Annotated in this window: 48 protein-coding genes, 1 tRNA gene and 1 pseudogene (1 of these 50 cut by a window edge); 24 read left to right on the top strand and 26 right to left on the bottom strand. The window is 72.2% G+C overall.

Features of this window, described 5'->3' with window-relative positions:
• Together AB0898_RS29685 and AB0898_RS29680 are read right to left on the bottom strand one after the other, a co-directional pair.
• Positions 1–1,024, bottom strand: partial view of an MFS transporter gene (locus AB0898_RS29685; protein ID WP_366806120.1) — the 5' portion only. 179 nt of this gene lie to the left of the window's left edge; only the first 1,024 of its 1,203 coding nucleotides appear in the window; its start codon is at positions 1,022–1,024; its stop codon lies beyond the left edge, outside the window.
• A gap of 60 nt (positions 1,025–1,084) precedes the next feature.
• Positions 1,085–1,990 carry an AraC family transcriptional regulator gene (locus AB0898_RS29680; protein WP_366806119.1) on the bottom strand — a complete coding sequence of 302 codons (906 nt, stop codon included), beginning with the start codon at positions 1,988–1,990 and terminating at the stop codon, positions 1,085–1,087.
• Positions 1,991–2,136: 146 nt separating this feature from the next.
• Between AB0898_RS29680 and tkt the strand changes: the two genes are divergently transcribed.
• Genes tkt through AB0898_RS29645 form a run of 7 tightly spaced genes read left to right on the top strand, consistent with a single transcriptional unit; the run spans position 2,137 to position 11,144 of the window.
• Complete coding sequence (tkt, locus tag AB0898_RS29675) at positions 2,137–4,212, top strand: transketolase (RefSeq protein ID WP_366806118.1); 2,076 nt, start codon at positions 2,137–2,139, stop codon at positions 4,210–4,212.
• 19 nt (positions 4,213–4,231) lie between these two features.
• Positions 4,232–5,374, top strand: a complete 1,143-nt coding sequence (gene tal / locus AB0898_RS29670; protein WP_366806117.1) for a transaldolase — start codon at positions 4,232–4,234, stop codon at positions 5,372–5,374.
• Positions 5,374–7,086: a glucose-6-phosphate dehydrogenase gene (gene zwf, locus AB0898_RS29665; RefSeq protein WP_366806116.1), complete on the top strand. Its 1,713-nt coding sequence runs from the start codon at positions 5,374–5,376 to the stop codon at positions 7,084–7,086. The genes tal and zwf overlap by 1 nt, the downstream gene beginning before the upstream one ends.
• Positions 7,083–8,009, top strand: a complete 927-nt coding sequence (gene opcA, locus AB0898_RS29660) for a glucose-6-phosphate dehydrogenase assembly protein OpcA (protein WP_366806115.1) — start codon at positions 7,083–7,085, stop codon at positions 8,007–8,009. The genes zwf and opcA overlap by 4 nt, the downstream gene beginning before the upstream one ends.
• A 1-nt stretch (position 8,010) precedes the next feature.
• Complete coding sequence (pgi, locus tag AB0898_RS29655; RefSeq protein ID WP_366806114.1) at positions 8,011–9,666, top strand: glucose-6-phosphate isomerase; 1,656 nt, start codon at positions 8,011–8,013, stop codon at positions 9,664–9,666.
• Position 9,667: 1 nt separating this feature from the next.
• Entirely contained in the window at positions 9,668–10,546 is an 879-nt protein-coding gene (gene gnd, locus AB0898_RS29650) for a phosphogluconate dehydrogenase (NAD(+)-dependent, decarboxylating) (protein ID WP_366806113.1), read from the top strand.
• A 4-nt stretch (positions 10,547–10,550) separates the two neighbouring features.
• Entirely contained in the window at positions 10,551–11,144 is a 594-nt protein-coding gene (locus AB0898_RS29645; protein WP_366806112.1) for a histidine phosphatase family protein, read from the top strand.
• Positions 11,145–11,226: 82 nt separating this feature from the next.
• On the opposite strand, the gene AB0898_RS29640 is transcribed toward AB0898_RS29645, so the two are convergent.
• Entirely contained in the window at positions 11,227–11,667 is a 441-nt protein-coding gene (locus tag AB0898_RS29640; protein ID WP_366806111.1) for a PPOX class F420-dependent oxidoreductase, read from the bottom strand.
• Positions 11,668–11,762: 95 nt separating this feature from the next.
• Here AB0898_RS29640 and AB0898_RS29635 point away from each other — a divergent pair, with 95 nt between their 5' ends.
• From AB0898_RS29635 to AB0898_RS29625, 3 genes are all read left to right on the top strand, one after another.
• On the top strand, positions 11,763–12,359 hold the full coding sequence (locus tag AB0898_RS29635) for a TetR/AcrR family transcriptional regulator (RefSeq protein ID WP_366806110.1): 597 nt from the start codon (positions 11,763–11,765) through the stop codon (positions 12,357–12,359).
• A complete protein-coding gene (locus tag AB0898_RS29630) occupies positions 12,356–13,714 on the top strand; it encodes an MFS transporter (RefSeq protein WP_366806109.1) in 1,359 nt (452 codons plus the stop codon). The genes AB0898_RS29635 and AB0898_RS29630 overlap by 4 nt, the downstream gene beginning before the upstream one ends.
• A 70-nt stretch (positions 13,715–13,784) precedes the next feature.
• Positions 13,785–15,008 carry a serine hydrolase domain-containing protein gene (locus AB0898_RS29625; RefSeq protein ID WP_366806108.1) on the top strand — a complete coding sequence of 408 codons (1,224 nt, stop codon included), beginning with the start codon at positions 13,785–13,787 and terminating at the stop codon, positions 15,006–15,008.
• 70 nt (positions 15,009–15,078) lie between these two features.
• Here AB0898_RS29625 and ribA read toward each other — a convergent pair whose 3' ends face one another.
• On the bottom strand, positions 15,079–15,738 hold the full coding sequence (ribA, locus tag AB0898_RS29620) for a GTP cyclohydrolase II (protein WP_199584337.1): 660 nt from the start codon (positions 15,736–15,738) through the stop codon (positions 15,079–15,081).
• Between the two features lie 39 nt (positions 15,739–15,777).
• Here ribA and AB0898_RS29615 point away from each other — a divergent pair, with 39 nt between their 5' ends.
• Positions 15,778–16,644: a creatininase family protein gene (locus AB0898_RS29615; protein WP_366806130.1), complete on the top strand. Its 867-nt coding sequence runs from the start codon at positions 15,778–15,780 to the stop codon at positions 16,642–16,644.
• A 101-nt stretch (positions 16,645–16,745) separates the two neighbouring features.
• Here the strand turns inward: AB0898_RS29615 and AB0898_RS29610 are convergent.
• From AB0898_RS29610 to AB0898_RS29590, 5 genes and pseudogenes are all read right to left on the bottom strand, one after another.
• Positions 16,746–17,465 (bottom strand): annotated as a pseudogene (locus AB0898_RS29610) (YbhN family protein); the annotation flags it as partial.
• A 197-nt stretch (positions 17,466–17,662) separates the two neighbouring features.
• On the bottom strand, positions 17,663–18,652 hold the full coding sequence (locus tag AB0898_RS29605) for a class I SAM-dependent methyltransferase (protein ID WP_366806107.1): 990 nt from the start codon (positions 18,650–18,652) through the stop codon (positions 17,663–17,665).
• Positions 18,649–19,962 carry a glycosyltransferase family 4 protein gene (locus AB0898_RS29600; protein ID WP_366806106.1) on the bottom strand — a complete coding sequence of 438 codons (1,314 nt, stop codon included), beginning with the start codon at positions 19,960–19,962 and terminating at the stop codon, positions 18,649–18,651. The genes AB0898_RS29605 and AB0898_RS29600 overlap by 4 nt, the downstream gene beginning before the upstream one ends.
• A complete protein-coding gene (locus AB0898_RS29595; protein WP_366806105.1) occupies positions 19,959–20,357 on the bottom strand; it encodes a 6-carboxytetrahydropterin synthase in 399 nt (132 codons plus the stop codon). Before AB0898_RS29595 ends, AB0898_RS29600 begins: the two co-directional genes overlap by 4 nt.
• A 180-nt stretch (positions 20,358–20,537) precedes the next feature.
• Positions 20,538–21,521, bottom strand: a complete 984-nt coding sequence (locus tag AB0898_RS29590) for a dehydrogenase (RefSeq protein WP_366806104.1) — start codon at positions 21,519–21,521, stop codon at positions 20,538–20,540.
• A 107-nt stretch (positions 21,522–21,628) separates the two neighbouring features.
• Here AB0898_RS29590 and AB0898_RS29585 point away from each other — a divergent pair, with 107 nt between their 5' ends.
• Complete coding sequence (locus AB0898_RS29585) at positions 21,629–22,405, top strand: CDP-alcohol phosphatidyltransferase family protein (RefSeq protein ID WP_366806103.1); 777 nt, start codon at positions 21,629–21,631, stop codon at positions 22,403–22,405.
• A gap of 62 nt (positions 22,406–22,467) precedes the next feature.
• Here AB0898_RS29585 and AB0898_RS29580 read toward each other — a convergent pair whose 3' ends face one another.
• Entirely contained in the window at positions 22,468–23,253 is a 786-nt protein-coding gene (locus AB0898_RS29580) for an SAM-dependent methyltransferase (RefSeq protein WP_366806102.1), read from the bottom strand.
• Positions 23,254–23,535: 282 nt separating this feature from the next.
• On the opposite strand from AB0898_RS29580, the gene AB0898_RS29575 reads away from it, so the two are divergent.
• The 5 genes from AB0898_RS29575 to AB0898_RS29555 all read left to right on the top strand — a co-directional run bounded on the left by AB0898_RS29575 (position 23,536) and on the right by AB0898_RS29555 (position 30,932).
• Positions 23,536–24,033: a hypothetical protein gene (locus tag AB0898_RS29575; protein WP_366806101.1), complete on the top strand. Its 498-nt coding sequence runs from the start codon at positions 23,536–23,538 to the stop codon at positions 24,031–24,033.
• Positions 24,033–25,418 carry a hypothetical protein gene (locus AB0898_RS29570; RefSeq protein WP_366806100.1) on the top strand — a complete coding sequence of 462 codons (1,386 nt, stop codon included), beginning with the start codon at positions 24,033–24,035 and terminating at the stop codon, positions 25,416–25,418. Before AB0898_RS29575 ends, AB0898_RS29570 begins: the two co-directional genes overlap by 1 nt.
• The gene (locus tag AB0898_RS29565; RefSeq protein ID WP_366806099.1) at positions 25,415–26,854 is read left to right on the top strand and encodes a VWA domain-containing protein; all 1,440 of its coding nucleotides are present in this window, start codon (positions 25,415–25,417) and stop codon (positions 26,852–26,854) included. Before AB0898_RS29570 ends, AB0898_RS29565 begins: the two co-directional genes overlap by 4 nt.
• Before the next feature lie 68 nt (positions 26,855–26,922).
• Entirely contained in the window at positions 26,923–28,035 is a 1,113-nt protein-coding gene (locus tag AB0898_RS29560) for an AAA family ATPase (protein WP_366806098.1), read from the top strand.
• Positions 28,032–30,932, top strand: a complete 2,901-nt coding sequence (locus AB0898_RS29555; protein WP_366806097.1) for a hypothetical protein — start codon at positions 28,032–28,034, stop codon at positions 30,930–30,932. Before AB0898_RS29560 ends, AB0898_RS29555 begins: the two co-directional genes overlap by 4 nt.
• An 83-nt stretch (positions 30,933–31,015) precedes the next feature.
• Here the strand turns inward: AB0898_RS29555 and AB0898_RS29550 are convergent, their stop codons facing one another.
• The 4 genes from AB0898_RS29550 to AB0898_RS29535 form a co-directional block, all read right to left on the bottom strand.
• Positions 31,016–32,374 carry a GH1 family beta-glucosidase gene (locus tag AB0898_RS29550; protein ID WP_366806096.1) on the bottom strand — a complete coding sequence of 453 codons (1,359 nt, stop codon included), beginning with the start codon at positions 32,372–32,374 and terminating at the stop codon, positions 31,016–31,018.
• A 29-nt stretch (positions 32,375–32,403) separates the two neighbouring features.
• Positions 32,404–33,243, bottom strand: coding sequence for a carbohydrate ABC transporter permease (locus AB0898_RS29545; protein ID WP_366806129.1), 840 nt, complete (start codon positions 33,241–33,243; stop codon positions 32,404–32,406).
• Between the two features lie 79 nt (positions 33,244–33,322).
• A complete protein-coding gene (locus AB0898_RS29540; protein ID WP_366806095.1) occupies positions 33,323–34,306 on the bottom strand; it encodes a sugar ABC transporter permease in 984 nt (327 codons plus the stop codon).
• Between the two features lie 5 nt (positions 34,307–34,311).
• Positions 34,312–35,628, bottom strand: coding sequence for an extracellular solute-binding protein (locus AB0898_RS29535; protein WP_366806094.1), 1,317 nt, complete (start codon positions 35,626–35,628; stop codon positions 34,312–34,314).
• Between the two features lie 295 nt (positions 35,629–35,923).
• On the opposite strand from AB0898_RS29535, the gene AB0898_RS29530 reads away from it, so the two are divergent.
• On the top strand, positions 35,924–36,433 hold the full coding sequence (locus AB0898_RS29530; protein WP_366806093.1) for a hypothetical protein: 510 nt from the start codon (positions 35,924–35,926) through the stop codon (positions 36,431–36,433).
• Here AB0898_RS29530 and AB0898_RS29525 read toward each other — a convergent pair.
• Positions 36,393–36,971: a DUF3293 domain-containing protein gene (locus tag AB0898_RS29525; protein WP_366806092.1), complete on the bottom strand. Its 579-nt coding sequence runs from the start codon at positions 36,969–36,971 to the stop codon at positions 36,393–36,395. The two genes, AB0898_RS29530 and AB0898_RS29525, sit on opposite strands and share 41 nt — an antisense overlap.
• Before the next feature lie 264 nt (positions 36,972–37,235).
• Here AB0898_RS29525 and AB0898_RS29520 point away from each other — a divergent pair, with 264 nt between their 5' ends.
• Positions 37,236–38,687: a carboxylesterase family protein gene (locus AB0898_RS29520; RefSeq protein ID WP_366806091.1), complete on the top strand. Its 1,452-nt coding sequence runs from the start codon at positions 37,236–37,238 to the stop codon at positions 38,685–38,687.
• A 340-nt stretch (positions 38,688–39,027) separates the two neighbouring features.
• On the opposite strand, the gene AB0898_RS29515 is transcribed toward AB0898_RS29520, so the two are convergent.
• From AB0898_RS29515 to pnuC, 3 genes are all read right to left on the bottom strand, one after another.
• On the bottom strand, positions 39,028–39,879 hold the full coding sequence (locus tag AB0898_RS29515) for a hypothetical protein (protein WP_366806090.1): 852 nt from the start codon (positions 39,877–39,879) through the stop codon (positions 39,028–39,030).
• Between the two features lie 178 nt (positions 39,880–40,057).
• Positions 40,058–41,173 (bottom strand): AAA family ATPase, encoded by a 1,116-nt coding sequence (locus AB0898_RS29510; RefSeq protein WP_366806089.1) that lies wholly within the window; start codon positions 41,171–41,173, stop codon positions 40,058–40,060.
• On the bottom strand, positions 41,170–41,883 hold the full coding sequence (gene pnuC, locus AB0898_RS29505) for a nicotinamide riboside transporter PnuC (RefSeq protein WP_366806088.1): 714 nt from the start codon (positions 41,881–41,883) through the stop codon (positions 41,170–41,172). Before pnuC ends, AB0898_RS29510 begins: the two co-directional genes overlap by 4 nt.
• Before the next feature lie 173 nt (positions 41,884–42,056).
• Between pnuC and AB0898_RS29500 the strand changes: the two genes are divergently transcribed.
• Positions 42,057–43,259: a cytochrome P450 gene (locus tag AB0898_RS29500; protein WP_366806087.1), complete on the top strand. Its 1,203-nt coding sequence runs from the start codon at positions 42,057–42,059 to the stop codon at positions 43,257–43,259.
• A gap of 108 nt (positions 43,260–43,367) precedes the next feature.
• Here AB0898_RS29500 and AB0898_RS29495 read toward each other — a convergent pair.
• From AB0898_RS29495 to AB0898_RS29465, 7 genes are all read right to left on the bottom strand, one after another.
• Positions 43,368–43,455 (bottom strand) — tRNA-Leu (locus tag AB0898_RS29495).
• Positions 43,456–43,613: 158 nt separating this feature from the next.
• A complete protein-coding gene (locus AB0898_RS29490; RefSeq protein WP_366806128.1) occupies positions 43,614–44,561 on the bottom strand; it encodes a beta-ketoacyl-ACP synthase III in 948 nt (315 codons plus the stop codon).
• Positions 44,562–44,752: 191 nt separating this feature from the next.
• Positions 44,753–44,923 (bottom strand): hypothetical protein, encoded by a 171-nt coding sequence (locus AB0898_RS29485; RefSeq protein ID WP_366806086.1) that lies wholly within the window; start codon positions 44,921–44,923, stop codon positions 44,753–44,755.
• Positions 44,898–46,235 carry an OFA family MFS transporter gene (locus tag AB0898_RS29480; RefSeq protein ID WP_366806085.1) on the bottom strand — a complete coding sequence of 446 codons (1,338 nt, stop codon included), beginning with the start codon at positions 46,233–46,235 and terminating at the stop codon, positions 44,898–44,900. Before AB0898_RS29480 ends, AB0898_RS29485 begins: the two co-directional genes overlap by 26 nt.
• 279 nt (positions 46,236–46,514) lie before the next feature.
• On the bottom strand, positions 46,515–47,045 hold the full coding sequence (locus AB0898_RS29475) for an isochorismatase family protein (protein ID WP_366806084.1): 531 nt from the start codon (positions 47,043–47,045) through the stop codon (positions 46,515–46,517).
• A gap of 45 nt (positions 47,046–47,090) precedes the next feature.
• Positions 47,091–48,158 carry a bile acid:sodium symporter family protein gene (locus AB0898_RS29470; RefSeq protein ID WP_407078428.1) on the bottom strand — a complete coding sequence of 356 codons (1,068 nt, stop codon included), beginning with the start codon at positions 48,156–48,158 and terminating at the stop codon, positions 47,091–47,093.
• A gap of 795 nt (positions 48,159–48,953) precedes the next feature.
• The gene (locus AB0898_RS29465; protein ID WP_366806082.1) at positions 48,954–49,937 is read right to left on the bottom strand and encodes an Lrp/AsnC family transcriptional regulator; all 984 of its coding nucleotides are present in this window, start codon (positions 49,935–49,937) and stop codon (positions 48,954–48,956) included.
• A gap of 131 nt (positions 49,938–50,068) precedes the next feature.
• Between AB0898_RS29465 and AB0898_RS29460 the strand changes: the two genes are divergently transcribed.
• The 4 genes from AB0898_RS29460 to AB0898_RS29445 all read left to right on the top strand — a co-directional run bounded on the left by AB0898_RS29460 (position 50,069) and on the right by AB0898_RS29445 (position 55,920).
• On the top strand, positions 50,069–51,574 hold the full coding sequence (locus AB0898_RS29460) for an MFS transporter (RefSeq protein WP_366806081.1): 1,506 nt from the start codon (positions 50,069–50,071) through the stop codon (positions 51,572–51,574).
• Positions 51,575–52,285: 711 nt separating this feature from the next.
• The gene (locus tag AB0898_RS29455; protein WP_366806080.1) at positions 52,286–54,121 is read left to right on the top strand and encodes a long-chain fatty acid--CoA ligase; all 1,836 of its coding nucleotides are present in this window, start codon (positions 52,286–52,288) and stop codon (positions 54,119–54,121) included.
• Positions 54,122–54,237: 116 nt separating this feature from the next.
• Positions 54,238–55,074: an aldo/keto reductase gene (locus AB0898_RS29450; protein WP_366806079.1), complete on the top strand. Its 837-nt coding sequence runs from the start codon at positions 54,238–54,240 to the stop codon at positions 55,072–55,074.
• Positions 55,075–55,224: 150 nt separating this feature from the next.
• Positions 55,225–55,920, top strand: a complete 696-nt coding sequence (locus AB0898_RS29445; protein WP_366806127.1) for a glycoside hydrolase family 75 protein — start codon at positions 55,225–55,227, stop codon at positions 55,918–55,920.
• 18 nt (positions 55,921–55,938) lie between these two features.
• On the opposite strand, the gene AB0898_RS29440 is transcribed toward AB0898_RS29445, so the two are convergent.
• Entirely contained in the window at positions 55,939–57,327 is a 1,389-nt protein-coding gene (locus AB0898_RS29440) for an alpha/beta hydrolase (protein WP_366806078.1), read from the bottom strand.
• Positions 57,328–57,472: the final 145 nt, after the last annotated feature.

Below are 57,472 nucleotides of genomic sequence, written 5' to 3'. Positions count from 1 at the left end.
GGTTGAACGCCGAGCTCTGCACGGTCAGCGCGAGGGTGCGGGCCCGTCCGGCGGCGACGTCGAGGAGCCGGGTGTTCACGGCCGGGATGACGGCGTAGTAGGCGGCGCCGAAGAGGAACAGGGCGGCCACCGCGGGGACCTTCGCCCCTGTGGTCACGGCCAGGAGCAGCAGGGCGACGGCGAGCGCGCCCACGGTCCAGCCGATCGCGCCGGTGACCGAGCGGTCGGTGAGCCGTCCGCCGGCCGTGCTGCCCACCGTGCCGCCGATGCCGAACAGCAGCAGGAGCACGGTCGCGGCGGCGGGGCTGAAGCCGGCCGGGCCGGTGAGCAGCGGGGTGATGTAGGTGTACGCGGTGAAGGCGGCCGCCGCGCTGAGCGCGGTGACGGCCGTGACGGCGCGCACCCGCCGGTCGCCGAGCACCCGCAGTTCCGTCAGGCGCCGTCCCGGGGCGGCCGGTTCCGGGGTGCGCGGCACCAGCGGCGCCACGCACACGGTGACCGCGGCGGTGAGCGCGGCGACGGCCCAGAAGGTGGCCCGCCAGCCGAGCCACTGCCCGACGGCGGTGCCGAGCGGCAGCCCGGCGATCATGGCCAGGCTGAAGCCGGCCGAGACCCGGGCGACCGCCCGGCCGCGCCGCTCCGGCGGGACGAGGTCGGCGGCGGTGCGGAAGAACAGCGGCATCAGCGCGGAGTGCGCGAGGGCGGCGAGCACCCGGCCCCCGGCGAGCAGGCCGAACCCCGGTGCCAGCGCGGAGACCACGTTGCCGAGGACGTAACAGCCCATCAGGGCGGTGAGCAGTGCCCGGCGCGGCGCCCGGCCGGTGCTGAGCGCGAGGACCGGGCCGCCGACGACGACGGTCAGGGCGAACGCGCTGACCAGCAGCCCCGCCGTGGACAGCGGGACCGAGACGTCGGCGGCGATGGCGGGCAGCAGCCCGGCGATCATGATCTCGCCGGTGCCGAGGGTGAACGAGCAGAGGGTGAGCACGGCAAGTGCCCGGGACGGGTGTGGCGTTCGGTTCATGTCCGGCAGCCTCGGCCTTCACGCCGGGGTGAAGGTCAAGCCGGACCGTGGCCCCCCGGTTCAGCGCAGCTCCGCCCGAAAAGCCACCGGCGTCTGTCCCGTGTGCAGATGGAAGAACTTGGAGAAGTTGGCGCCGTCCGGGAAGCCGACCGCCGCGCCCACGCGCCCGATCGGCATGTCGGTGTGGGCGAGGAGGCGTTTGGCCTCCAGGATGACGCGGCGGTCGATGAACCCCTTGGGGGTCTGGCCGGTGGCGGCGCGGACGGCGCGGACCAGGGTGCGGCGGGAGTAACCGAGCGCGTCCGCGTAGGCGTTGACGCTGTGGTTGGTGGGGAACCCCTTCTCGACCGCGTCCCGGAAGAGCGTGAAGGTGGTGTCGGCCTGCCGCCGGGAGGCCTCGGCGGAGCTGGCCGCGAGGTGGGCCAGGCGCAGCAGGAAGGCCGTCAGGCTGTGCCGCAGGACGGCGGTGTGCAGGCTGAGCGGAAGGGTGGTGGTGTCCTCGTACTCGCGGCGCAGCTGGTCCAGGGAGGCCTGGAGCGCGGCGAGCTGGGCGGGTTCGGGGTGCAGCAGGGGCGGCAGATCGTAGCGGTAGAGGTTGGTGGCCTCGACGGTGGCGCGGGGCAGGAAGCCCGGCTGCATGGTGAGGACCGTGCCGCGGTACTCGCTCGTGCGGGAGAACCGGTGGAGCTGGCCGGGGCGGATCCACAGGAGGTCGCCGGGCCCCGCCTCGTACTCGGCGAAGTCGATCATGTGCCGTACGGGGCCCTCGGTGAAGAGCATGACCACGTGGAAGTCGATGCGGTGGACGCGGTCGAGCGGCGCGTCGGCGTGCCAGGTGTGGCCGGTGCCCATCGCCCCGACCTGCATCCCGACGCCGCCCACCGCCAGCTCGGTCGGGAAGGGGAAGGTCGCGATGCCCTCGCCGTGCCGGCCGTCCGGAGCGGCTTGAGTGGTTCTGTCCGCCATGTTCTTTTCGCGCCGTCCCTCTCACGCGTTCGTTGTCCCAGATTCACCACAGGCTGACACACCCCGACCTTTCCGAGAAAAAGTCAGACTTTTAAGTTTGAACGCGTTTGATCAGAAACCATGCTTCGAACGAGGACTTCTTGAAGATGAGCACGCAGACACCCGAGAGCTTCGAGTGGACCGATCTCGACCGTCGCGCCGTCGACACGGCCCGGCTTCTCGCGGCCGACGCCGTGCAGAAGGTCGGCAACGGCCACCCCGGCACCGCGATGAGCCTCGCGCCTGCCGCGTACACGATCTTTCAGAAGGTGATGAAGCACGACCCGGCGGACCCCGAGTGGACCGGCCGTGACCGCTTCGTGCTGTCCCCCGGCCACACCTCGCTGACGCTCTACACCCAGCTCTTCCTCGCGGGCTACGAGCTGGAGCTGGACGACCTCAAGGCGTTCCGCACCCAGGGCTCGAAGACGCCTGGACACCCGGAGTACGGGCACACGGCCGGTGTGGAGACGACGACCGGACCGCTCGGCCAGGGCGCCGCCAACGCGGTGGGCATGGCCATGGCCGCCCGCTACGAGCGCGGCCTGTTCGACCCCGAGGCCCCCGAGGGCACCTCGCCCTTCGACCACACCATCTGGGCGATCGTCTCCGACGGCGACCTGGAGGAGGGCGTCTCCGCCGAGGCCTCCTCGCTCGCCGGCCACCAGAAGCTCGGCAACCTGGTCTTCCTCTACGACGACAACCACATCTCGATCGAGGGCGACACCGAGACGGCCTTCTCCGAGGACGTCCTGGGGCGGTACGAGGCCTACGGCTGGCACACCCAGCGCATCGAGCCCACCGCCGAGGGCGACGTGGACGTCCCCGCGCTATACGCGGCCCTGGCCGCCGCCAAGGCCGAGACCGGGCGCCCGTCCATCATCGCGATGCGCACGATCATCGCCTGGCCCGCCCCGACCGCCCAGAACACCGAGGCCTCCCACGGCTCCGCCCTCGGCGCCGAGGAGATCGCGGCCACCAAGCGCGTCCTCGGCTTCGACCCGGAGCAGTCCTTCGAGGTCTCCGACGAGGTCCTGCGCCACGCCCGCCGCGCCCTGGACCGGGGTGCCGAGGCGCACGCCGCCTGGGACAAGAAGATCGCCGAGTGGCGCACCGCCCAACCCGAGCGCGCCGAGCTGTTCGACCGCGTCTCCAAGGGCGAGCTGCCCGAGGGCTGGCAGGACGCCCTGCCGGTCTTCGAGGAGGGCACCTCGGTCGCCACCCGCGCCGCCTCCGGCAAGGTCCTGAAGGCGCTCGGCGGCGTGCTGCCCGAGCTGTGGGGCGGCTCCGCCGACCTCGCGGGCTCGAACAACACCACGATCGACGCGAGCAGCTCCTTCCTCCCGGAGGGCAACCCGCTGCCCGAGGCGAACCCGTACGGCCGTACGGTCCACTTCGGTATCCGCGAGTTCTCCATGGCGGCCGAGATGAACGGCATCGCCCTGCACGGCAACACCCGCATCTACGGCGGCACCTTCCTGGTGTTCTCCGACTACATGCGCAACGCCGTCCGTATGTCGGCCCTGATGCAGCTGCCGGTGACGTACGTCTGGACGCACGACTCCATCGGCCTCGGCGAGGACGGCCCGACCCACCAGCCGGTCGAGCACCTGGCCTCGCTGCGCGCGATCCCGGGCCTCAACATCGTCCGCCCGGCGGACGCCAACGAGACCGCCATCGCCTGGGCCGAGATCCTGAAGAGGCACGCCACCGACCCGGCCCCGCACGGACTCGCGCTCACCCGCCAGGGTGTCCCGACGTACGCTCCGAACGAGGACGCGGCCAAGGGCGGCTACGTCCTGCGTGACTCCTCGACCGAGGTCCCGGAGGTGATCATCATCGCGACCGGCTCCGAGGTCCACCTCGCCGTGGCCGCCCGTGAGGCCCTGGAGGCCGAGGGCACCGGTACGCGCGTGGTGTCCATGCCGTCCGTGGAGTGGTTCGAGCAGCAGGACCGCGCCTACCGCGAGAGCGTCCTGCCGCCCGCCGTCAAGGCCCGGGTGGCCGTCGAGGCCGGCATCGGCCTGACCTGGTACCGCTATGTGGGTGACGCGGGCCGCATCGTCTCCCTGGAGCACTTCGGCGCCTCCGCCGACGCCAAGACCCTGTTCGCCGAGTACGGCTTCACCCCCGAGAACGTCGCCGCCGTGGCCCGCGAATCGCTGGCCGCCGCGCGCGCCTGATCCACGCGACGAAGAAAGAATGAGCACTGTGACCGAAGCAATCAGCACCCCCGGTTCCCTCAAGCGCCTCGCCGACGAGGGCGTCTCGGTCTGGCTGGACGACCTGTCGCGCAAGCGGATCACCTCGGGCAGCCTCGCCTCCCTGGTGACGGACGGCGGCGTCGTCGGCGTCACCACCAACCCCTCCATCTTCCAGGCCGCCATCGGCTCGGGCGAGGGGTACGAGGAGCAGCTCACCGACCTGGCCGTGCGCGGCCTGACCGTCGACGAGGCCGTCCGCATGATGACGACCGCCGACGTGCGCGACGCCTCCGACATCCTGCGCGGCGTGTACGACGCCACCGAGGGCCGCGACGGCCGGGTCTCCATCGAGGTCGACCCCCGTCTGGCCCACCACACCGTCGCCACCGTGGCCGAGGCCAAGCAGCTGAACTGGCTGGTCGACCGCCCCAACGTGATGATCAAGATCCCGGCCACCAAGGCGGGCCTGCCGGCCATCACCGAGGTCATCGGCCTGGGCATCAGCGTCAACGTGACCCTGATCTTCTCCCTGGAGCGCTACCGCGAGGTCATGGCCGCCTACCTGGCCGGCCTGGAGAAGGCCAAGGAGCGCGGCATCGACCTGTCGCGGATCCACTCCGTGGCGTCCTTCTTCGTGTCCCGCGTGGACTCCGAGATCGACAAGCGCCTGACCGCGCTGGGCACCGACGAGGCCCTGGCCCTCAAGGGCCGCGCGGCCCTCGCCAACGCCCGTCTGGCCTACGAGGCGTACGAGGAGGTCTTCTCCTCCGACCGCTGGCAGGCGCTGGCCGCCGCGGGTGCCCACAAGCAGCGTCCGCTGTGGGCCTCCACCGGTGTGAAGGACCCGGCGTACAAGGACACCCTGTACGTGGACGAGCTGGTCGCCCCCGGCACCGTCAACACCATGCCCGAGGGCACGCTCAAGGCCACCGCCGACCACGGCGACATCACCGGTGACACGGTGACCGGCCGCTACGAGCAGGCCCGCGCCGACCTCGCCGCCGTGGAGAAGCTGGGCATCTCCTACGACGAGGTCGTCCAGCAGCTGGAGGACGAGGCCGTCGCCAAGTTCGAGGCGGCCTGGATCGAGCTGCTGGACGCCGTGACCGAGTCCCTGAAGAGCAAGGGAGTGGACGCGTAATGGCAAGCAAGTCAGCCGGGGCCAAGCCGGCCCCCGCCGAAGCCGAAGCCGGGGCCGCGCAGGCCCCGGCCCCGGCCGAGGCCAAGGCGGCCCCCGCCGAGGCCGGGACCAAGACGCGCGCCAAGGCCAAGGAGCGGCCCGCCGCCGCCCGCGCGGCCGAGCAGGTGCGCGTCCCGGTGGCCCCGGCCGCCGACTGGGAGAACCCGCTGCGCGACGCCCGCGACCGCCGGCTGCCCCGCATCGCGGGTCCGTCGGGCCTGGTCATCTTCGGTGTCACCGGTGACCTCTCCCGCAAGAAGCTGATGCCGGCGGTCTACGACCTCGCCAACCGCGGTCTGCTGCCGCCGGGCTTCTCCCTGGTGGGCTTCGCCCGCCGCGACTGGGAGGACCAGGACTTCGCACAGGTCGTCCACGACGCCGTCAAGGAGCACGCGCGCACGCCGTTCCGCGAGGAGGTGTGGCAGCAGCTCGCCGAGGGGATGCGCTTCATCCCCGGCGACTTCGACGACGACACCGCCTTCGACCAGCTCAAGCAGGCCGTCGACGAGCTGGACGCCTCCCGGGGCACCGGCGGCAACTTCGCGTACTACCTCTCGGTTCCGCCGAAGTTCTTCCCCAAGGTCGTCCAGCAGCTCAAGAAGCACGGCCTGGCCGATGCCCCCGAGGGCTCCTGGCGTCGCGCGGTCATCGAGAAGCCGTTCGGCCACGACCTGGCCAGCGCGCACGAGCTGAACGCGATCGTGCACGAGGTGTTCGAGCCGGACCAGGTGTTCCGGATCGACCACTACCTCGGCAAGGAGACCGTCCAGAACATCCTGGCGCTCCGCTTCGCCAACCAGATGTACGAGCCCATCTGGAACCGGTCGTACGTCGACCACGTCCAGATCACCATGGCCGAGGACATCGGCATCGGCGGCCGCGCGGGCTACTACGACGGCATCGGCGCCGCCCGTGACGTCATCCAGAACCACCTGCTCCAGCTCATGGCGCTCACCGCCATGGAGGAGCCGATCGCGTTCGACGCGGACTCGCTGCTCACCGAGAAGCTGAAGGTCCTGAAGTCGGTCCGCCTCCCCGACGAGCTGGGCGAGCACACCGTGCGCGGCCAGTACGCCTCGGGCTGGCAGGGCGGCGAGAAGGTCGTCGGCTACCTCGAAGAGGACGGGATCAACCCCGAGTCGACCACCGACACCTACGCGGCCGTGAAGCTGGAGATCGACAACCGCCGCTGGGCGGGCGTGCCGTTCTACCTGCGCACCGGCAAGCGGCTGGGCCGTCGCGTCACCGAGATCGCGATCGTCTTCAAGCGCGCCCCGCACTCCCCCTTCGACTCCACCGCCACGGAGGAGCTGGGCGAGAACGCGATCGTCATCCGCGTCCAGCCGGACGAGGGCATGACCGTGCGCTTCGGCTCCAAGGTGCCCGGCACCTCCATGGAGATCCGGGACGTCTCGATGGACTTCGCCTACGGCGAGTCCTTCACCGAGTCCAGCCCCGAGGCGTACGAGCGGCTCATCCTGGACGTGCTCCTCGGCGACGCCAACCTGTTCCCGCGCACCCAGGAAGTGGAAGAGTCCTGGAAGATCCTCGACCCGATCGAGGAGTACTGGGACACCCACGGCAAGCCGGCGCAGTACGACTCCGGCAGCTGGGGACCGCGGGAAGCAGACGAGATGCTCGCACGAGACGGACGGAGCTGGCGCAGGCCATGAAGATCGACCTGACCGACACCACGGCAAGCAAGATCAACAAGGCACTGGTGGAGGGCCGCCGAGCGATCGGCACCCCGGCCGTGGGCATGGTCCTGACGATGGTCATCGTCACGGACGAGGAGAACGCCTACGACGCGATCAAGGCCGCCGAGGAAGCCTCGCACGAGCACCCCTCGCGCACCCTGGTCGTCATCAAGCGCCACCCGCGCACCCTGCGCGACCGGACCAACTCCCGGCTCGACGCCGAGGTCCGCGTCGGCTCCGAGGCCGGCGCCGGCGAGACCGTCGTACTGCGCACCTACGGCGAGGTCTCCGACCACGCCGGGTCCGTCGTGCTGCCGCTGCTGCTCCCCGACGCCCCCGTGGTCGTCTGGTGGCCGGTGGAGGCCCCGGAGGCGCCCTCCAAGGACTCCCTGGGCGCGCTCGCCCAGCGCCGGATCACCGACCTGTACGCGGTCGAGCGGCCCCTGGAGGTCCTGGAGACCCGGGCCCGCACCTACGCGCCCGGCGACACCGACCTCGCCTGGACCCGGCTCACCCCGTGGCGCTCGATGCTCGCCGCCGCGCTCGACCAGGCGCGGATCAAGGTGACGTCGGCCGCCGTCGAGGCCGAGGCGGACAACCCCAGCGCCGAGCTGCTCGCGCGCTGGCTGGAGGCCCGCCTGAACGTGAAGGTGGACCGTGTCGTCAGCGGCGGCCCGGTCGTCACCGCCGTACGGCTCGGCACCGACGAGGGCGAGATCGTCATCGACCGGCCCGAGGGCCCGCTGGCCACGCTGACCCTGCCGGGCCAGCCGCCGCGCACCCTGGCGCTGAAGGTCCGCCCGACCTCGGAGCTGATCGCCGAGGAGCTGCGCCGGCTCGACGCAGACGAGATGTACGCCATCGCCCTCAAGGGCGAGGCCACCAAGGAGAACTCCTGACATGTCCGACGCACCGTCAGACACCCCCAAGCTCACCCGCAGGCCCGAGTGGACGGCGCTCGCCGACCACCGTGCCACGCCCCAGCCGCACCTGCGCGAGCTGTTCGCGGCGGACCCGTCCCGCGCCCAGCGGTACGTCGTCCGGGTGGGCGACCTGCACATCGACTACAGCAAGAACCTGGTCACGGACGAGACCCTGGCCCTGCTCCAGGAACTCGCCACCGCCACCGGCGTGTTCGGGCTGCGGGACGCCATGTTCCGCGGCGACCGCATCAACGTGACCGAGGACCGGGCGGTCCTGCACACCGCGCTGCGGGCGCCGCGCGAGGCGGTCGTCGAGGTCGACGGCGAGAACGTCGTCCCGGCCGTGCACGCCGTGCTCGACAAGATGGCCGGCTTCGCCGACCGCGTCCGCTCGGGCGAGTGGACCGGCCACACCGGCAAGCGCATCAAGAACGTCGTGAACATCGGTATCGGCGGCTCCGACCTGGGTCCCGCCATGGCGTACGAGGCGTTGCGGGCGTTCACGGACCGCGAGCTGACCGTGCGGTTCGTGTCCAACGTGGACGGCGCGGACCTGCATGAGGCGATCCGGGATCTGGATCCGGCGGAGACGCTGTTCATCGTGGCGTCGAAGACGTTCACGACGATCGAGACCATCACGAACGCGACGTCCGCGCGGCAGTGGCTTCTTGAGTCGCTGGGTGACGAGAAGGCTGTGGCGCGGCACTTCGTGGCGTTGTCCACGAACGCGGAGAAGGTCTCCGGGTTCGGGATCGACGTGGACAACATGTTCGAGTTCTGGGACTGGGTCGGCGGGCGGTACTCGTTCGACTCCGCCATCGGCCTGTCGCTGATGATCGCGATCGGTCCGGAGCGGTTCCGTGAGCTGCTGGACGGCTTCCGGATCGTGGACGAGCACTTCCGCACGGCTCCGGCGGAGGCCAACGCGCCTTTGCTGCTGGGCCTGTTGGGGATCTGGTACAACAACTTCTTCGACGCGCAGTCGCTGGCGGTCCTGCCGTACAGCCACTATCTGTCCAAGTTCACCGCGTACTTGCAGCAGCTGGACATGGAGTCCAACGGCAAGTCGGTGCAGCGGGACGGCGCGCCGGTGGAGTGGCAGACCGGTCCCGTGGTGTGGGGTACGCCGGGCACCAACGGGCAGCACGCGTACTACCAGTTGATCCACCAGGGCACGAAGCTGATCCCGGCGGACTTCATCGGATTCGCGCGCCCGGCCGAGGAGTTGAGCGACGCGCTCAAGGGCCAGCACGACCTGCTGATGGCCAACTTCTTCGCCCAGACCCAGGCCCTCGCCTTCGGCAAGACGGCCGACGAGGTCCGCGCCGAGGGCGTGGCCGAGGAGCAGGTCACCGCGCGCACCTTCCGCGGCAACCACCCCACCACGACCGTCCTGGCCCCCGAGCTGACCCCCTCCGTGCTCGGCCAGCTCATCGCCCTCTACGAGCACAAGGTGTTCGTCCAGGGCGCGGTCTGGAACATCGACTCCTTCGACCAGTGGGGCGTCGAACTCGGCAAGGTCCTCGCCAAGCGGATCGAGCCCGCCCTCACCGAGGGCGCCGAGGTCCCCGGCCTCGACCCGTCCACCACGGCCCTCGTCGCCGCCTACCGTTCCCTCAAGGAAGTGAACTGACATGCAGCTCGGACTCATCGGTCTCGGCAAGATGGGCGGCAACATGCGCGAGCGCATCCGCCGCGCGGGCCACCAGGTCATCGGCTACGACCGCAACCCGGAACTGACCGACGTCAAGGACCTCGCCGAGCTGGTCGAGAAGCTCGACGCGCCGCGCACCATCTGGGTGATGGTCCCGGCCGGCACCGCCACCCAGGTCGTCGTCGACGAGCTGAAGGACCTGCTCTCCCCCGGTGACGTCGTCGTGGACGGCGGCAACTCCCGCTGGACGGACGACGAGAAGCACGCCGCCGAGCTGGCCATCAAGGGCATCGGCTTCGTGGACGCGGGCGTCTCCGGCGGCGTCTGGGGCCTGGAGAACGGCTACGCGCTGATGGTCGGCGGCGACAAGGAGAACGTCGACCGTCTGAAGCCCATCTTCGACGCGCTCAAGCCCGAGGGTCCCTACGGCTACGTGCACGCAGGCCGCGTCGGCGCCGGTCACTTCGCCAAGATGGTCCACAACGGCATCGAGTACGCCATGATGCAGGCGTACGCCGAGGGCTGGGAGCTGCTGGAGAAGGCGAACTCCGTGGACAACGTCCGCGAGATCTTCCGCTCCTGGCAGGAGGGCACGGTCATCCGCTCCTGGCTGCTCGACCTCGCGGTCAACGCCCTGGACGACGACGAGCACCTGGACGAGCTGCGCGGCTACGCCGAGGACTCCGGCGAGGGCCGGTGGACCGTCGAGGCCGCCATCGACAACTCGGTGCCGCTCCCGGCCATCACCGCGTCGCTGTTCGCCCGCTTCGCGTCCCGCCAGGACGACTCGCCGCAGATGAAGATGATCGCCGCGCTGCGCAACCAGTTCGGCGGCCACGCGGTCGAGAAGAAGGGCTGAGGTCGTGGGGGACCTCCTGCTCGTCCGCCACGGCGAGACGGAGTGGAGCCTGTCGGGACAGCACACCAGCTGGACCGACCTGCCGCTCACCGCACGCGGTGAGGAGCAGGCCAGGTCCCTCGCTCCCCTGCTCGCCGGGCGCGGCTTCGCCGTCGTCCTGACCAGCCCGATGGGCCGGGCCCGGGACACCGCCCGGCTGGCCGGTCTGACCGGCGCCGAGTCCGACCCCGACCTGGTCGAGTGGGACTACGGCGGCTACGAGGGCGTCAAGACCGTCGACATCCATGAGACCCGGCCCTCCTGGAACCTGTGGACCGACGGGGTGATCCCCGGTCCCGAGGGTCATCCCGGCGAGTCCCCCGGGCAGATCGGGGCGCGCGCCGACCGGGTCCTGGCCCGGGTGGACAAGGCGCTCGAAGCGGAGGGCGAGGACGTGATCCTGGTCGCGCACGCGCACTTCCTGCGGGTGCTGACCGCGCGCCGACTCGGCCTGCCGGCCGCCGACGGCCGGCTGTTCCAGCTGGCCACGGGGACGGTGAGCCGGCTCTCCACGGAGCACGGGCGGCCCGTGATCGTGGAGTGGAACCGGCAGCCCTGACAGCGCCGGGGTTCGCGTGACGTGACCGGACGAGGCCCGGACCACCGTGTGTGGTCCGGGCCTCGTCGTGTCCGCGGAGTTCTCACTTCCGGGGCACCCCGTAGACACGGTCGACGCGCAGCTTCACCACCAGCCGCCGGTCGCGGACCATCGCGGCGCGGTAGTCGTCCCAGTCCGGGTGCTCGCCCAGCACCTCCCGGTAGAGCCGGATCAGCTCCTCCACGGTCTCGTCGTACGGGTCCTCGGCGACGGGGGTCAGCTCCACCGTGCCCTCGGCGACCGTGTACGCCCAGCGGTCGTCGCTGGTGACGTAGTAGGAGGCGCGGGGTTCGCGGCGCAGATTGCGGGTCTTGGCGCGGTCGTCGGTGACCGAGACGCGGATGATCCGCTCGGCCGGGTCGTAGGCGTGGCTCACGTTGGACAGCTGGGGGCGGCCGTCCCTCTTGAGCGTGACCAGCACACCGCCGTGCCCCTCGGAGAGCAGCGTGAGCAGGGCGTCCTGCGTCGTCGCGTCGTCAGTCATATCCGGGTCAACGGGCGGTGGCGGGCGCAGCATTCCCCGACGGGCGTTCCCCGACGCCGTAGACACTGTCTACTGTCCCCTGGTAGACACTGTCTATGAGTGAGTCGCCGAAGAACGAGTCCGACCCGGGGCTCCGGTCCCGGCTGGTCGACGCCGGGGTGGCCCTGCTGGCCGCCGAGGGGGTGCGGGCGCTGAGCCTGCGGGAGATCGCCCGGCGCGCGGGGGTCTCGCACGGGGCACCCCGCCGGTACTTCCCCACGCATCTGGAGCTGCTGTCCGCCATCGCGCGGCGCGGCTTCGAGGAGCTGGGCGTCTCGGTGCGGGCCACGCTCGGCTCCCGCACCGACGACCCGCGCGAGCGCACCGAGGCTCTGGCGCGGACGTATCTGCGCTTCGCGCTGGAGAACCCCGGGATGTACGAACTGATGTTCCGTCACGATCTGCTGGAGAGCGGCCATTTGGGACTGCGGGACACCAGCCTGCCGCTGTTCGGCGTGCTCGTGGAGCTGGTGGGCCGGGTACGGCCGGAGGCGGACGCCCGCCAGGTCGCGGGGGCCCTGTGGGCGAACCTGCACGGGCTGGCCCAGCTGTGGCGCTGGGGCAGCCTCCAACTGGTCACCGGGGACGCGGACTTCGAGCCGCTGCTGCGGGCCTTCCTGGCCGCGCACCTCGGCCCGGAGGCGGGCCGGTGAACCGGCGGCTGACGCTGGCGTGCAGTGTGGCCGGTGCGGTGCTGGTCGCCCTGGACGGTACGGTCCTCATGGTCGCCCAGCCGTCCCTGCAGAGGTCGTTGCACGCGTCGTTCACCGGGGTGCAGTGGACCAGTACCGCGTATCTCCTGGTCGTGGCCAGCCTGTTGGTGTTCGCGGGGCGGCTCGGGGACCGCTACGGGCAGCGGCGGATGTTCGCGCTGGGGATGCTCGGGTTCGGGGCGGCGTCGGCGGCCGTCGGGTTCGCGCCCGGCATCGGCTGGGTGATCGGACTCCGGGTCGTCCAGGGGGTGTTCGCGGCGCTGCTCCAGCCCGCCACGCTCGGGATGCTGCGGGCCGCGTATCCGCCGGACCGGCTGGCGATGCCGCTCGCGGTGCGGACGAGCGCGATCGGGCTCGCGGCGGCGACGGGGCCGCTGGTGGGCGGCGCGCTGGCGACCTGGCTGGGCTGGCGGGCGGTGTTCCTCCTCGGGGTGCTCCCGGCACTGGCTTTCGGACTGGCCGCGCTGGGCAGGGAGGCGCCGAGGGCCACCACCGCCGGCCTCGATCTCCCGGGCGCGCTGCTGCTCGCGGTGACCTTGGCGTCGCTGGTGCACGCGCTGTCCGCGCCCGGTGCGACGGCCCTGCCCGTGCTCGCCGTCTCGGCGGTGGCGGGCGCGGTGTTCGTACGGCACGAACGGCGCACAGCGCGCCCGCTGTTGCCGCCCGGGGTGATCGGCGCGGGGCCCGTGGGGGCGGCGCTCGGCATTCTGGTCGCCCTGTCGGCCGCGATGTTCGGAACGCTGTTCGCGGAGACGTACGTGCTCCAACGCGGCCTGGGACTCGACCCGTTCGAGAGCGCGGTGCGCAGTGTGCCGCTCGCGGTGATGATGATCGCCTCGGCGCCCTGCTGTCCCGCGCTGCTGCGCCGCTGGGGCGCCCGGTGGACGACCGGTGCGGCCACGGTGCTGCTCGCGCTCGGCGCGCTGACCCTGTCCCGGGCCACGGGAACGCTCGCCCTCGGCCTCGGATTCGCCCTGCTGGGCACGGGGTTCGGCACGGTGATGGTCGCGGCCACCCATGTCGTCGTACGCCAGGTGGAGTCGACGGCGGCCGGGGTCGCGGGCGGGCTTCAGCAGACCGCGCTCAACATCGGTCCGGTGGTGGGGGTGGCGGCGGCGACCGCGCTGATGGACGCGGGGCCGCGTACCGCGCTGTACGTGTTCGCGGCGCTCGCGGCGGCGGCCGTACCGGTGGCCCGCGCACTGCCTCAACGAGCCGTCGCGGGCGGTGCGTTGGACGCCGACGCGCGGGAAGCCGCCGTACGGGTCCTTCCCGGCGATCCTGCGCGACCATGAGAAACAACAGGTCGTCCCGGTGACCGAGCCGGACCGCACGGCGTACGACGCGACCGTAGGAGAGCGAGCGATGGCACAGCTGCGACAGGAAGCCGACCCGGAAGAGGCGGGGCTGGACGCGAAGGCACTGGACCGTCTGGACCAGCACTTCGCCCATTACGTGGACGAGGGTCGGCTGCCCGGCTTCCTGGTGTCGGTGGCCCGGGGCGGCCGCGTCGCGCATCTCACCGTGCACGGTCACCGCGACCGCGCGGCGGGGCTGCCGGTGGAGCCCGACACGCTGTGGCGGATCTACTCCATGACCAAGCCCGTCACCGCCGTCGCGGTGCTGACGCTGGTGGAGGAGGGCCTGCTGTCCCTGGACGACCCGATCGACCGCTGGTTGCCGGAGTTCGCCAACCCGCGCGTGTACGACGGGGGTTCGGGAGCGGACGTACGCACCCGGCCGGCCGCCGGCCCGATCCTCGTCCGTCATCTCCTCACCCACACCGCGGGGCTGACGTTCGCCTTCTACCACGGCCACCCGGTGGACGCCCTCTACCGCGAAGCGGGCCTGGAGTCCTCCGTGCCGCCCGGCGCGGACCTGGCGGAGACGGTGGCCGTATACGCCCGCCTGCCGCTCCAGTTCGAACCCGGCACCCAGTGGAACTACTCGGTCGCCTCCAACGTGCTGGGCCGCCTCATCGAGGTGGTCTCGGGGCGCCCGCTGGACACGTTCTTCGCCGAGCGGATCCTCGGCCCGCTCGGCATGACCGACACGGGCTTCCATCTGACGCCCGAACAGCTGCCCAGACTGGCCGAGTTGTACGGCGAGACCGAGGACGGCGGCATCGAACCCGTCGCCGGTCTGCCCCTGCGCGGCCGCCCGCGCTTCCTGTCGGCCAGCGGCGGCCTGGCCTCGACGGCCCACGACTACCACCGCTTCATGGAATTCCTGCGCCGGGGCGGGGAGTTGGACGGCGTCCGGCTGCTCCGCCCGGAGACCCTGGCCCGGATGACCCGCAACCAGCTCCCCGGCGACGCCGTCCTGCGCGCCTTCGGCGCCCCCGCCCACCGGGAACGCGCCAACGACGGCCTCGGCTTCGGCTTCAACGTCTCCGTCGTCACCGACCCCGCCCGCACCCTGGCCCCCTCGGCGCCCGGCACCTACGGCTGGACCGGTGTCGCCACGACCGCCTTCTGGGTCGCCCCGGCCCACGACCTCACGGTCCAGTTCATGACCCAGCTCCGCCCGAAGACCCTGAAGGTGTTCCCGGAGCTGCGCCGCCTGGTGCACGAGGCGGTGACGGGCTGAGACGTCCGGACGCGGCGCGAGTCCGGCCGGGGTCCGGCCGGACTCGTCGGATGATCCCGTCGTGCCGGGGTCAGGAGCCGTGGCCCACCGCGTCCAGGTGCGGAAGGTCGTGGTCCAGGCGTTCGCGCTTGGTGCGGAGGTAGGTGATGTTGTTCTCGCTGGGCTCGATCAGGAGGGGGACCGTCTCCGCGACCTCGATGCCGTGGCGGGTCAGCGCCTCGCGCTTGCGGGGGTTGTTGGACATGAGGCGGACCGAGCGGACGCCGAGGTCGTGCAGGATCTCGGCGGCGACCCGGTAGTCCCGGGCGTCCACCGGGAGACCGAGGGCGAGGTTGGCCTCGACCGTGTCCAGCCCCTCCGCCTGGAGCGCCATCGCGCGCAGCTTGGCCAGCAGACCGATGCCACGGCCCTCGTGGCCCCGCAGGTAGACGACGATCCCGCTGCCCTCGGCGGCGACCGCGCGCAGCGCGGAGGACAGCTGCTCACCGCACTCGCAGTGCTGCGAGCCGAACGCGTCCCCGGTCAGGCATTCGGAGTGCAGCCGGGTCAGCACGCTCTCCTCGCCTATCTCGCCGAAGACCAGGGCGACGTGTTCGTCACCCCGGTCGTGGTCCAGGTACCCGATCGCCTGGAATTTCCCGTACGCGGTGGGCAGCGGGGTATTCACGACGCGTTCCGCGCCCGAACGCCGCGGGGACTTCTTGCCGAGGACGCCGAGGTTTTCTGTCATGATCTGATTCCTAAGCAGAGACGAAAGGCCGTGAAAAAGATGAGTGGTTCGGGCGCGCGTGCGGCGGCGGCACACGGGGTGCTGCCGGCGGACACCACGGAGGACGTACGGAAGCGGGGGGCGGGTGTCTCAACGCAGGTCGCCGTCCTTCCCGTAGGCAGCTTCGAACAGCACGGCGCGTACCTGCCGCTGGCGACCGACACGCTCGTGGCGTGCGCGGTGGCGCGGGAGATAGCCGCCGCGTACCCGGTACACCTCCTTCCCCCGGTGACGGTCTCCTGCTCCCACGAACACGCGGCCTGGCCGGGAACCGTCAGTATCTCCTCCACCACCCTCCACGCCATCGTGCGGGACATGGCGGATTCGTTGCGCCGTTCGGGTGTCGAGGCCCTCGTGGTGGTCAACGGCCACGGCGGGAACTACGTCCTGGGCAACGTCGTGCAGGAGGCCTCCGCGCGCGGTGAGCGCATGGCGCTCTTCCCGGCCGCCGAGGACTGGGAGGCGGCCCGTGAGCGCGCGGGAGTGGTCACCTCGCTGCTCACCGACATGCACGCCGGGGAAATCGAGACGTCCATTCTGCTGCACGCTCATCCCGAATTCCTCCGCCCTGGTCATGAGACCGCCGATTTCACCGCCGACGACCGCCGTCATCTGCTCACCACGGGAATGTCCGCCTACACCGAATCGGGCGTCATCGGCCGGCCGTCCCTGGCCACGGCGGAAAAGGGCAAGAGTCTGCTGGCGAGCCTGGTGGAGGATTTCGCGCCGTACTTCGAGCTGCTGACCTCCGGCGAGCTCCCGGCCTCGGGAGAACTCGCGGCCTCGGGAGAACTCGCGGCCCCGGGTGAGCTCGCGGCCCGCGAGGCGCCCGTCTCCGGCGAGCTTCCGGGCGCTGTACGCGGGTAGCCCCGCAGCCCGGCGTACCAGCGGGCGACGAGGACGACCGCGCCGGGCAGGCTCGCCACGAAGCTGAGCACGCCGTAGACGACCGCCACGGCGACCCCGCTGCTCGCGCCGAGCCCGGCCGCCGCGAACGCCCAGGCGGTGACGCCCTCGCGGGGGCCGAAGCCGCCGACGTTCAGCGGCAGGCCCATCGCGACCAGCGCGAGCACCGCGAGCGGGAGCAGCACCGCGACGGAGGCACCGCTCCCGGCGACCCGGGCGGCGACGACGAACATCCCGAGGTGTCCGGCGAGCACGACCGCCGAGGACAGCGCGACCCCGGGCCCGCTCTCGCGGGACAGCAGCCCCCGGCGCGCGTCGGCGAGGACACCGGCGCGCCGGGGCCCGGCGGCACCCCGGTTCAGCCGTACGGCGACCGCGACCGCGACGGCTCCCGCCACCGCGAGGGCGGCCGGCGCGGCGACGGTGCGCACGTCGTCCCGTACCGGCGAGGGCAGCGTCAGCAGCAGCGCGGTGCCGGCGACGGCGAGCGCGATCTGTCCGGCGACCCGCTCCAGCACGACGGCCTTCACCGCGCGCCGCACGTCCCCGGCGCTCTGCCCGTGCCGTACCGCGCGGTGCACATCGCCCAACACCCCGCCCGGCAGGGCCGCGTTGAGGAAGAGCGCGCGGTAGTAGTCCGCCACGGCGGCACCCAGCGGCAGCCGGATGCCGAGCCCGCGTGCCGTCAACTGCCAGCGCCAGGCGCTGAACACGGTGGTCAGGAGACCGACGCCGAGCGCGATCAGCACGGTTGGCGTGTCGATCCGGCGCAGGCCGTCCATCAGCGGGCCCGTGCCGAGCCGCCACAGCAGTCCGCCGAGGATCGCGACGCCGGCGACCGTGCCGAAGTGGGTGCGCAGCGCACGGGAGTTGAATCGCCTCCGTGCGCCGCTCTCCGCCACGGGCACGGTCTCGTCCGGTGCGGCCGGACGTGTCTCCCGTACGCGAACCTCCGTGGCGGTGTCCCCCGTTGGCGCGTTCACCCCACGCCTCCCGCCGGGCGCGGCAGGGCGAGCAGATCGCTGTGGTGCACGACGACGCGCAGCTCGCCCGCGTCGAGCGCGGCCAGCCGGTCGGTGAGGTAGGCCGCGGCGCGCTCGCGCAGCTCGGGCCGCTGCTCGACCGCCGCGCCCACCCAGCCGCGCAGCCACTGCGCGGTCAGCGCGGCGTGCTCGGGGCCGAGCCGCCACGGGCTCGGGTGCACCCGTACGGTCGCCCCGTGGTCGGCGAACGCCTGGCAGGCGACGGCGACCGCGTCGGGGCCGAGCATCCCGGTGCGGCGCTGGTGGTCGTTGAACGCCTCGGCGAGCTGCGCGTCCAGCGGGTCGGCGGGCTCCAGTTCCACCCGCCCGGCGACGGACAGGGTGAGCAGCGCCGGGCAGCCCGCCCCGGCGCAGGCGGCGGCCAGGGTCTCGACCTCCTCGCGGCTGAGCACGTCGAGCAGCGCGGAGGCGGTGACCAGGTCGGCGCCGGTCAGCGCGTCCGGGGTGAGCCGGGCGACGTCGCCGCGCCGGGTCTCGACGGTGACCTGGGCGCCGTCGGCACCGGCGCGCGGGGAGGCGACGGCGGCGAAGTGCAGCAGGTAGGGGTCGAGGTCGTGCAGGACCCAGTGCTGGGCGCCGTCCAGGCGGGCCGCCAGCCAGCGGCCCATGGAGCCGGTGCCGCAGCCCAGGTCGTGCACGACGATCCCGCCGTTCTCCCCGGGCCGTTCGGCCATCCGGGTGCGCAGCGGCTCCAGCAGGACCTCGGCGCGGGCGTCGGCGTCGGCGGCCTCGCGCAGCTGCAGCCACTCGGGCGCGTACCGGGGTGCCTCCTCGGCGTCGCCCTCGCGCAGCCGTACGGTGGGCCGCTCGCCGGGGCGGGTCACGGGTCCGGCGCCCGCGATGACGTCGTCGGTGTTCACCGGGTGCTCCTCGGAGGGCGTGGAGTCGCCGGGCTGCGGCCCGGCGACCGTGGTCGTCTCGCTCATGCGGCCCTCCTCGGCGCGTCGGGGAGCCGGCCGAGCACTCCGGCCAGGCTGCGGGCGGTCGCGGCCCAGCCCGCCAGCGCGGAGCGGCGGCCCCGGGCGGCGGCCTTGAGGCGGCGGCGCACGTCAGCCTCGTTGAACCAGCCGCGCAGCTCGGCGGCGATGGCGCCGGGGTCCTCCGGCGGGACGAGGATGCCGGGCACGCCGCCGTCGGGGGCGCGGCCGACGGCCTCGGGCAGTCCGCCGACGTCGGTGGCGAGGACCGGGATGCCCCGGGCCAGCGCCTCGGTGACGGCCATGCCGTAGGTCTCGGCGTACGAGGTGAGGACCATCAGGTCGGCGGCGGCGTAGCTGGCGTCGAGGTCGGCGCCCGAGCGCGGCCCGGTCAGGTGCAGCCGGTCGGCGAGGCCGTACCCCTCGATCTGGGCGCGCAGCCCGTCGACGTACTCGGGGTCGTGGCCGAGACCGCCGACCAGCGAGCAGGTCCAGGGCAGGTCGCGTACGGCGGCGAGCGCCTCGACCAGCCGGTGCTGGCCCTTGCGCGGGGTGACGGCGGCGACGCACACCAGGTGCGAGACGCCGTCGGTGCCGGGCGCGAGGGGGGCGATGTCGGCGCCGGGTGCGGCCAGGTGGACGCGGTCGGGGGCGAGGCCGTGGTGGGAGACCAGCCGGCGTACGGCCCAGTCGCTGGTGGCGATGACGGCGGGCACCGCGCGCAGCACGGCGCGCTCGCGGGCGTCCAGGTCGGCGGCGACGGCGGGGTCCAGGCCGGTCTCGTCGCCGAGCGGGAGGTGCACGAGGACGGCGAGGCGCAGCCGTTCGGCCTCGGGGACGACGATCTCGGGCACCCCGCAGGCGACCAGGCCGTCCAGGAGGACCACGGTGTCGTCGGGCAGCTCGCGCAGGGTGCGGGCGAGGCCCTCGCGGGCAGTGCTGTCCGGGTCGGGCCAGGCGCCGGGCGCGGCGTGCCGGACGACCTGCCAGCCGAAGCCGGGCAGGTCGAGGCAGACACGGCGGTCGTAGGCGTTGCCGCCGCTGGGGGCGGCGAGGTCGTCGACGCCGCCCGGCATGACGAAGTGCACGGTGCGCAGGGACATGGGGATGATCCCGACGTTCTGGGGGGCGGTGGGCTGCGGGGGGACGTAGGCGAGGGAGGCGGCCTTCGCGTGGTCGGGAGCGACCTTCGCGCGGTCGGGAGCCGCCGCGCGGTCGGGGCCGGCCTTGGCGCGGTCGGGGTTGGCCTTGGCACGCTCGGGGGTGGCCTTGGCACGCTCGGGGGTGGCCGTCGCGCGGTCCACGGTCAGATCGCTCACAGGTCACGCTCGTAACTCGCCCAGGCGATGTGCGATTCGTGCAGGGTCACCGAGAGGTTCGCCAGGCCCCGCGCTCCTTCGCCGAGGGCGCCCTTGTGGATGCGCTCGGCGAGCCGGTCTGCGATGACCTTGGCGAGGAACTCGGTGGAGGTGTTGACCCCCGCGAACTCGGGTTCGTCGTCGAGGTTGCGGTAGTTCAGCTCGCCGACCACGGTGCCCAGTTCCTTCGTGGCCAGGCCGATGTCGACGACGATGTTGTCCTCGTCCAGCTGCTCGCGCCGGAAGGTGGCGTCCACGAGGAACGTGGCCCCGTGCAGGCGCTGCGCCGGTCCGAAGACCTCGCCGCGGAAGCTGTGGGCGATCATCAGGTGATCGCGGACGGTGATGCTGAACAACGGACGACCCTCCAGGTGCGGCGCGTCTGGTGCCCCCCGCGGTTCCCGCCGGGGGTTGCCGACTAGTACGGCTGCCCGCTTGCTCGCGTTCAGCCGTCTCTCACTCTTTTCTCAGGTCAGGCGGTCGCGGGGACTGATTGCCTTTCACATCCGGGACGGGCGTGGCACCCGTTCTCCCGCTCAGCCGGCCGCGTCGTACCTGATGCGGTGGCACAGCGCGGGCAGCTCGCCGGAGGCCAGGCGGGGCATGACCTCGGGCAGTTCCTCGAAGGCACTCTCCCCGGTGACGAGCGCGTCCAGCGCGGGATCCGTCAGAAGGCCGAGCGCGAGGGCCATCCGTTCGGCGTAACCCCGGCCGGGCCGGGCGGCCGGGGAGACGGTGCCGACCTGGCTGGCGCGCACGGTGAGCCGGCGCGAGTGGAAGGCCTCGCCCAGCGGCAGGGTGACGCGCCGGTCGCCGTACCAGCTCAGCTCGATCACCGTGCCCTCGGGCGCGAGGAGTTCCAGGGCGCGGCCGAGGCCCTGTTCGGTGGCGCTGGCGTGGACGACGAGGTCGCAGCCGTCCAGGGCCTCGTCGGGCGTGGCGAATTCGACGCCGAGCGCGTCGGCGGTCTTGGCGCGGGCCGGGTCGGCGTCCACGAGCTGGAGCCGTACGCCGGGGAAGCGGGCGAGCAGGGCCGCGACCGAGCAGCCGACCATGCCGCCGCCCACCACCGCGATCCGGTCGCCGACGAGGGGAGCCGCGTCCCACAGGGCGTTGACGGCGGTCTCCACGGTCCCGGCGAGCACGGCGCGCGCGGCGGGCACGCGCTCGGGTACGACGGTGACCGCGCTCACCGGAACGACGTAACGGCTCTGGTGCGGATACAGACAGAAGACGGTACGGCCGATCAGCTCAGCGGGGCCCTGCTCGACCACGCCGACGTTCAGGTAGCCGTACTTCACCGGGGCCGGGAAGCCGCCCTCCTGGAACGGCGCGCGCATCGCGTCGTGTTGGCTCTCCGGCACCCCGCCCCGGAAGACCAGGGTCTCGGTGCCCCGGCTGACGCCGGAGTACAGGGAGCGGACCAGCACCTCGCCCTCGGCGGGTTCCGGGAGGGTGACGTCACGCAGCTCGCCGTGGCCGGGTGAACTGAGCCAGAACGCGCGGGCGGCGGGGTTCATCGGCATCCTCCTGAACGATCGGGAACTTGCTCACGTACCGAGAAGGGCACAGGCCGCGCACAGTACGCGGCGATGATCGACTCTGTCACTCGGCCGGAGGATGTGCGGTGGCCCTGAACAACACGTATGACGCGAGGCTTCAGCAGGAGACGGCCGTGGGAGCGGGCGTTCAGCTTCTGCTGCTGGCCCTGCTCGGCACGGCCATCGGCATGGGGGTGGCCGGCTGGCTGACGGGGCTCGCCTTCGCGTTCGCCACCTGGGCCGTCCTCTCCCGCGCCCTGCACCGCTCGGCGCTGCGCTCCTTCGGCCCGGCCAACCGGGTCACCCTCGGCCGGGCCACCCTGGTCGGCGGGGTGACGGCCCTGGTCGCCGACTCCTTCGAGAGCGCGCCCCCGGTCACCCTCCTGGTGGGCCTGACGGCCATCGCGCTCCTCCTGGACGGCGTCGACGGCAAGGTCGCCCGCCGCACCGGCACCTCCAGCGCGCTCGGCGCCCGCTTCGACATGGAGGTGGACGCGTTCCTCATCCTGGTCCTGAGCGTCTACGTCGCCATGGACCTGGGCCCCTGGGTCCTCCTGATCGGCTCCATGCGCTACGCCTTCGTCGCCGCCGCCCGCTTCGCCCCCTGGCTCAACGCCCCCCTCCCCCCGTCCTTCGCCCGCAAAACAGTCGCCGCCCTCCAGGGCATCTGCCTCCTGACAGCAGGCTCCGGCCTCCTCCCGTACACGGCGGAGCTCGCCGTGGTCCTGCTGGCGCTGGGGTCACTGGTGTGGTCGTTCGGACGGGATGTGGTGTGGCTTTGGCGGAACGCGCGGCAGGTGGCCGTGCCGGCGGAGGAGATCCCGGCCGTGCCCGCGAAGACGCCGGAGCTCGTCGCCGGCTGACAGCGGCGCGGCCGCACCGGTACACGCGTGCGGCCGCGCTCGTCGGGCCTGTCCGTGCCGCCCTACGGCACCCGCGCCACCCCCACATAGAACCCGCACCGCTCCTGCTCCGGAGCAGGCTCCTCCTGGTACCACTCGGTCGCGAACACGAGCCCGGGGTCGACGAGTTCGAGGCCCTCGAAGAAGGGCTCGACCTCGGCGCGGGTGCGCATGCGGAGGGGGATCGCGCCCTTCTTGTACGTGTCCTCGACCCGGTCCTTCAGCTCGGGGTGCTGGTCGGCGGTGCCGTGGGAGAGGACGACGTAGCTGCCCGGGGGGAGGGCGTCGACCAGGGTGCGGGTGAGGCCGTAGGGGTCCTGGTCGTCGGGCAGGAAGTGCATGAGCGCGATCAGGGACAGGGCGATCGGACGGGTGAAGTCCAGCCGCCGGCGGGCGTGTTCGAGGATCTCCTCGGGGCGGCGGACATCGGCGTGGATGTAGTCGGTGGCGCCCTCGGGCGTGCTGATCAGCAGCGCCTCCGCGTGCCGCAGGACGATCGGGTCGTTGTCGACGTAGACGATCTGCGCGCCCGGCGTGATCGCCTGCGCTATCTGGTGCAGGTTGGGCTCGGTGGGGATACCGGTGCCGATGTCGAGGAACTGGTCGATCCCCTGGTGGGCCAGCCACGCGGAGGCCCGGTGCATGAACTCCCGGTTGCGGGCCGCACTGCGCCGCGACTCCTCGGGCAGCGTCTCACCGACCTGCTGGTCCACGGGGTAGTTGTCCTTCCCGCCCAGCAGCCAGTCGTAGACGCGCGCGGGGTGGGGTTTGCTGGTGTCGATACGAGGGGCGGGTACGCCGGCGGTCACGGGACACTCCTCCATACGTGAGAACACGAGTAACCGAGCATCCGGCCGGGCGTGGGGCCGTCGACGGACGGCACGCACGCAGCAGGTCGGCGGCGCCAGCGTAGTCGTAGCCGCCGACAGTCGGTCCGGCGAGGGCGCGCTTCTTTCGCGGCGGCCCCGGCTTTCGCTGACGTTCCGTTAAAACCCCAGCTCAGCCCCGTTGTCAGTGGCTCCCCTTAGATTCGTTTCACGTTCCGCCGCTCTGGCGTGAGCGTCCCTTTTCGTGTGCATGGGAGTGGTGTGTTGTCCGGGTGGGAGAGGTCGAGCGCGGCGCGGGTGGTGCCGCCGGCGCGGCCGCGGAAGCTGGCCAAGGTGCCGTTCGTCGAGCTGGCCGACGGGCGGTTGCAGGGGGTGGTGTCCAGTGGGTCGGACATCGAGCGGGTGTACGTCTCCTCGGTCGCCGCGGGGTCCTACGCGTTCGCGTGCAGCACCAACAACAACCGCCCGTGCGGCGGGGCGCGCGGCACGTTCTGCAACCACATACGGGCGCTGATCGGCGAGGCCGTGCTGCAGTACGGCGGCGAGCGGGTGGCCCGGTATCTGAAGGCGGAGGCCGACGGCACCGACGCGGGCGCGCTCACCGCCGCCATGACGGGCACGCGCCCGGCGCAGGACGGGAGTTCGGCCGCGGCCCAGGTCTTCAGCCGCTTCCTGCGCCACCTCGCCTATCTCGAACTGCCCGCCACCACCGCGCCGTTGCCGGAGATGCAGTGGTTCCCGACCATGAAGGCGGTGGCCTGATGCGCGTCGACCTGCTCACCGATCCCGTCGAGGGGCTGGCGGAAGTCCTCGCCGCCGTGGACGGTTTCGACCAGGCCCTCACCGGCGGGCTGCTGCGCCCGCAGCCCGGGCAGGCGGAGGGGCTGGCCGGGCTCGCCGCCGCCGTCGCCGGATCGCCGCTGGCCGCGCGGGTCGCGGAGGCGGCCGAGAAGGCGGCCGCCGGGGCCGCGGGCGAGGACCACTTCGTCGCCCTCGCCGCCGCCCGCACCGCCCTGCTCGGCTCGGCGCACGACGCGCTGACCGAGCGGGTGCGGGAGGCGGTGGGGCGCGCGTGCGACGACGAACGCGCCATGGCCGGCGCCGAGCAGCAGCCCGTCAACCTCCTTCTCGCCGCCCGCAGTTGGCTGTGCGAGCTGGCGCGGGCCGGCTGGCAGGGCATCGACCACGAACTCGTCGGCGGAGCCGCGCCCGTGGTGTCCGCGATGCTGCCCGACCCGGCGCTGCGCCGGCTCGCCGCGCTGCTCGACGGTTTCGCCGCCGAGCTCGCCGCCTCCTGCCCGGGCGCGACCCTGGAGCGGATACCGGAACGGCGCTGGGCCGACCTGTGGTCACGGGCGCTGCTGCTGACCGTGCCGGGCGCGCTCGGCACCCCGGCCGTGACCGGGGTGACCGGCCGGCTGCTGCCGCTCGGCGTGGACGTGCAGGAGCACGCCACCGCCGTACAGGCCCAGGTGCACGCGGTGTTCGAGCCCGCCGACGGCGGTACGGCCCGGCTGGTGCGGGCCTCGGTGTCCGCGCCGAAGCCCGATTCGATCGTCGGCGCCGGTCTGTGGCAGCTGCTGCGCCCGCACATGTCGCTGCTCGCGGCACTGGGCGAGGGCCGGGCGATGGACCTGGACGCCATGCCGGTCACCGGCGAGGGCGACCTGCTGTGGGACGACGCGCGGGCCCGCGCCGGTGAGTCCGCCGGGCCGTTCACCACGGCCCGGGTGGCCCTGCCCACCGCCCTCGCCTTCCCGGCCGCGCCGCTCGACCGGCATCCGGCGCGGATCGCGGTGCCGGTCCTGGTGGAGGGGTACGCGGTGGACGAGACCGACGGCGTCGCCCTCGACCTCGCCGGGTGCCGGCTGCGGGTCGACGCCGACCGCGTCCCGGCCGCCGGGCCGCTCACGCCGGAGGCCGTCGCCGCGTCGTCCGCGTGCCTGGGGCTGCTGCGCTGGGACGACGGGGAGTTCCTGCTCCAGCCGCTCGCGGTGGAGCGGACGGTGCGGAAGAAGGCGGTCGCGGTGCACGCGGGTGCCTGGGCCGGCGGTACGACCGACAAGGCGGGGATACGGGCGGAGAAGGCGGCCACGGACGCGGTGACCGTGCTGCGCGAGCGGGCGGGGAGGCTGCTGCGCAAATGACCCAGGACACCTCGCAGGACATCACCCCCGGCACCGGCCGGGGCACCCCCGTCAACACCGCTCCCGATCCCCAGGAGAACCGCCGCCAGGTCCTCTACTGGCGTCTCCTCGCCCGGCTCTTCGACCCCGAGGAGCAGGCGGGGCTGGAGTCCGCGTCCCTCGCCGTGGTCGAGGACATCGGGCTGCCGCCCGCACTGCTCGACCCGGACGCCTCCGTGGACTCCGTCGTCCAGCGCCACCCTGAGCTGGCCGCCGAACTCGACGGCCTGATGACGCCCGAGCCGGACCCGGACGGCGCCCGCGACCGCACCGCCGAGGTACGCCGCGCCGCGCTCGCCTCCAAGCTGCTGCTGAACGTGTTCGCCTCCCGCCCCGGCGAGGTCACCGCCGGACAGCTGGCCCGCTGGCAGGCCGACGCCGACTGGCTGGAGCGGGCCCTCGGGTGCAAGCCGGGCGAGCTGCGCGGCGGCGGAAGCGGGGGCCGCACGGCGGCGGGCAACGGCACCGGCTACGGCGCGCCCGCCCCCGACCTGAGCCGGCTCGTCCCCGAGATCGGCCCCGAACTCGGCGCCATCGAGGCCGGGCTCGTCCAGCGGATGCGGCTGCGCGAGGTGCTGGCCGACCCGCAGCTGGCGGCCCGGCTGACCCCGAGCATGTCCCTGGTCGAGCAGCTGCTGCGCGACAAGGACAACCTCTCCGGGGTGGCCCTGGCGAACGCGAAGTCGCTGATCAAGCGGTATGTGGACGAGGTCGCGCAGGTGCTGCGCACCCAGGTGGAGAAGGCCACGGTCGGTGAGCTGGACCGCTCCGTGCCGCCCAAGCGGGTCTTCCGCAACCTCGATCTCGACCGCACCATCTGGAAGAACCTCACCAACTGGAGCCCGGAGGAGGAGCGGCTCTACGTCGACCGCCTCTACTACCGGCACACCAGCCGCAAGACGACGCCCCAGCGGCTGATCGTCGTGGTGGACCAGTCGGGCTCCATGGTCGACTCGATGGTCAACTGCACCATCCTGGCGTCCATCTTCGCCGGGCTCCCGAAGGTCGACGTCCATCTGATCGCCTACGACACGCAGGCGCTGGACCTCACACCGTGGGCGCACGACCCGTTCGAGACGCTGCTGCGCACCAAGCTCGGCGGCGGCACGGACGGTACGGTCGCCATGGCGCTCGCCCAGCCGAAGATCGCGGAGCCGCGCAACACCGTCGTGGTCTGGATATCCGACTTCTACGAGTGGCGGACCCAGGAGCTGTTCGACAGCTTCGCCGCCGTGCACCGCTCGGGCGCCAAGTTCATCCCGGTCGGCTCGGTGACCAGCTCCGGGCGCGGCAGCGTCAACCCGTGGTTCCGGGAGCGGTTCAAGGACCTGGGCACACCGGTGATCTCCGGCCACATCAAGAAACTCGTGCACGAACTCAAGACGTTCCTGACCTGATCAGCGGGCCTGTGCGGCGACCGACGCCCCTTCCCCGTGATCTCCCCCGTACCGAAAGGCACTTCATCATGTCCGACCTCCTGCGCGCCCCCGCCGAGATCAAGTACGCCGAGGAACTCGACTGGCTCGAATCCGTCGACGACAGCCCCAAGCCGTTCTCGTGGCGCCTGTCGCCCAAGATGGTCCGGCTGTTCATCCTGGGCTCCGAGCGGGCGGACGGGCTCGACCGGGAGATCTCGCAGAAGTGGTTCGGCGACCGCAGCTTCGTGGAGCGGTCCATCGTCACCCTCGCCTCCGACCGGGGCCTGCTGCTCATCGGTGACCCGGGCACCGGCAAGAGCTGGCTGGCGGAGCTGCTGTCGGCGGCGATCAGCCGCAACTCGACGCTGGTGGTGCAGGGTACGGCCGGCACCACCGAGGACCACATCAAGTACTCCTGGAACGTGTCCATGGTGATCGCCAAGGGCCAGTCCCGGGAGTCGATGATCCCCTCCCCGATCATGACGGCGATGGAGGGCGGCGCGATCGGCCGCTTCGAAGAGCTGACCCGCTCGACCAGCGATGTGCAGGACGCGCTGATCTCGATCCTGTCGGAGAAGTACATATCGGTGCCCGAGCTGGAGAGCGACAACATCGTCTTCGCCAAGCCCGGCTTCTCGATCATCGCCACGGCCAACAGCCGCGACCGGGGCGTCAACGACCTCTCGTCCGCGCTGAAGCGCCGCTTCAACTTCGTACGGATTCCGGTGGTGACCAACAAGAAGAGCGAGGCGGAGATCGTCCGCTTCCGCACCGAGGAGCTGCTGCGGCGGCACTCGATCGACCTGGACGTGCCGCCGACCCTGCTCGATGTGCTGCTCCAGAGCTTCGCGGACCTGCGCGCGTCGTCCGCCTCGGCAGGCAGCGACGACGAGAAGCTGGAGTCGGCGCTCTCGACGGCCGAGCAGATCGGCGTGCTGGAGGACGCCGTGCTGCACGGCAACTTCTTCGGGGAGCAGACCCTCACCGCCCGTACGCTCGCCTCCTCGCTGGTCGGCTCCCTCACCCGGCGCGAGCCGGAGGACCTCGCCATCCTCAACAAGTATCTGCACGGCGTGGTCGAGCCGCGCAGCAAGGAAGAGGGCGGCTCCTGGCCGGAGTTCCTCGAAGGCGGCCGCGACGCGATCGCCACCCTGTCGTGAGCGCGGAGCACGCCGTGGTGCACGGCACCCCCGAGGGCGCGTTCGGCGCGCTGCGCGGGCAACTCCAGCAGGCGGCGGCCGAGTTCGCGGGCGGCCCCGACGCTCTGGAGGGCATCCTCCTCGGCATGGTGGACGACGTGGACCGCGCGGTCCGCGAGCCGCTGGAGATCTTCCCCGTCTGCCACCACTCCCCCGCCTCGGCGCTCGCCATGGCCAGACGGTTGCGCGAGAAGCAGCCCAAGGTGGTGTACCTGGAGCTGTGCGAGGACATGGCCCCGCTGCTGACCGAGCTGCGCAACTGCCGTCTCCCGGTGGCGGTGCAGGCGTTCGCGGGCAGGACCGACGGCTTCCCGGCCGAGTGGGCGCCGCTGTCGGTGGTCGCGCCGGTCACCGAGGCGTCCGCGGAGTACCAGGCCATCGCGTACGCCCTGGACACTCCGGGGGTGGAACTGGTCCTGGTGGACCGGTCGGCCGACCATGTGTACCAGTGGGACACGAGCCGTACGACGCGGGAGCCCGACTCCGAGGACGAGGCGCCCGAGGAGGCTCAACTCCACGGCGAGGCGGTCGGCGTGGAGATCGGCGACCTGCGCCCGCGCTTCGCCGAGCTGGAGGAGCATCTGCTGCGGCACGGCCGGGTGCGGCACTGGTCGGAGTGGTGGCACCAGTACGTCGAGGTCCCGCTCGCGGGCAGCGACCACGACACCTACCGCCAGGCCATGTTCCTCATCGGCAGCCTCTTCCGGCGGCTCGCCCCCGGTGACGAGGGCCGGGTGCGGGTGGACGAGGACCGCGAGCGGTACATGTGGACCCGGATGCGCGAGCACCTGGCGGCGTCCGGCGCCGACCCGGCGGACTGCCTGTACGTGTGCGGGGCGTTCCACGCGGCCAGCCGGGTGGCGGAGTTCGGTGTCGAGGGCGCCGACACGTTCACCATCTCCCCGCGTACGGCGACGACTTGGCAGTACGGCCTGATCCCGTCCAGCAACGCGGCCATCGAGGCGCAGTTCGGCCTCGCCGCGGGTTCGGTGTCGATCGCCGCGACGGAGTGGGCGAAGGGCCTGAAGCGCTCACGGGTGCGGCCGTACCGGCTGGCGGGGCAGAAGGGTGCCCTGAAGAAGAGCGCGGCGAAGGCTGTCACGCCATCGACGGGACCGGCACCGGACCGCCTCACCGGCTTCCTCCAACGGCCGCCCGCGCTGGACACGTTGGACGAGGCGGAACTGCTCGGCTGGTCCGTGGACATCGTCCGCGCGGCCCGCCGCAACGGCTATCTGGCCTCCACCGCCGACGCCATCGCCGTCTTCGAGACGTCGATCCTGCTGGCCGGGATGCGCGACCGCGCGAAGCCCACGCCGTACGACTTCCAGGACGCGGCGGTCACCTGCATCGAGAAGGACGCCGTACCCGGCCGGCGGGACGTGCGGCGGCTGGTCGAGATCATGATGGGCGGCGACCGCATCGGCCAGGTCGGCTACGACGCCCTGCCACCGCTGGCGCGGGACGTGCACGACCGGCTGGCGCCACTGGGGCTCAAGCTCCAACAGCGGGGTGTGCAGCGGGCGTTGCTCGACATCGTCTCGCAGCCCGGGCTGGCGGCCTGTTCGGACGTGCTGTGGATGCTGCGCCGCCTGCTCCCGCAGGGCGCGGCCCGCCCGATCATGGGTGAGCGCAAGCTCGGCGAGCGTTCCCTCCAGGAGTCCTGGGACCTCGCGATCGGCACCCATCAACGGGCCCTGATCGAGCTGGGGTACGAGGGCGTCAGCCTCGAACAGGTCCTGGAGCAGCGGCTGCGGCGCGAGGCGTACGCCCCGCAGGCGACGGCGGCGGCCGTGCTGGCGGCGGTCGAGGACGCGACGCTGTATCTGGGCGGCGGGCGTCTCGCCGACGAACTCGGCACCCACGCGCTGAAGGTGCTGGCCACCGAACGCACGGTGGACGGGGCGCCTGAGGTGCTGCGCCGGGTGCGGAGGCTGCTGTCGTACTACCGCACCCACGCTCCGGTGCTGCCGCCGTGGATCGAGTCCTTCACGAAGGCGGGCTACGCGCACTACTGCACCCTGCTGCCGACGGCGTTCCGCGACGAGGACGCGACGGCCGGGCAGGTCGCGGCGATGCTCGGGTTCCTCTTCGGCATGGAGAGCCTGGCGCTGTCGCTGGGCTGTGACCGGGCCCAGCTGGAGCTGGCGGTGGCCCAGTCGCACCCCGAGGATCCGGCGAAGACGGCGCTGCTGTGGGCGGCGCAGGTGCAGCTCGGCACGCTGTCCCGCGCGGAACTGCGGGCGCGGTGCGTCGAGTTGCTGGACAACCCGCTGGTGGTGTCCGCCTACCCGCGCTACCTGAGTGGCTTCGTGCACGCCCTGGAGCCGGTGCCCGGGCTCGCGGACGTGGTGGTGGAGGCGGTCTCCAACGCCTTCGGCCGGCTGCCGGACACGGTGCTGCTGCCGTGGCTGCCGCTGCTGATCACCACGCTGCGCGCCCAGGCGGGCGACCTCGCGCCGCTGCTGATCCGGGAGGCCGCCCGGATCTTCCCGGCCCGGCTGGCGGCGCTGGACGCGTGGACACCGCCGTGGCGGGCCGAGACGCGGGCCGTGGTGCACCGCCCCGAACCGCGGGCGCCGCGCGGCGCGGCCCTGCTCCCGGCACACCCCGCGACCTGCGACGCGCTCGCGGAGCTGCTGGGCTGCGGGGAGGGGTGGGCGGCTCCCGATGCCCCGGTGGTGCGGGGTGTCGCGCTGCTGGCCGCGCATCCGGCGTCGTGCGATGCCGTGGCGGAGCTGCTGGGCTGCGACGACGGCTGGGCCTCGGCTCCCCCGGAGGCGACCGGACCGACGGCGCCGGCCGCGCGCCACCCGGCCACGGCGGCGGCCTGGGAGTCCCTGCTCGCGCACACCTGACGGGCGCGGCGGGCCCGGCGCTCGCCCGCACCTGACGGCCCGGGGCCGGGTCCGACGCACCTCGGATCCGGCCCCGCCCCGTCTCAGCCGGCGGCGAGCTTGCGGTGCGCGTCCACGATCTCCGCGTACCGCCGTCCGCTGCTCTTCACCGTCCGCCGCTGAGTCTCGTAGTCCACGTGGACGAGCCCGAACCGCTTGGCGTAGCCGTAGGCCCACTCGAAGTTGTCGAGGAGGGACCAGGCGAAGTAGCCGGCGAGCGGGGCACCCTTGCGGGCGGCGGAGGCGCAGGCGGCGAGGTGGGACTCCAGGTAGGCCCGGCGCTCGGGGTCGTGGACGGTGCCGTCCGGGCCGACCGTGTCGGGGAAGGAGGAGCCGTTCTCGGTGACGAAGATCCTGCGGGCGCCGTAGTCCTCGGTGAGGCGCAGCAACAGGCTCTCGATGCCCTTGGGTTCGATCTCCCAGTCCATGCCGGTACGGGCGACGCCCTCGCGGCGTACGGCGCGGGCGTGCGGGACGGGTCCCTGGGGGTCGTCGATGACGTACGCCGGGAAGTAGTAGTTGAGGCCGATCCAGTCGAGGGGCGCGGCGATGGTGTCCAAGTCGCCAGGCTTCTCGGGGAGTTCGACGCCGTAGAGCTCGCGCATGTCGGCGGGGAAGCCCCGGCCGTGCACGGGGTCGAGCCACCAGCGGTTGACGTGGCCGTCCTGGCGGCGGGCGGCGGCCGCGTCCTCGGGGCTGTCGGTGGCGGGGTGGACGGTGGAGAGGTTGTTGACGATGCCGACCTCGGCGCCGGGTGCGGCGGCGCGTACGGCCTGGGCGGCGAGGCCGTGGCCGAGGAGCAGGTGGTAGGAGGCGCGGACGGCGGCCGTCAGGTCGGTCAGGCCGGGGGCCATAGTGCCCTCCAGATGGCCGATCCAGGCGGAGCACAGCGGCTCGTTGAGAGTGGCCCACAACTTCACGCGGTCACCGAGGCGTTCGGCGACGACGGAGGCGTACTCGGCGAGGGCGTGCGCGGTGTCGCGCTCGGGCCAGCCGCCCCGGTCCTGGAGGGCCTGCGGCAGGTCCCAGTGGTAGAGGGTGACCGAGGGCGTGATGCCCGCTTCGAGGAGGGCGTCGACCAGGCGGTCGTAGAAGGCGAGCCCCTTGGCGTTGACCGCACCGTCGCCGCCGGGCACGACGCGCGGCCAGGCGACGGACAACCGGTAGGCGTTGACGCCGAGTTGACGCATCAGCGCGAGGTCCTCGGGCCAGCGGTGGTAGTGGTCGCAGGCGATGTCGCCGGTGTCGCCGCCCGCCGTCTTGCCGGGTGTGTGGGAGAAGGTGTCCCAGATCGACGGTGAGCGGCCGTCCTCGGCGACGGCGCCCTCGATCTGGTACGCCGCCGTGGCGGTGCCCCAGAGGAAGTCGTTCGGCAGGGCGGCGAGGTCGATGGGTTCGGACACGGAAGTCCCTTCGCGGTGGGGGGTGTTGATCACTTGACGGCGCCCGCGGTCAGTCCGGCGACGAGGTAGCGCTGGAGCAGCAGGAAGCCCGCGACCACGGGCACGCTCACCACCAGGGAGGCCGCCATGATCTGGTTCCAGTAGACGTTGTAGAGGGTGGAGTAGCCCTGGAGGCCGACGGCGAGGGTGCGGGTGGTGTCGTCGGTCATGACGGAGGCGAAGAGGACCTCGCCCCAGGCGGTCATGAAGGCGTAGACGGCGACCGCGACGATGCCGGGCACGGCGGCGGGCACGACGATCCGCAGCAGCGCGCCGAGCGGCCCGCAGCCGTCCACCAGCGCGGCTTCGTCGAGGTCGCGGGGCACGGAGTCGAAGTACCCGATCAGCATCCAGATGGAGAACGGCAGCGAGAAGGTCAGATACGTGAGGATCAGTCCGCCGCGCGAGCCGAACAGGGCGATCCCGGTGGCGTTCCCGATGTTGACGTAGAGCAGGAACAGCGGGAGCAGGAAGAGGATGCCGGGGAACATCTGGGTGGACAGCACGGTCACCGTGAAGACGCGCTTGCCGCGGAAGTCGTAGCGGCTGACGGCGTAGGCGGCGAACACGGCGATGACGACCGAGCAGACGGTGGCCGCGCCCGCGACGATCAGCGAGTTCACGAAGTAGCGGGCGAGCGGGATGGTGGACCAGATGTCGATGTACGGGCGGATCGTCAACTCGCTGGGCAGCCAGTGGAATTCGCCGGTCACGTCGGCGAGCGGCTTCAGCGAGCTGGAGACCATCACGTAGACGGGCAGCAGCACGAAGCCGGTGAGCAGGGTGAGGAAGATCCGCCGGGACCACTGGAACGAACGGGGGCGGGTCAGGGGGGACTTGGGCGTCGGCTTGACCTTGGGTGTCGACTTCGCCTTGGACATCGGCTTCGCCTGGGACACGGTCAGCGGCTCAGACATCGGCGCCCCTCCGTCCGCGCGAGGTGACCAGCAGATAGCCGCCGGTGACGACCAGCAGGAAGAGCAGCAGCAGGACGGACATGGCGGATCCGGTGCCGAAGTCCCAGGTAAGGAAGGTGGTTTGGTAGATGTGCACCGAGATGAGGTCCGCCGCCTCGGGGGCGCTCCGGCCGAACAGCACGAAGGGCGTGTTGAAGTCGTTGAACGTCCAGAGGAACAGCACCAGCACGAGTACCTGGTTGACGGGGCGCAGCGCGGGCAGCGTGATGTGCCGGATCTGCTTCCACATGCCGGCACCGTCCAACGCCGCCGCCTCGTACAGCTCGTTCGGGATGTTCTGGAGCCCGGCCATCACGATGAGGAAGGCGAACGGCCAGCCCTTCCACACCGAGACGGTGAGCAGGGCGTAGAAGCTGTTGCCGCCGAGCAGCCAGAACGACCGCTGGTCGGTCAGGTGGAGCTGGTCGTGCAGGACGTGGTTCACCAGGCCGTTGTCGTGCTGGAACATGAACACCCAGGTGATGACGGCCGCGTAGACGGGCAGCGCGTACGGCACCAGGAACAGGGCGCGCAGCAGGCCGCGGCCCCGGAAGGTGTCCTGCATGAAGACGGCGGCGGCCGTGCCGATCAGCCAGCACAGGGCGACGGACAGCAGGGTGAACCCGACGGTGACGGCGAACGAGTGGAGCAGCGCCTTGCCGATGGGGGCGTCGAAGTCCACGGACACGCGGTAGTTGCTCAGCCGGGTCCAGGGCGCGGTGGACCAGTCGCGGATGTGGAACCGGGTGAGTTCCCGGAAGCTCATCAGCGCGCCCATGACCATCGGCACGAGATGGACGAGGAGTTCGAGGACGAGGGCGGGCAGCAGGAGCAGATACGGGAGGGTCACGCGCCGGACGCGCCCGGTGCGGCGCGGGCTGCGCGCGGCACCGGGCGCGTCGCCGCGCACCGGTTCCTTGAGAACGGTGGTGGTCATGGTCGTCAGGCCGCCGGCATCTGCTGCTGGGCCTTCTCCAGCTTGGCCTTGACGGAGGCGGTGGTGACGGCGCGTCCCGCCGCCGCGTCGGCGAACAGGTCCTTGACGGCCGTGCCGACCGCGGTCTCGAACTGCGACTCGTCGGCGACCTGGGGCAGCGCGGTCGCGCTGGTGGCGAGGGTGTCCTTGAGGACGGCCGTCGCGGGCGCGCTGAACGCGGGGTCCTGCTGGGCGGCCTTGACCGGCGGGATGGAGCTGTAGGCCTTGTTCAGGATCTTCTGCTCGTCGTCGCTGGTCATGAACTTCACGAACTGCGTGGCGCCGTCGACGTTGTGGCTGTCCTTGAAGACGGCGAGGTTGATGCCCGCGACCATGGAGTTGACCTGGGCGCCGGTGCCGGGCTTGCCCGACTGGACGGGCACGGGGGCGATTCCGTAGGCGTCGTCGCTCATGCCCTGCGACGTGAGGTTGGCGGCGGCGGACTGCCAAAGGAGCATCGCCTGCTTGCCCTTGGCGAAGTCGCTGACCGACTGGTTCTGCGCGTACTCGGCGTTGCCGGCCGGGATGACCTTGTCCTTGGCCATCAGGTCGACGTACTGCTTGACCGCGTCGACCACCTTCGGGTCGGTGAAGTCGGGCTTGCCGTCGCTGCCGAAGAAGTCGGCACCGTGCTGCTTGGCGAAGACGAAGACGTGGTGGATGTTCTCGGAGACGTTCGAACCCTCCGCGCCCAGCGGGGACTTGCCCTTCGCCCGGATCTTCTTGCCGTCCGCGATCAGCTCGTCCCAGGTGACCGGGGGCTTGGAGATGCCCGCGTCGGCGAAGATCTGCTTGTTGTAGTAGAGGGCGTACGCCATCGAGTACAGCGGTACGGCCGCCGGGTCCTTGCCCTCGGCGCCGGTGGAGCCGAGCGCGGAGTCCACGAACCGGTCGCGGCCGCCGATCTTCGCGAAGTTCTTCGCGTCCCAGGGCAGCAGCGCGCCGGTCGCCTGGAGAGAGGCGCTCCAGGTGTTGCCGATGTTGAGCACGTCGGGGCCCTGGCCCGAAGTGGCCGCGGTCAGAATACGGTTGAGCAGATCGGACCAGGGCACGACCTCGACCTTGACCTTGATGCCGGTCCGCTTCTCGAACTTGTCCAGCTCCGGCTGGAGGACCTTCTTGTCCACGGCGATGCTCGCGCCCTGGTTGGAGGCCCAGTAAGTCAGCGTCTTGGACGACCCGTTGGCGTCGTCCCCGCCGGACGTACCTCCCCCGCACGCGGTGGCCGCGAGGGCGAGAGACATGACGACGGCGCCGGTGGCCGCGGCTCGGATGCTGCGCATGGCTCCAGAAGTCCCTTTCCGGGAGTCGAGACCCCGAGGACCGCTCACGACAGCCGACACCCCGTTCGACCCCCGAAGGCTCCTCATGGCTTAATTTAGGACGTGAGTTAAACCCTCGTAAGGGGCGGAGTCAAGGGATCGGGCGGGTTTTGCAGCGGGGGGCGGCGGTGCGCCGGGGCCGGGGCCACGAGACGCACCGGGGCCGGGGCCACCGGCCGGTGATCATCCCGAGACCGGGCTCTGCGATGATCGGCGCCCAGCCGGCCCGGAGGGCCGCTCGAACGGGGGGACGCCCATGCCTTCAACCACCGCCTCGCGCCGCGCACTGCCCGTGCTGCTGGCCGGCATCCTGCTGACCGGCTGCTCGGCCGGACACGACACCGCCTCGGCGGACCCTTCCCCGTCCGCGTCCGCGTCCACGCCAGCTTCTGCGTCCGCACCGGCTTCCGCGTCCGCGCCGACGCGGCGGGCCGTCACCCAGCCCGAGGTCCGGGACGCGTTCGCCGTGCTCCAGGCGACGTACCAGGACGGTCCGACGTACAAGGCGGGCTGTCCGGACCCCGCGGACTGCGAGTACTTCCTCACCCGCGTGCACGACAACCTCGACGCGCTCGACGCCGCGATGAAGGCCGACCCGAAGGGCAAGGGGCACTTCACCGCGCCGCTCGCGTGGATGGACGCGTTGCGTGGGGCGCTGGGGCAGGACACCTCCTTCCCCAACCTCGACAAGCACCAGAAGTTGCTGCTCGGCACCCGGGACAGGATCAACAAGTGGATGCAGTCGCATCCGGAGGACTATCGCTGAGCGGAGTTGTCGTAGGGCACGGGGGTGCGGGGCGCGGCGGGCGTGGGAGGGTCGGTGCGCACGGTCGGCGCGATCGGCGTGTGGGGCACGGCGGGGCCGGAACCGTCCGCCACCCCGCCACCGCGCTCCGCTCCCCGAAGCACGCCAGCAGGCGCCACGCCTCCCGGCTCCACGCGAACACCGCGTCCTGCCCGAACCGGCGCCCCAAGGCGCGAGCCTCCGCGTCGGTCAGTCCGGTGACGGCCACGCTCTCCTCGGTGTGGGTGCCGCAGGGGCTGCCCCCTGTGGCGGGCCACCATGTGTGTCCACCACAGGCCAGCTCGTCCAACAACAGTGCGTGGGCCCATGTGTTGTCCTCGGGGGCGACGACGCGCCCACGGGGGTTGGCGGCCGTGATGATGTGAACGGTCCGGCCGGACGGCTCCGGGAACGCCCCCTCGGTCACGCCCGCGGCGCAGGGCGTCACCCGTACGGTGTTCCGCTCGCCGACCCTGATGTCCACCACGGCCTGCCTGTAGTCAGCCCATCGCCCGTGCATGAGCCCTCCTCCGTGAAGAGAGGACCCCCTTACGCACCCGGCAGGGAGATCCGCGCCCGGCCCCACAGGGCCCGGCGTGATCGTTTTCGTGAACGGGTGGCATGCTGCCACACGCTGCCGAGCAGGGCCAGCGGCGAGGAGCGCCCGTTTCGCCACCCCCGCACGGCGGTACGGTACGGGAGGCCGCCGTGCCCACGCGGGACACACGGCGCGCCTGGAGAGGCCCGAGGGGTTCGTGACGGCACTGCGGGAGGTCCTGTCGGTATGACGGTGTGCACGACGGAGCAAGGCGCGGTCCGGGGCCGTACCGGCGCGGACGGCGTGGTGTCCTTCCTGGGAATCCCGTACGCGGCACCGCCGTTCGGCCCCCTCCGCTTCAAAGCCCCCGCGCCGCCGCAGCCTTGGGCCGGCGTACGCGACGCCACCGCCTACGGCCCGACCGCACCCCACGCCCCGTACGCCCCGCCCTTCGACGCCCTGATCCCCGAGGACAGCATCCCGGGCGAGGAGTGCCTGAACCTCAACATCTGGACGTCCGCGCCCGGTTCGGGTGCCCGGCTGCCGGTGATGGTGTGGCTGCACGGGGGCGCGTTCTCCAACGGCTCCGGTTCGGCGCCGGGTTACGACGGCAGCGCCTTCGCGCGCGACGGTGTGGTCTGCGTGACCCTCAACTACCGTCTGGGCGCGGACGGTTTCCTCCGCCTTCCCGGCGTGCCCGACAACCGCGGACTGCTGGACCAGCTGGCCGCGCTGCGCTGGGTGCGGGCCAACATCGCCTCTTTCGGCGGTGATCCGGGCCAGGTGACGGTGTTCGGCGAATCGGCCGGCGCCATGAGCATCGGCGCGCTGCTGGCGACGGGCGAGCTGCGCGGCCTGGTGCGCCGCGCGATCCTCCAGAGCGGCTCGTGCCACTACTTCCTGCGTCCCGACTCGGCGGACCGGATCGCGGCCCATCTGGCGGCGAAGCTCGGCGTGGAACCGACCCCCGAGTCACTCGCCACGGTCCCTCTGGACGCCCTCCTCACAGCCCAGGCAGACCTGCGCGCCGAGCTCAACGCCCGTCCCGATCCCGCCGTTTGGGGCGAGGCGGCACTCAACATGATGCCCTTCGAGCCGGTGCTGCCCAGCCTCGCGCTCCCCGGCCCGGACTGCGGGATCGACCTCCTCATCGGCACCAACCGCGAGGAGTACCGCCTCTTCCTGGCCCCCACCCACCGCCTGGACGCCTTCCCCGAGTCCCGCTTGCGCACGATGACGGCGGCCTACGGCCTCGACCCCGACAAGGCCCTCCCCGTCTACCGCGCCGCCCGCCCCACCGCCACCCCCGGCGAACTCCTCGACGCGGTGGCCACGGACTGGTTCTACCGCGTCCCCGCCATCCGCCTCGCCGAATCCGTCCCCGGCTCCCACCTCTACGAATTCGCCTGGCGCTCCCCCCGGTTCGACGGCCGCCTCGGCGCCTGCCACGCCCTCGAACTCCCCTTCGTCTTCGACCGCCTCACCGACCCGTCCTACGCCCCTCTCCTCGGCCCCACCCCACCCCAGCCCCTCGCCGACACGATGCACACGGCCTGGGTGTCGTTCGCCCGCACAGGCGACCCGGGCTGGCCCGCCTACGACGAGACCACCCGCACGACAATGGTCTTCGCGGAGGAATCGGCGCCCGGGAAGGATCTGCGGGCGGAGGAACGGCTGTTGTGGGACGGGGTGCGATAGCCCCGAGAAGGGCGGCGGCCCCCCGAAGGGTCAGGGGCTGTCCTGCGGACACGGGTAAGTGCCGGGCGGCACACCCCACTTGGTCGCCTTGTGCTGGTTGGGAAGGATTCCGCAGCCGAGCAGTGTGGTGGCGCTCTTCGGCCACATGAGCCGGCGGATGAAGACAGCCTTGTCGGGCGGGTACTTGTTCCGCCCGTCCAGCTGGAGCACACCGGAGGCCCCGGGGTACTGCGAGACACCTTCCCCCGCACCGCGAGCTCGCACTCGGCGCCGTCGGTGACACCCACGCCCTCACCGGTACCGACCGTCACGCAGGAAGGCCGCTCCGGTGGCACGGTCGTCACGTACTGGGGGACGAGACCGGCGACCGCCGCGGCCAGGGCCGGCAGTACGGCCGGCCGGAGCCAGTCGGCGGCATAGTCCTGGTGCGGACCTTGTCGGCGACGGCGCTCCGCTCGGACAGGTCGGCGCCCAGCGGAACGGCGTGGTCCGGCGGCGTTCCGGCGCAGGCGGCGAGCACGAGGAGCGGCTGGGTGGACTGGCCTCGGTCACCGGCGAGTTCCTGGAACACGCCGAGGAACGCGGGACCGGGGCCGTTCAGACGGTCGATCTCGGGAATCAGCACGACGAAGGACCACCGTCGCCGCGCCCATGAATGGCTCGCCCAGGTTCGCCTGCGGGTGGCCTTGCGCAGGTCCGTGAGGAGCGCGAGCAACAGGATGCGCCACACTTCCGAGCTCTCCGGGTCCGGCTCACCGTTCTCCGAGAAGCGCGCGACAGCGGCGTCCAGGAACGGGTGCCACTGGGAATCCTTGACAGCCCGGCGCAGGCCCCAGTGCCGCAGGTAGAACCGGTAGCAGATTCTGGGGATTCCGACGGCCGGCGCCGTCACGATCCCCTTCAGCCACGAGATCACGGGGTGGTCGGTGACGAGTTCCGCGACCTTGGCGGCACCGTTCAGCCATGTCCGCCGTTTCCGCAGAGCGATGTACAGGGCGTCCAACGCGGCGTCGTTGATCACGGCATGGGGCACGGGGCGGGACGTCCGATGCTGTCGCGACAGTCGCTTCCTGTATTCCTGGACCATGAACGCCGGCGCCTGGGGGTCTCCGCCGAACTGCCTTACCAGCACCAGAGCCGGCACCGTCTTCGCCTTGGACCTCCTGACCGCGAAGACGTCGAGCTGGTCCATCAGACGGTCCGACCATCGGGGGTACCGAGTGTCCCGCACCGAGCCGGGGCCCGGCATGGCACTTCGCGGACGTGCTCATACGGGGGTTACGGGCGGAAATCCGCCGTCTTGGCCGTCCGGCGGGCCGGAACCGCGGTGCCGTTCCCTCCCCGGCGGCGGCCCCGCCCCCGGCGCCCCCTCACCCCAACGGATCCGCCAGCCCCCACCCCTCCCCCAGAACCCGGTCCACGGCGGCAAGCGCACGCCCAAGCCGCGCCTGCCGGTCCCCCGAGACCTCGAGCCACTCCACGCCGGAGCCGGTGAGGACCTCGCGGAAGCGGTCGGTCATCCAGGGGCGGAGGTGCTCGCCGTCGCGGAGGCCGTCGTCGTCGAAGGGGACGTCCTGGTGGGAGGTGAGCAGGTAGAGGGCACGGGGCGGCATGGTGGCGGCGAGGGCGTGGACCGAGGCGGTGGTGCGGCCCCGGTAGCGTTCCTGCCAGACGGTGGTGGCCAACGCGTCGGTGTCGCAGACGAGTACGGGTCCGCCGGTGCGGGCGGCGTTCTGCTCGATGCCGTTCTGGCGGTGGGCGACCGTCTCGAAGTCGCCGTCGTCCCAGTCGAGTTCGGCGACGGTCGGGACCGGGCGGTCCGGGGCGGCGAGGGCACGGGCACGGGCGAGTTTGAGGACGGTCAGTTCGCGGCCGTACTCCGGCACCCAGCGGGTGAGGGCGTGGGCGCCGCCCCGGGCGCGCAGGGCGGTGGCGAGGTCGCGGGAGAGCGTGGTGGTTCCGGTGGACTCCGCGCCGAGGACGACGACCCGGCGGGCGAACCAGGCGCGCACCGGCGGTTCGATCTCGTCCCAGTGGGCGACGGGGTCGGCGCGCACCTTGGTGCCGGATACGGCGAAGGTCGTACGGGCGGGGTCCAGCAACACCGGTGCGGCGCCGAAGCGTCGGGCGAGTTCCGTGCCGTAGGGCTCGGAGCTGAACACCGCGTCCACGTCGGTGTCGTGGGGGCCGGCGGTCACCGCCTGACGCATCAACGCGACGTGTCCGTCCCAGAGTTCCGCGCTGTCGTAGTCGACGGGCAGGTCGTCGACGATGCCGACGACCGCCACCTCGGGCCGTCCGGCCCAGTGTTCGCGTATCCAGGCGACGCGTTCGGCGAGCGGGATCGACTCGTGCCCGGCCGCCATGACGACGACCGTGACCCGCGCGCAGGAGTCGGCGGCGGAGCGGATCAGGAAGTGGTGGCCGGAGTGGGGCGGGTAGAACTTGCCGATGACCAGGCCGTGGGCGAAGGGTGTCGTGCTCACGCGGTCACCGTCCGGTCGGTGGCGCCGGTGTCCCCCGGGCCGCCGGTGCCGGTCCCGTCGCCCGCTTCCGCCACGGACCGGGCCGCCGTCGACTCGCCCCGCCAGGACCGCCATCCCAGCAGGCACAGGCCCAGGAACAGCACGTAGACGATGCCGGTGAGATCGAGTCCCTTGCTGAAGTACAGCGGGATGTAGACGAGGTCGGCGGCGATCCAGAAGTACCAGTTCTCGATCCGCTTGGTGTTGAGCAGCCACTGCGCGGCCAGCGAGAGTGCCGTGGTCAGCGCGTCCCAGAAGGGCGCGACGTCGTGTGCGCGGGTCAGCAGGACGGTCAGCCCCCAGGTGACGGGGACCAGCAGCGCGAGCAGGACGAGCAGGGTGGTACCGGACGCGTGGCCCACGCGCCGCCGGGAGCGCCGTTCGCCGCCGCGCAGCCAGAACAGCCAGCCGTGGGCGGCGAGTACGAGGTAGACGACCTGGAGCGAGGCGTCCGCGTACAGGCGGGCGCTCCAGAACAGGGCGAGGAAGAACAGGTTGTTGGCGATGCCGACGGGGAAGTTCCACACGCTGGTCCGCACGCACAGCCACACGCACACCGCGCCGGTGGCGAAGCCGAGCAGTTCGGACCAGGTGACCGCGTCCTGGCCCAGCTGGAACACCTGCTGGTTCAGCGGCGCGATCAGGCCGCCGAGCATGTCCGGAACAGTCATGCCGTTCCCACCCCTCCCGTTAACGTCGAAGTGACGATAACAAGCGGCCGCCGACTCCACAATCCCTTTCGCACCCCACCGGTTTCAGCCAGACGATCATGCGCCGATTTCGGCCTTCGTCCCGCCGGTGCCCGCTGCTAGCGTCGGGGCGAGCCGACGAACGGGGGCAGACGGTGACCACGAGCGAACTGATCGACCTGGTGGCGATGGGCGAGGACTTCGTCCGCGACCCCTATCCGGTGTACGCGGCACTGCGCGAGCGCGGCCCCGTGCACCGGGTGCGGATTCCGGAGGGGGCCGAGGCATGGCTCGTCGTCGGGTACGAGGCCGGGCGGGCGGCGCTCACGGACCCGCGGCTGTCGAAGCGGTGGGACAACGCCTCGCCCTCGTTCCCGATCGCCAGTCCGGCCGCGGGACCCCACATGCTCAACCAGGACCCGCCGGACCACGGACGGCTGCGCAAGCTGGTGGTACGGGAGTTCACCCCGCGCCGCATCGAACAACTCGCCCCGCGCGTCCAGCAGATCACCGACGAGCTGCTCGACGCGATGACCGCGCTGCCGGAGGGCCGGGCCGACCTGGTCGAGGCGCTCTCGTTCCCGCTGCCGATCTCGGTCATCTGTGAACTGCTCGGCGTACCGACCCTGGACCGGGCCGCCTTCCGCGACTGGACGAACACGGTCCTCTCCAGCGCCGACCCGGCGACACGGCAGGCGGCGACGCGCGAAACGGCGGCGTATCTGGCCGAGTTGATGGAGCGCAAGCGCAAGTCTCCCGGCCAGGACCTGATGAGCGACCTCGTCCGCACCACCGACGAGGACGGCGACCGCCTCTCCCACGACGAACTGCTCGGCACCGCCTGGCTGTTGCTGGTCGCCGGCCACGAGACCACGGTCAACCTGATCTCCAACGGTGTCCTGGCCCTGCTCACCCACCCCGACCAACTGGCCGCCCTGCGCGCGGACATGACGCTCATGCCCAACGCGGTGGAGGAGATGCTCCGTTACGACGGCCCGGTGGAGACCCCGACCTTCCGGTTCACCACCGAACCGATCGAGATCGGCGGCACCCCGATCCCCGGCGACGGCCAACTGGTCCTGGTGGCCCTGGCCGACGCCAACCACGACCCCGCCCGCTTCCCCGCCCCCGACGACTTCGACATCCGCCGCCCCGCCGGCGGCCACGTCGCCTTCGGCCACGGCATCCACTACTGCCTCGGCGCCCCCCTCGCCCGCCTGGAAGCCCGCCTCGCCCTCACCTCCCTCCTCACCCGCTTCCCCACCCTCACCCTCGACACCCACCCCGCCGCCCTCACCTGGCGCGACGGAATGCTGATCAGGGGGCCGCGGAGTCTGCCGGTGCGCTGGGAGAGCTAGGCCCCCGGGCCGGGGCCCGCTCCCCTGGCTCAGCCGGGGAAGAGCCCCTCGCCGTCGGCCACACGGCCCGGAAAAACAGAAAAACCCCAGATCAACTGGGGTTTTTGCTGGTGTCCGAGGGGGGACTTGAACCCCCACGCCCGATAAAGGGCACTAGCACCTCAAGCTAGCGCGTCTGCCATTCCGCCACCCGGACTAGGTGTCTGTCGCCTTCGGGGTGTGTTCCCCTCGGCGACATGGACAACAATACCAAGGTTTCGGAGTGGGTTTCACCTGCGTATTCGTGCCATGGGAGGGGGGTGGGCCTGGCGGTACGGAGAGCCACAAATAGGTAACCCCGAGTGAGCGGGGCCCTCACGGGCAGCGGATCACCTGGCCCGCGTACGAGAGGTTGCCGCCGAAGCCGAAGAGGAGGATGGGGTCGCCGGTGCGGACGGCGCCCTGTTCGATGAGCTTGGAGAGGGCGAGGGGGATGCTGGCGGCGGAGGTGTTGCCGGACTCGGTGACGTCGCGGGCGACGACGGCGTTCACGGCGCCGATCTTGTGGGCCAGCGGCTCGATGATGCGCAGGTTGGCCTGGTGGAGGACGACGGCGGCGAGGTCGGCGGGCTCGATGCCGGACTTCTCGCAGGCCCGGCGGGCGATGGGGGGCAGCTGGGTGGTGGCCCAGCGGTACACGCTCTGCCCCTCCTGGGCGAACCTCGGCGGCATGCCCTCGATGCGGACGGCGTTGCCCATCTCCGGCACCGAGCCCCACAGCACCGGGCCGATCCCGGGCTCCTGACCCGCCGTACCCGCCTCGACCACGGCCGCGCCCGCCCCGTCGCCGACCAGGACGCACGTCGTACGGTCGGACCAGTCCGTGACCTCGGACATCTTGTCCGCGCCGATGACCAGCGCACGGGTCGCGGCGCCCGCCCGTACCGTGTGGTCGGCGGTCGCCAGGGCGTGGGTGAACCCGGCGCAGACCACGTTCACGTCCATGGCGGCCGGCTGCGGGATGCCGAGGCGGGCCGCGACGCGGGCGGCGGTGTTCGGGGAGCGGTCGACGGCCGTGGAGGTGGCGACCAGGACCAGGTCGATGTCCTCGGGCGCCAGGCCCGCCGTCGCGAGGGCCTTGGCCGCCGCGTGCGCCGCCAGCTCGTCCACCGGCTCGTCGGGGCCCGCGATGTGCCGCGTACGGATGCCGACCCGGCTGGTGATCCATTCGTCGCTGGTGTCGACCATGCCCGCCAGGTCCTCGTTGGTGAGCACCTTGGCGGGCTGGTAGTGCCCGATCGCGGTGATGCGCGTGCCGGTCATGTCGAGGGTCCCCTTGTCGCCGTAAGTCACGGGACCGTCCAGTCTGATCAGTGACTCACGGGTACGCGGGCACGTGAAGCCACAGGAAACGGGCATCCGAGTTGTCGGCTTCCCGCAGACCCTCGGACGTCCGAACACGCAGCGTTTCCGGGGGCGCCGGGCTCAGGCCCACGCTCCGCGACAGGGGGCCCTCACCCGGTGAACAGCTGTGTCGCCTTCCGTACGAGTTCGTACACCCCGTACGCCAGCGGCGCCGACACCCACAGCCAGGAGAAGGCGATCAGGCCCCTCAGATCACGCGGGCGGCCCTCGGGGGCACGCGGGCCGCTCTCGGGGTCACGCGGGCTGCTCTCGCCGGCCATCGGCGGCCTCCTTCGGGTCGGGCACATGGTGGCGGGCGTGGACGGGGCGGACGAGTTCGTTGGCGGCGAAGCCGACGACGAGCAGGCCGATCATGATGGCGAAGGAGAGCCCGTACAAGGCGGGGCCGTGCTTGCCCGCGTCCTCCTGGCGGTCGGCGATCCAGTTGACGATCAGCGGGCCGAGGACGCCCGCGGTGGACCAGGCGGTGAGCAGGCGGCCGTGGATGGCGCCGACCTGGTACGTGCCGAACAGGTCCTTCAGGTACGCCGGGATCGTGGCGAAGCCGCCGCCGTAGAAGGAGAGGATCACCAGGGCGCAGAGGACGAAGAGGGGCTTCGTGGTGTCGCCGAACAGGGCGATCAGAAGGTACATCAGCGCGCCGACGCCCAGGTAGACGCGGTAGATGTTCTTCCGGCCGATCAGGTCGGAGGCGGAGGACCAGCCGATGCGGCCCGCCATGTTCGCCGCCGAGAGGAGCGCGACGAAGCCGGCCGCGGCCGACGCGGACACCGGGGCGGAGCTGTCCGCGAAGAAGTCCGTGATCATCGGGGCGGCCTTCTCCAGGATGCCGATGCCCGCCGTGACGTTCGTGCACAGGACGACCCACAGGCACCAGAACTGGGGGGTGCGCACGGCGCTGCGGGCGGAGACCTGGACACCGAGGGGTGCGGCGGCAACCGTCCCGCCCGTAGTCGTCCGCTCGGGCGCGCGCGGGACGCGGATCAGCAGCACGCCGAGGGACATGAACACCGCGTACGACAGTCCGTGGACGAGGAACGCCAGCGCGATCCCGTGCGGACCGGTGCCGAAGGACTCCAGCATCTGCGCCGACCACGGCGAGGCGATCAGCGCGCCGCCGCCGAAGCCCATGATGGCGATGCCGGTGGCCATGCCGGGCCGGTCCGGGAACCACTTCATGAGGGTGGAGACGGGCGAGATGTAGCCGATGCCGAGGCCGATGCCGCCGATGAAGCCGTAGCCGAGGACGATCAGCCAGTACTGCTCGGTCTGCGCGCCGAGCGCGGAGATCAGGAACCCGGAGGAGAAGCAGACCAGGGCGACGGTCATCGCCCAGCGCGGGCCGTTGCGCTCGACGAGCGTGCCGCCGAACGCGGCGGACAGGCCGAGCATCACGATCGCCAGCTGGAACGGCAGCGCGCTCTGCGTGCCGTCCAGATGCAGGGCGGATTCCAGGGGCGGCTTGAACACGCTCCAGGCGTAGGCCTGGCCGATGGACAGATGGACGGAGAGGGCGGCGGGCGGGACCAGCCACCGGCTCCACCCCGCGGATGCGACAGGGGGGCTGCTCATGGGGCCGGACGGTAGGACGGGGCACGGGAGTTGAGAAGGTGGCGGGGCGACGGGATGCGGTGAGCGGTAGGGGTTGTGCGTCCAGCGGTCGGTACGGGGCTGGTCCTGGCCTTGGTGTCGGTCCCGGCCGGCCTCCGCGTCGGCTCCGCCCAGCCCCCGCGTCGGCCCGCTCAGCTTCGCCGGCGGCCCCGCCCCGGATTCCGCCCGCCCCCTCGTCCTCAGTACCGCCCCCCACTCAGCCTCAACATCAACACCCCCAGGCCCAGCGGCAGCGCGCCCTCACTCCCCCGCCCCGAACCGCACCTCCGCCGCCCGTACCACCGTGCCCAGTCGGGGGAAGTCGAGTCGTACCGATGCCTCGTGTTCCGCGGCTGTGAACGCTGCCATCGCGTCCTCGGCGAAGACGAGGGCGTAGCCGAGGTCGGCGGCTGCGCGGGCGGTGGATTCGACGCCGAGGTTGGTGGTGATGCCGCCGAAGACGAGGGTGGTGATGCCGCGCTCGCGCAGCCGCGCGTCGAGGTCGGTGTCCTGGAAGGCGCCGATGGTCCGCTTGACCACCTCGACGTCGCCCGCGCGCCGCAGCCCGGCGACGAGCCCGCTGCCCGGCGGCTGCTCGGCGACGGCGGGCCGCTCGACCCGGACGAGGACGACCGGGGCGCCGGCGGACCGGAAGACGGACGCCAACTCCTCGGCGGCGGACAGGACTTCGACGCCCTTACGGGGTTCCAGGGGCAGCGCGACGATACGTTCCATCAGGTCGACGAGGACGAGGGCGGTGCGCTGCGGGTCTAGTACGGGGGCTGCGGTCATGACGGAACGTTAGCCGTCGCCTTCGGTCCGTGGCGTCAATCCCGGTCAACGGGCCGGTGAATTGAACGCGTTCGGCGGTGTGCGGGGGACGGCGGGAGACTCCGGCCCGTCCGCCGCCCGCCGCTTCGCGATCACCGCGCACACCATCAGCTGCATCTGGTGGAACAGCATCAGCGGCAGCACCGCCAGCGAGGCGTGCGCTCCGAACAGCACGCTCGCCATGGGCAGTCCCGAGGCGAGGGACTTCTTCGAGCCCGCGAACTGGATCGCGACGCGGTCCGCGCGGCCGAAACCGAGCGCCCGGGCGCCGTACCAGCTCAGGCACAGCATCGCGGCAAGCAGCACCGCCTCCACCCCGAGCAGCGCGCCGAGCCGCAGCGGGCTCACCTGGTGCCAGATGCCCTGGGCCATGCCCTCGCTGAAGGCGGTGTAGACGACGAGCAGGATCGAGCCCCGGTCGACGAGGCCGAGCACCTTCTTGTGACGCGTGACGAACCCGCCGATCCAGCGCCGCAGCAACTGCCCGGCGAGGAACGGCACCAGCAGCTGGAGCACGATCTTCAGAAGGGAGTCGGCGGAGAAGCCCCCGCTGCCGCCGAGCAGCGCGGCCGCGAGCAGCGGGGTGAGGACGATGCCGACGAGCGAGGAGAAGGAGCCCGCGCAGATGGCGGCGGGCACGTTCCCGCGCGCGATCGAGGTGAAGGCGATGGACGACTGGATGGTGGAGGGGACCAGGGTGAGGAAGAGCAGGCCCTGGTAGAGCGGCTGGGTCAGGACGTACGGCACCAGGCCCCGCGCGGCCAGGCCGAGCACCGGGAAGAGGAGGAAGGTGCAGGCCAGCACGGTGAGGTGGAGCCGCCAGTGGCGCAGTCCGTCGAGCGCCTCGCGGGTGGAGAGGCGGGCGCCGTAGAGGAAGAAGAGGAAGGCGATGGCCGCCGTGGAGGCGCCGGAGGCCACGGCCGCGCCGGTGCCGCCCGCCGGGAACAGCGCCGCGACGCCCACCGTCGCGAGCAGCAGCAGGATGTACGGGTCGACGGGCAGCCGACGGGGCAGATGCGGGCGTTTCACGGTGCTCCGGGTGCTGGACGGCAGGGGCGGCGGACCGGCTTCCATCATGCCCCCTGTCCGGACCGGCGATCCGGGGGGCCCGACAGCAGCGCCAGGTCAGCGGCCTCGGACAGCCGGCTCCGGGCAGCCGGCTCCGGGCAGCGGCTCCGGGTCGAGCTGCCCCCATCAGCAACCCCGGACAGCGGCTCCCAGCCGAGCCTCCCCCACCCCAGCAGCCCCGGACAACCGCTCCCAGTCGAGCAGCCTCGGGCAGCGACTCCGGGGCAAGCAGCCCCCGCCGGCAACCCCAGGCACCGCCCCCGGTCAAGCAGCCCCCATCAGCAACCTCGGCCAGCGGCTCCCAGCCGAGCCGCCCCCACCAGCAGCCCCGGACAGCCGCTCCCAGTCGAGCAGCCTCCGGCAGCGACTCCGGGGTCGGGCAGCCCCCGCCGACAACCCCAAGCAACGCCCCCTCGGTCCAGCCGCCCCCATCAGCAACCTCGGCCAGCGGCTCCCAGCCGAGCCTCCCCACACCAGCAGCCCCGGACAACCGCTCCCAGCCGAGCAGCCTCGGGCAGCGACTCCGGGTCAAGCAGCCCCCGCCGGCAACCCCAGGCACCGCCCCCGGTCAAGCAGCCCCATCAGCAACCTCGGCCAGCGGCTCCCAGCCGAGCCGCCCCCACCAGCAGCCCCGGACAGCCACTCCCAGTCGAGCAGCCTCCGGCAGCGACTCCGGGGTCGGGCAGCCCCCGCCGACCACCCCAAGCAACGCCCCTTAGATCCAGCCGCCCCCATCAGCACCCCCCAGACAGCGACCCCCAGTCGAGCCCCCCGCACAGCGACCCCAGGCCAGCGCCCGCGTCACCGCCCCCCGCGATACGTCAACTGCTTCACCCGCCGCAAGAACGGCGTCGTCTCCACATGCCGTACCCCCGCCAGCCGCCCGAGCGGTCCGCTGAGGTAGGCGTACAGGCTGGCGGTGTCGCGGACGACGACGGTGGCGACGAGGTGGGAGGGGCCGGTGGTGGCCGCGGCGAAGGCGACCTCGGCGTGGCCGGAGAGGGCCTCGCCGACGGAGTGCAGGGCGGCGGGCTCGGTGGTGATCCACAGCGCGGCGGTACGGGCCTGCCCGGAGAGTTCGTAGTCGTACTCGATGTCGATGTAGATCGCCCCCGAGGCGAGCAGCGCGGCGAGGCGGCGCTTGACGGCCGACTCGGAGCGGCCGGTGGCGCGCGCGAGTTCCTGGTGTCCGGCGCGGCCGTCGCGCCGGAGGACGGCGAGCAGGGGTTCGTCCTCGGGTTCGATGCGGGCCTCGGCCGCCGGGCGGGCGGGGTGGCGGGGCCGTAGCGCGGCGGCCTGTTCCGCGTCGAGGGCGCCGGACTTGACGATCCAGCCGCTCGGGCCGCCGTCGAAGCGGTGCAGCAGTTGCTGGGCGTGGACCTCCATCACGCTGGGGGTGCGCGGGAGTTTGCCGAGCAGGAGGTCGTCGTGGTCGCCGGGGCTGCGCGGGTGGGTCATGCAGACGATCTCGGTGCCGCCGGAGGCCAGCCCGATCCAGGAGGTGTCGGGGCGTTTGGCGAGGGCGTCGGCGATGACGGGGGTGCTGTCGGGGGCGCAGCGCAGCCGCAGCATCCACTGGTCCTGGCCGAGGACGAACGCGTCGCGCCGGGCGACGACCCGCAGGCCGGCCTCGGCGGTGAGGCGGCGGTAGCGGCGGGCGACGGTCTGGTCGGAGACGCCGAGGACCTGCCCGATGCGGGCGAAGGAGGCGCGGGCGTCGACCTCCAGGGCGGAGAGGATCAGCACGTCCAGCGGGTCGAACGTGTCGGGTTTCGTCGTCTGCATGGGCTTCCCCGTCGGTTTCCACCGGCCCGAGGGCCGTGGCCGGGGTGTCCGGCCCGGTCCCGCGCATCGTACGGGCGAGGGCGCGGTCGCGCGTCACGGTGTACGGAGAAGGAAATGGCGGGAGGCGGGTCATGCGGACCTGGGGGACGCTCACGGCGGTGTGCCTGGGCACATTCATGCTGCTGCTGGATGTGACGATCGTGGTGGTGGCGCTGCCGGACATGAGCCACGCGCTGGGCGCGTCGCTGGGCGACCTCCAGTGGGTGGTGGACGGTTACGCGCTCGCGCTCGCCGCGCTGCTGCTCGGCGCGGGCGCGGCGGCGGACGTGCTGGGGCGGCGGCGTACGTACGTCGCGGGCGTGGTGCTGTTCGCGGCGGCCTCGCTGCTGTGCGGGCTCGCGGCCGGGCCCGGGATGCTGGTGGCGGCGCGGGTGGTGCAGGGCGTGGGCGCGGCGGCGATGTTCGCGACGACGCTGCCGCTGCTCGGCTCGGTGTACCAGGGAAAGCAGCGGTCGGTGGCGCTCGGTGTGTGGGGCGCGGTGAGCGGCGGCGCGGCGGCGGTCGGACCGGTGCTGGGCGGCCTGCTGGCCGAGGGTCCCGGCTGGCGGTGGATCTTCTTCGTGAACCTGCCGGTGAGCGTGGCGGCGGTGTGGCTGACCCTGCGCGTGGTGCCGGAGTCGCGGGGCGGCGGCTCGGGGAGCGCCTGGCAGCGGGTGGACTGGGCGGGTACGGCGGCCTTCGCGGCGTTCGCGGGCGGGCTGACGTACGCCGTCGTACGGGCCGGTGAGGACGGCTGGAGTGCGCCCGTGACGCTCACGGCGTTCGGCTGCGCGCTGCTGGCGCTGGTGGTGTTCGTGCTGGTGGAGCGGCGGGTGGCGCATCCGCTGCTGGACCTGTCGCTGCTGCGCAACCGTACGTTCGTGGGCGTGATGGCGGGGGCCTTCGCCTTCAACGCGGTGGCGTTCGGGGTGACGCCGTATCTCTCGCTGTGGATGCAGACGCTGCTGGGCATGAGCCCGGTGCGCAGCGGGCTGACGCTGCTGCCGATGACGGTCGCGGCGATGATCGTCGCGGTGCTGGTGGGGCGGCTGCTGCACGGGGCGCCGTCCCGGCTGACCATCGGCGGCGGGCTGCTGCTGATCGGCGCGGGGTGCCTGTGCCAGGCGGTGCTGTCGGCCGGGTCCGACTGGACGGCACTGATCCCCGGGTTCGTGCTGGTGGGCGCGGGTACGGGCCTGGTCTCGCCGACCGTCGCCGGGGCCGCGCTCGCCTCGGTCCAGCCGCACCGGGCCGGCATGGCGGGCGGCGCGGTCAACACCGTGCGGCAGCTGGGCTACGCCCTCGGGGTCGCCGTCTTCGGCACGATCCTCACCTCGCGCATGGAGTCCACGCTCCCCCACGGAGCGGCCCACGCCCTGGCGGGCGGCGCGGCGGGCGCGCTGCGGGCGAGCTTCCCGGACGAGGTCCTGCACGCGGCCTTCGCCTCCGGCCTGAACCGCGCCCTCCTGACGGCGGGCATCGCCGGTCTGGCGGCGGGCGCCCTGGTCCTGGCCGTGGTCCGCACCCCGCGCCCCGCCGCGGAGCGGCCGACGGCGGGCGGGGCGCCGGTGGAGTCGCCGGTGCCCGGACGGCGGTAGATGCCGGGCCGGTGGCGCCCTGCGGAGGGCGCCACCGGCGAGCAAGGGGCGGCTCGGGCCTGTCCGGCCGGGCCGCCCCCGTCTGTGTGCCGAGGCGGATCCGTCGTGTGCCGGGGCGCCCCCGTCGCGCCAGGGCGGACCCGTCGTGTGCCAGGGCGGACCCGTCCGGTGCGGACGGGGGCGGACTCGCCTGGTGCGCACGACGGGGGCGCCCCGGCGGACGCCACCCGGCGCCCGCCGCCCCCGCACCCCGCCATCCCGACACCGCCGCTGCCGCTGCCGCATCACGCCACCCGCACCACCCGAGCCCCCACCACCCGACCACCCCACCAGCAGGCCCGATCCCCCGCGCCCCGCCACCCCACCGACCGTCCACCGGCACACCTGAACCCCCACCGCCGGACACCCCACCGACACACCTCGGCCCACCACCCGACCACCCCACGAGCACACCCGAACCCCGCCCCCAGCAGCCCCGCACTCCGTCGGACCGCCGGACGGCAAGCCGTGACCAGCCCGTACAGATTCGGTGGAGATTGGGGTGGGTTCGGCTGAGCGGTCGCCCCCGTCGTGTCCGTACCTTCCCCTTGTGCGGGCATTTCCCGGGCAACGGCGGGCACGAATGCCCGGGTTGCCCGGATTCGGGACGGCTCCCATCCGGCCAACGGGTGGGGTAGCGTCACGGCGCTGTGAGGAACGGAGGGCGGAAACTTGCAGGGCTTCACCAATCCTCCGACGACAACGACGTCGGCACCGGCGCCGGCCGGCGGGCTGGCCGACACGGTCTTCGAGTACGCCCGGACGGACCCGCAGCACATCGCGCTCGGCCGCAAGGACGCGTCGGGCCAGTGGCGGGACGTGACCGCCGCCGAGTTCCGTGACGAGGTGCTCGCGCTGGCCAAGGGGCTGCTCGCGAACGGGATCCGCTTCGGCGACCGCGTCGCGATCATGTCCCGTACCCGCTACGAGTGGACGCTGTTCGACTTCGCGCTGTGGACGATCGGCGCCCAGGTGGTGCCCGTCTACCCGACCTCCTCGGCCGAACAGTGCTTCTGGATGCTGTACGACGCGGAGGTGACCGCGGCCGTCGTCGAGCACGAGGACCACGCGATGACGATCGCCACCGTCATCGACCGCCTCCCCCGGCTCGGCCGCCTGTGGCAGCTGGACGACGGCTGCGTACGGGAGTTGTACGACGCAGGCGCGCACCTGGACGACGAGCTGGTGCACCGGCACCGCCGCGCGGTCACCCCCGAGGCCACCGCCACGATCATCTACACCTCGGGCACCACGGGCAGACCCAAGGGCTGTGTCCTCACCCACGGGAACTTCATGTTCGAGGCGGACGCGATCATCGACCGCTGGGAGCGGGTGTTCCACTCCAAGAAGGGCGACGAGGCGTCCACGCTGCTGTTCCTGCCGCTGGCGCACGTCTTCGGGCGGATGGTGGAGGTCGCCGCGTTCCGGGGCCGGGTCCGCTTCGGGCACCAGCCGGAGCTGCACGCCTCGGCGCTGCTGCCGGACCTGGCCGCGTTCCGGCCGACGTTCATCACCGCCGTGCCGTACATCTTCGAGAAGATGTACGCGGCGGCCCGCCGCAAGGCGGAGAAGGACGGCAAGGAGGGCCCGTTCCAGAAGGCGGTCGACGTGGCGGTGCGCTACGCGGACGCGCTGGAGGCGAAGGCGTGGGGCACCGGACCCGGCCCGTCCCCGGCGCTGCGGATGCAGCACCAGCTGTTCGACAAGCTGGTGTACTCCAAGGTGCGCGCGGCGATGGGCGGCCGCATCCGCAACGCGATGTCCGGCGGCTCGGCGATGGACCGCCGCCTGGGCCTGTTCTTCGCGGGCGCGGGCGTGCAGATCTACGAGGGCTACGGCCTGACCGAGTCGACGGCCGCCGCGACCGCGAACCCGCCCGACCGCACGCGCTACGGCACGGTCGGCCAGGCCGTTCCCGGGGTCTCGGTGCATGTCGCCGAGGACGGCGAGGTCTGGCTGCGCGGCGGGAACGTCTTCCAGGGCTACCTCAACAACCCCAAGGCGACCGACGAGTCCCTGCACGAGGGCTGGCTGGCCACCGGTGACCTGGGCACGCTGGACGAGGACGGTTATCTGACCATCACCGGCCGCAAGAAGGAGATCCTGGTGACCTCCGGCGGCAAGAGCGTCTCCCCCGGTGTCCTGGAGGAGCGGGTGCGCGACCATCCGCTGGTCCACCAGTGCATCGTCGTCGGCAACGACCGCCCGTACGTCGCCGCGCTGATCACCCTCGACCAGGAGGCGGTCGAGCACTGGCTCCAGATGCAGGGCAAGCCCCGCCCGGACATCTCCCGGCTGGTGCGCGACCCGGCGCTGGAGACGGAGGTGCGGCGGGCGGTGGTGGCCGCCAACACGCTGGTCTCGCAGGCGGAGTCGATCCGTACGTTCCGGGTCCTGGTGCAGCCGTTCACCGAGGAGCACGGGCTGCTGACGCCGTCGCTGAAGCTGAAGCGGAAGGCGATCGAGAAGGCGTACGAGCGGGAGATCGACGCGCTCTACCAGGGCTGATGCCGGCCTGTCCGCCCGGGCGGGGCCGGACGGACCGCCCGGTCAGGAATGCATTCGGGCGCGTGATCGTTGACGATGGTGTACGACCCTGTCCACAACCGAAGGATCAAGAGCTCGTGAGCAGCAAGGTCCCCCCGATCGTCCTCAACAACGGTGTCGAGATGCCCCAGCTGGGGTTCGGTGTCTGGCAGGTGCCGGACGGCGAGGCCGAGCACGCGGTCAGCACGGCGCTGGAGGCCGGGTACCGCAGCATCGACACAGCGGCGATCTACGGCAACGAAACCGGCACCGGCAAGGCCATCGCGGCCTCCGGTCTGCCCCGCGAGGACATTTTCGTCACCACCAAGCTCTGGAACAGCGACCACGGGTACGACGCGACGCTGCGCGCGTTCGACGCGTCCCTGGAGAAGCTGGGCCTCGACTATCTCGACCTGTATCTGATCCACTGGCCGGTGCCGGCCAGGGACAACTACGTCGATTCCTACAAGGCGTTCGAGAAGCTGTACTCCGACGGCCGCATCCGGGCGATCGGTGTGTCCAACTTCCTTCCCGAGCACCTTCAGCGGCTGATCTCGGAGACCTCCATCGTCCCGGCGGTCGACCAGATCGAGCTGCACCCGCACCTCCAGCAGCGCGCCGCGCGGGAGTTCAACGCCGAGCAGGGCATCGCGACCGAGGCGTGGTCGCCGCTCGGCCAGGGCAAGGGCCTCCTCGATGTGCCGGCCATCGTCGCGATCGCGCAGAAGCACGGCCGTACGCCCGCGCAGGTCGTGCTGCGCTGGCACGTCCAGCTCGGCAACATCGTGATCCCCAAGTCCGTGACGCCGTCGCGGATCAGGGAGAACATCGAGGTGTTCGACTTCAGCCTGGACGACGAGGACCTCGCGGCGATCAGCGCGCTGAACGAGGACAAGCGGCTCGGCCCCAACCCGGCCGAGTTCGACGTGGTCTGAGGCCTGCGGTCCAGAGCGTGACCTGAACTCCCGTACGCCACAAGGCCGTCCGTCCCGTCATCGCCGGGGCGGACGGTTTTGTGCGCGCGGCGATCCCGACTCCGCCTTCTCCTTTCCGACTTGAAGGGTCACCCCATGCGCCCCCGCCCCATGCGCCCCCGCCCCCTGGGCCTGGCCACCGCGGCCGGCGTCGTCCTGCTCGCCTCGGCGACGCTCTACGTCGTCATGGACCGCTCCACCGGCTCGGCCCGCGAGGGCTCGGTGTCCGCGTCCGACCTGCTGGCCAAGGTGACGTCCTGCGAGCGGATCTCCGACGGGCTGTACCGCACCGACGAGGAGAAGCCGGCCACCGTCCCCGTGTGCGGCACCAAGGGCGCGGTGTTCTGGAAGGCGGACATGGACGTCGACTGCGACGGCCTGCGCACCGAGAAGTGCAACAAGGAGCGCGACCCCTGGTACCAGGACGACACCGCCTTCCACCAGTCCGACGGCAAGCCCCTGCGCGCCGACGCCCTGCCCTACATCGTGGTCCCCGGCTCCAGCGGCCTGTGGGACTACACCAAGTCCGGCGTGAAGGGCGGCGGTGTGGTGGCCGTCGTCCACGGCGGCAAGGTCGAGTACGCGGTCGTCGGCGACACCGGCCCCTCCCGCATCATCGGCGAGGCCTCCTACGCCGCCGCCGAGGGCCTGGGCATCGACCCCGACCCGGCGACGGGCGGCGCGGAGTCGGGCGTGACGTACATCCTCTTCACGGGCGACGGCACCAAGGTCGCTCCCATCGAGAGCCACGAGGCCGCGGTGGAACTGGGCGAACGGCTGGCGCGGAAGTTCGTCGGCCGCGACTGAACGGGCGGCCGCGCGGCCTCACTTGTGGGCGCGGAGGAAGGCGGGGATGTCCTCGCGCTTCGGATAGTCGGGCAGGGGCGCCGGCTTGTTCCGCAAGAACGCGGTGATCACGGCTGCGGCGCGGCGGTTGTTGTCGTCCAGGCCGTTCCACAGGTGGTGGCCGACGCCGGGCAGGTACTGCGTGCGCCGGATGCCGGGGTCGGCGGCCAGGACGGCGGTGGCCCACCGGCGGACCTGGGAGGAGCACTCGGCGATCATCAGCATGGCCGGGACGCGGGAGCGCTTCAGGCGCGGGGCGAGGGACGGCGAGTCCTTCACCGTCCGCTGCACGCGGAGGCTCGCGGCGGGGCTGAAGGAGAAGTTCCGGGCGGTGTCCTCGGCGGGGATGCGGTGCGCGTCACGGGCGCAGTAGGCGGACGCGGTGTCGCTGCCGAGGTCGGCGGCGGTGAACGCGTTGTCCCCCTCGGCCTGTCCGATCAGCCCGGTGTCCGGGGCGAGGAGCCCGAGGCGCATGAGGCCGAACGCCACCGCGTACCGGGGGATGCGGGTCGAGCGGGGGCCGGTCGGGGCGGGGGCGAGTCCGCGTGCGGAGGGCCGGCCGCGCTGTCCGTCGAGGCGTGCGGTGGGGCCGTCCATGGGGCCGGGCTCCGCGATGATCGCGCGATGTATGTGGGCGGCGACCATGGGGGTGGCGAGGGCGCGGGTGAGGACGACGGCGCCGGAGGAGAAGCCGAGGATGTCGGCGGTGGCGGTGCCCCGGTCTTTCGCGGCACTCCGGTCCTTCGCGGCGCCCTGGTCTTTCGCCGCGCCCAGGTGGTCGAGGACGGCGCCGAGATCGCGGACCGAGCGGGATATCGAGTACTGGTCCATGGGGAGCAGCTCGCTGCGTCCCGCGCCCGCCGGTTCGTAGGCGTACACATCGCGCCCCTGACTCGCCAGCAGCCGCAGAAAGCGGTGGTCGAGCAGGGAAATCCCGCGTACGGGACCGCCGTTGAGGTAGAGGAGCGGGACGGCCGAGCGGGGTGCGGAGCCGGTCGGCGGATAGTGGTACACCGCGACCCGGCTGCCGGTCGACAGGGACCAGTGCCGCACCTCCACGGAGGGCAGCGCGGGCAGATAGCGGCGAGTGGTAGGCACCGTGGGCACACAGACCGACGCCGTGAGCGCCGCCGCGAGGACCACGGGCAGGAACAGTACAGCGCGGGCCGCGCGGGTACGGCCCCTGCCCCGCCGGAGCGCGACGGCGACGGCGGTCCCCACGGTGACGCACCAGGCGGCGAGCCCACAGCCCGCTCCGCCGGTGAGGACGATCAGCAGGAGAAAGACGGCGACCAGCGCCACGGCTGCGCCAACCACCTTGGCCAGGAAGATGGTTGAGCGGAAGAGACGTAAAGCGAACGCGGACATGACGGACCCCCCGGAGTTTCCGAACGCTGTTTCAAAACGACGTTATCAGAGGGGCTAGGGGGTGTCTCGTCGATCAGGCCGGATCAGGGAGCGGCGTCTGGTGCCGTGCGTCGCAAGGCGGAGGAGGGAGTCGATGCGGAGCATC

The organism is Streptomyces sp. NPDC005435, from assembly GCF_040703155.1.
Taxonomy (GTDB): domain Bacteria; phylum Actinomycetota; class Actinomycetes; order Streptomycetales; family Streptomycetaceae; genus Streptomyces.
This window is presented reverse-complemented; position numbering and strand designations above follow the sequence as displayed.

Coding starts and splice junctions, on each gene's coding strand:
- AB0898_RS29615 (WP_366806130.1), top strand. CDS start 15,778: ATGAGTGGTTCGGGCGCGCGTGCGGCGGCGGCACACGGGGTGCTGCCG.
- AB0898_RS29480 (WP_366806085.1), bottom strand. CDS start 46,235: ATGAGCAGCCCCCCTGTCGCATCCGCGGGGTGGAGCCGGTGGCTGGTC.
- AB0898_RS29490 (WP_366806128.1), bottom strand. CDS start 44,561: ATGACCGGCACGCGCATCACCGCGATCGGGCACTACCAGCCCGCCAAG.
- gnd (WP_366806113.1), top strand. CDS start 9,668: ATGCAGCTCGGACTCATCGGTCTCGGCAAGATGGGCGGCAACATGCGC.
- AB0898_RS29605 (WP_366806107.1), bottom strand. CDS start 18,652: ATGAGCGAGACGACCACGGTCGCCGGGCCGCAGCCCGGCGACTCCACG.
- AB0898_RS29465 (WP_366806082.1), bottom strand. CDS start 49,937: ATGCAGACGACGAAACCCGACACGTTCGACCCGCTGGACGTGCTGATC.
- AB0898_RS29640 (WP_366806111.1), bottom strand. CDS start 11,667: ATGACTGACGACGCGACGACGCAGGACGCCCTGCTCACGCTGCTCTCC.
- AB0898_RS29520 (WP_366806091.1), top strand. CDS start 37,236: ATGACGGTGTGCACGACGGAGCAAGGCGCGGTCCGGGGCCGTACCGGC.
- AB0898_RS29475 (WP_366806084.1), bottom strand. CDS start 47,045: ATGACCGCAGCCCCCGTACTAGACCCGCAGCGCACCGCCCTCGTCCTC.
- pgi (WP_366806114.1), top strand. CDS start 8,011: ATGTCCGACGCACCGTCAGACACCCCCAAGCTCACCCGCAGGCCCGAG.
- tkt (WP_366806118.1), top strand. CDS start 2,137: ATGAGCACGCAGACACCCGAGAGCTTCGAGTGGACCGATCTCGACCGT.
- opcA (WP_366806115.1), top strand. CDS start 7,083: ATGAAGATCGACCTGACCGACACCACGGCAAGCAAGATCAACAAGGCA.
- AB0898_RS29570 (WP_366806100.1), top strand. CDS start 24,033: ATGCGCGTCGACCTGCTCACCGATCCCGTCGAGGGGCTGGCGGAAGTC.
- AB0898_RS29470 (WP_407078428.1), bottom strand. CDS start 48,158: ATGGAAGCCGGTCCGCCGCCCCTGCCGTCCAGCACCCGGAGCACCGTG.
- pnuC (WP_366806088.1), bottom strand. CDS start 41,883: ATGACTGTTCCGGACATGCTCGGCGGCCTGATCGCGCCGCTGAACCAG.
- AB0898_RS29485 (WP_366806086.1), bottom strand. CDS start 44,923: ATGGCCGGCGAGAGCAGCCCGCGTGACCCCGAGAGCGGCCCGCGTGCC.
- AB0898_RS29460 (WP_366806081.1), top strand. CDS start 50,069: ATGCGGACCTGGGGGACGCTCACGGCGGTGTGCCTGGGCACATTCATG.
- AB0898_RS29530 (WP_366806093.1), top strand. CDS start 35,924: ATGCCTTCAACCACCGCCTCGCGCCGCGCACTGCCCGTGCTGCTGGCC.
- tal (WP_366806117.1), top strand. CDS start 4,232: ATGAGCACTGTGACCGAAGCAATCAGCACCCCCGGTTCCCTCAAGCGC.
- AB0898_RS29625 (WP_366806108.1), top strand. CDS start 13,785: ATGGCACAGCTGCGACAGGAAGCCGACCCGGAAGAGGCGGGGCTGGAC.
- AB0898_RS29635 (WP_366806110.1), top strand. CDS start 11,763: ATGAGTGAGTCGCCGAAGAACGAGTCCGACCCGGGGCTCCGGTCCCGG.
- AB0898_RS29565 (WP_366806099.1), top strand. CDS start 25,415: ATGACCCAGGACACCTCGCAGGACATCACCCCCGGCACCGGCCGGGGC.
- AB0898_RS29540 (WP_366806095.1), bottom strand. CDS start 34,306: ATGACCACCACCGTTCTCAAGGAACCGGTGCGCGGCGACGCGCCCGGT.
- AB0898_RS29590 (WP_366806104.1), bottom strand. CDS start 21,521: ATGAACCCCGCCGCCCGCGCGTTCTGGCTCAGTTCACCCGGCCACGGC.
- AB0898_RS29560 (WP_366806098.1), top strand. CDS start 26,923: ATGTCCGACCTCCTGCGCGCCCCCGCCGAGATCAAGTACGCCGAGGAA.
- AB0898_RS29440 (WP_366806078.1), bottom strand. CDS start 57,327: ATGTCCGCGTTCGCTTTACGTCTCTTCCGCTCAACCATCTTCCTGGCC.
- ribA (WP_199584337.1), bottom strand. CDS start 15,738: ATGACAGAAAACCTCGGCGTCCTCGGCAAGAAGTCCCCGCGGCGTTCG.
- AB0898_RS29515 (WP_366806090.1), bottom strand. CDS start 39,879: ATGGACCAGCTCGACGTCTTCGCGGTCAGGAGGTCCAAGGCGAAGACG.
- AB0898_RS29535 (WP_366806094.1), bottom strand. CDS start 35,628: ATGCGCAGCATCCGAGCCGCGGCCACCGGCGCCGTCGTCATGTCTCTC.
- AB0898_RS29525 (WP_366806092.1), bottom strand. CDS start 36,971: ATGCACGGGCGATGGGCTGACTACAGGCAGGCCGTGGTGGACATCAGG.
- zwf (WP_366806116.1), top strand. CDS start 5,374: ATGGCAAGCAAGTCAGCCGGGGCCAAGCCGGCCCCCGCCGAAGCCGAA.
- AB0898_RS29445 (WP_366806127.1), top strand. CDS start 55,225: ATGCGCCCCCGCCCCCTGGGCCTGGCCACCGCGGCCGGCGTCGTCCTG.
- AB0898_RS29680 (WP_366806119.1), bottom strand. CDS start 1,990: ATGGCGGACAGAACCACTCAAGCCGCTCCGGACGGCCGGCACGGCGAG.